The sequence below is a fragment of the Pseudomonas poae RE*1-1-14 genome (assembly GCF_000336465.1).
Classification (GTDB): domain Bacteria; phylum Pseudomonadota; class Gammaproteobacteria; order Pseudomonadales; family Pseudomonadaceae; genus Aquipseudomonas; species Aquipseudomonas poae.
In genome coordinates, this window is record NC_020209.1 from 1488236 (window position 1) to 1545906 (window position 57671).

General features: G+C 63.1%; 39 protein-coding genes, 1 pseudogene and 2 riboswitches (2 of these 42 running past the window's edge). Of the genes and pseudogenes, 20 read left to right on the forward strand and 20 right to left on the reverse strand.

Going from position 1 to position 57671, the window contains the following annotated elements; all coding sequences use genetic code 11:
• The 3 genes in view from tssM to H045_RS06855 are tightly spaced (each overlapping or abutting the next) and all read left to right on the forward strand, a layout consistent with a single transcriptional unit that may run on beyond the window.
• A protein-coding gene (gene tssM, locus H045_RS06845; protein WP_041931454.1) for a type VI secretion system membrane subunit TssM crosses the window boundary here: on the forward strand, positions 1 to 340 show its 3' portion. The gene continues 3023 nt to the left of window position 1, outside the view; only the last 340 of its 3363 coding nucleotides appear in the window; its start codon lies off the left edge, out of view; the stop codon is at positions 338 to 340.
• Entirely contained in the window at positions 337 to 1056 is a 720-nt protein-coding gene (locus H045_RS06850; RefSeq protein WP_015371836.1) for a PP2C family protein-serine/threonine phosphatase, read from the forward strand. The genes tssM and H045_RS06850 overlap by 4 nt, the downstream gene beginning before the upstream one ends.
• Positions 1053 to 1889, forward strand: coding sequence for a serine/threonine-protein kinase (locus tag H045_RS06855; protein ID WP_015371837.1), 837 nt, complete (start codon positions 1053 to 1055; stop codon positions 1887 to 1889). The genes H045_RS06850 and H045_RS06855 overlap by 4 nt, the downstream gene beginning before the upstream one ends.
• A gap of 7 nt (positions 1890 to 1896) precedes the next feature.
• Here the strand turns inward: H045_RS06855 and H045_RS06860 are convergent, their stop codons facing one another.
• From H045_RS06860 to gloB, 9 genes are all read right to left on the reverse strand, one after another.
• Positions 1897 to 2226, reverse strand: a complete 330-nt coding sequence (locus tag H045_RS06860) for a DUF6388 family protein (protein WP_003235501.1) — start codon at positions 2224 to 2226, stop codon at positions 1897 to 1899.
• Between the two features lie 22 nt (positions 2227 to 2248).
• Complete coding sequence (locus H045_RS06865) at positions 2249 to 2503, reverse strand: hypothetical protein (RefSeq protein ID WP_015371838.1); 255 nt, start codon at positions 2501 to 2503, stop codon at positions 2249 to 2251.
• Between the two features lie 153 nt (positions 2504 to 2656).
• Complete coding sequence (locus H045_RS06870; protein ID WP_003235505.1) at positions 2657 to 4267, reverse strand: ABC transporter ATP-binding protein; 1611 nt, start codon at positions 4265 to 4267, stop codon at positions 2657 to 2659.
• Between the two features lies 1 nt (position 4268).
• Positions 4269 to 5288: an ABC transporter permease gene (locus H045_RS06875; protein WP_003235508.1), complete on the reverse strand. Its 1020-nt coding sequence runs from the start codon at positions 5286 to 5288 to the stop codon at positions 4269 to 4271.
• A 1-nt stretch (position 5289) separates the two neighbouring features.
• The gene (locus H045_RS06880) at positions 5290 to 6363 is read right to left on the reverse strand and encodes a microcin C ABC transporter permease YejB (RefSeq protein ID WP_003235509.1); all 1074 of its coding nucleotides are present in this window, start codon (positions 6361 to 6363) and stop codon (positions 5290 to 5292) included.
• A complete protein-coding gene (locus tag H045_RS06885) occupies positions 6364 to 8202 on the reverse strand; it encodes an extracellular solute-binding protein (RefSeq protein ID WP_015371839.1) in 1839 nt (612 codons plus the stop codon). It abuts the gene before it with no gap.
• Positions 8199 to 10028, reverse strand: a complete 1830-nt coding sequence (locus H045_RS06890; RefSeq protein WP_015371840.1) for an extracellular solute-binding protein — start codon at positions 10026 to 10028, stop codon at positions 8199 to 8201. Before H045_RS06890 ends, H045_RS06885 begins: the two co-directional genes overlap by 4 nt.
• 208 nt (positions 10029 to 10236) lie before the next feature.
• Positions 10237 to 11643, reverse strand: a complete 1407-nt coding sequence (locus tag H045_RS06895) for a transglycosylase SLT domain-containing protein (RefSeq protein ID WP_015371841.1) — start codon at positions 11641 to 11643, stop codon at positions 10237 to 10239.
• Between the two features lie 98 nt (positions 11644 to 11741).
• Entirely contained in the window at positions 11742 to 12509 is a 768-nt protein-coding gene (gene gloB / locus H045_RS06900; protein WP_015371842.1) for a hydroxyacylglutathione hydrolase, read from the reverse strand.
• Positions 12510 to 12574: 65 nt separating this feature from the next.
• Here gloB and H045_RS06905 point away from each other — a divergent pair, with 65 nt between their 5' ends.
• The 4 genes from H045_RS06905 (at position 12575) to H045_RS06920 (ending at position 15554) form a co-directional block, all read left to right on the forward strand.
• Entirely contained in the window at positions 12575 to 13333 is a 759-nt protein-coding gene (locus H045_RS06905; protein WP_003235519.1) for a class I SAM-dependent methyltransferase, read from the forward strand.
• Positions 13334 to 13365: 32 nt separating this feature from the next.
• Entirely contained in the window at positions 13366 to 13818 is a 453-nt protein-coding gene (gene rnhA, locus H045_RS06910) for a ribonuclease HI (RefSeq protein WP_003207474.1), read from the forward strand.
• A 72-nt stretch (positions 13819 to 13890) separates the two neighbouring features.
• Complete coding sequence (gene dnaQ, locus H045_RS06915) at positions 13891 to 14631, forward strand: DNA polymerase III subunit epsilon (RefSeq protein ID WP_167325122.1); 741 nt, start codon at positions 13891 to 13893, stop codon at positions 14629 to 14631.
• Between the two features lie 344 nt (positions 14632 to 14975).
• The gene (locus H045_RS06920) at positions 14976 to 15554 is read left to right on the forward strand and encodes a GNAT family N-acetyltransferase (protein ID WP_041931604.1); all 579 of its coding nucleotides are present in this window, start codon (positions 14976 to 14978) and stop codon (positions 15552 to 15554) included.
• Between the two features lie 31 nt (positions 15555 to 15585).
• On the opposite strand, the gene H045_RS06925 is transcribed toward H045_RS06920, so the two are convergent.
• Positions 15586 to 16503, reverse strand: coding sequence for a LysR substrate-binding domain-containing protein (locus H045_RS06925; RefSeq protein WP_015371844.1), 918 nt, complete (start codon positions 16501 to 16503; stop codon positions 15586 to 15588).
• 182 nt (positions 16504 to 16685) lie between these two features.
• Here H045_RS06925 and H045_RS06930 point away from each other — a divergent pair, with 182 nt between their 5' ends.
• Positions 16686 to 17030 (forward strand): hypothetical protein, encoded by a 345-nt coding sequence (locus tag H045_RS06930; protein ID WP_015371845.1) that lies wholly within the window; start codon positions 16686 to 16688, stop codon positions 17028 to 17030.
• Positions 17031 to 17092: 62 nt separating this feature from the next.
• Here H045_RS06930 and H045_RS06935 read toward each other — a convergent pair whose 3' ends face one another.
• Positions 17093 to 17329 carry a hypothetical protein gene (locus H045_RS06935; protein WP_032870946.1) on the reverse strand — a complete coding sequence of 79 codons (237 nt, stop codon included), beginning with the start codon at positions 17327 to 17329 and terminating at the stop codon, positions 17093 to 17095.
• Positions 17330 to 17555: 226 nt separating this feature from the next.
• Here H045_RS06935 and H045_RS06940 point away from each other — a divergent pair, with 226 nt between their 5' ends.
• Positions 17556 to 18113, forward strand: coding sequence for an NADPH-dependent FMN reductase (locus H045_RS06940; protein ID WP_015371846.1), 558 nt, complete (start codon positions 17556 to 17558; stop codon positions 18111 to 18113).
• A 66-nt stretch (positions 18114 to 18179) separates the two neighbouring features.
• On the opposite strand, the gene poxB is transcribed toward H045_RS06940, so the two are convergent.
• Both poxB and H045_RS06950 read right to left on the reverse strand, forming a co-directional pair.
• Positions 18180 to 19904, reverse strand: coding sequence for a ubiquinone-dependent pyruvate dehydrogenase (poxB, locus tag H045_RS06945; RefSeq protein ID WP_015371847.1), 1725 nt, complete (start codon positions 19902 to 19904; stop codon positions 18180 to 18182).
• A 77-nt stretch (positions 19905 to 19981) separates the two neighbouring features.
• Positions 19982 to 21214 (reverse strand): NADH:flavin oxidoreductase/NADH oxidase family protein, encoded by a 1233-nt coding sequence (locus H045_RS06950; protein ID WP_015371848.1) that lies wholly within the window; start codon positions 21212 to 21214, stop codon positions 19982 to 19984.
• A 71-nt stretch (positions 21215 to 21285) separates the two neighbouring features.
• Between H045_RS06950 and H045_RS06955 the strand changes: the two genes are divergently transcribed.
• Entirely contained in the window at positions 21286 to 21687 is a 402-nt protein-coding gene (locus H045_RS06955; RefSeq protein ID WP_003235537.1) for a MerR family transcriptional regulator, read from the forward strand.
• Between the two features lie 70 nt (positions 21688 to 21757).
• Here the strand turns inward: H045_RS06955 and H045_RS06960 are convergent, their stop codons facing one another.
• Positions 21758 to 22252 carry a DUF934 domain-containing protein gene (locus tag H045_RS06960; protein WP_003235539.1) on the reverse strand — a complete coding sequence of 165 codons (495 nt, stop codon included), beginning with the start codon at positions 22250 to 22252 and terminating at the stop codon, positions 21758 to 21760.
• Positions 22236 to 23894: a nitrite/sulfite reductase gene (locus H045_RS06965; RefSeq protein WP_015371849.1), complete on the reverse strand. Its 1659-nt coding sequence runs from the start codon at positions 23892 to 23894 to the stop codon at positions 22236 to 22238. The genes H045_RS06960 and H045_RS06965 overlap by 17 nt, the downstream gene beginning before the upstream one ends.
• Before the next feature lie 424 nt (positions 23895 to 24318).
• Here H045_RS06965 and H045_RS06970 point away from each other — a divergent pair, with 424 nt between their 5' ends.
• On the forward strand, positions 24319 to 25386 hold the full coding sequence (locus tag H045_RS06970; RefSeq protein WP_015371851.1) for an ABC transporter substrate-binding protein: 1068 nt from the start codon (positions 24319 to 24321) through the stop codon (positions 25384 to 25386).
• A 21-nt stretch (positions 25387 to 25407) separates the two neighbouring features.
• Here the strand turns inward: H045_RS06970 and metH are convergent, their stop codons facing one another.
• Entirely contained in the window at positions 25408 to 29118 is a 3711-nt protein-coding gene (metH, locus tag H045_RS06975) for a methionine synthase (protein WP_015371852.1), read from the reverse strand.
• A 164-nt stretch (positions 29119 to 29282) separates the two neighbouring features.
• On the opposite strand from metH, the gene H045_RS06980 reads away from it, so the two are divergent.
• Both H045_RS06980 and nfuA read left to right on the forward strand, forming a co-directional pair.
• Positions 29283 to 31574: a fatty acid cis/trans isomerase gene (locus H045_RS06980; protein WP_015371853.1), complete on the forward strand. Its 2292-nt coding sequence runs from the start codon at positions 29283 to 29285 to the stop codon at positions 31572 to 31574.
• A gap of 99 nt (positions 31575 to 31673) precedes the next feature.
• Positions 31674 to 32258 carry a Fe-S biogenesis protein NfuA gene (nfuA, locus tag H045_RS06985; protein ID WP_003190728.1) on the forward strand — a complete coding sequence of 195 codons (585 nt, stop codon included), beginning with the start codon at positions 31674 to 31676 and terminating at the stop codon, positions 32256 to 32258.
• A gap of 108 nt (positions 32259 to 32366) precedes the next feature.
• On the opposite strand, the gene cobM is transcribed toward nfuA, so the two are convergent.
• The 4 genes from cobM to H045_RS07005 all read right to left on the reverse strand — a co-directional run bounded on the left by cobM (position 32367) and on the right by H045_RS07005 (position 34463).
• Positions 32367 to 33113, reverse strand: a complete 747-nt coding sequence (cobM, locus tag H045_RS06990; RefSeq protein WP_003235548.1) for a precorrin-4 C(11)-methyltransferase — start codon at positions 33111 to 33113, stop codon at positions 32367 to 32369.
• 68 nt (positions 33114 to 33181) lie between these two features.
• The gene (locus H045_RS06995; protein WP_015371854.1) at positions 33182 to 33574 is read right to left on the reverse strand and encodes a cobalamin biosynthesis protein; all 393 of its coding nucleotides are present in this window, start codon (positions 33572 to 33574) and stop codon (positions 33182 to 33184) included.
• Positions 33571 to 34263 (reverse strand): CbtA family protein, encoded by a 693-nt coding sequence (locus H045_RS07000; protein ID WP_015371855.1) that lies wholly within the window; start codon positions 34261 to 34263, stop codon positions 33571 to 33573. Before H045_RS07000 ends, H045_RS06995 begins: the two co-directional genes overlap by 4 nt.
• An 11-nt stretch (positions 34264 to 34274) precedes the next feature.
• The gene (locus H045_RS07005; RefSeq protein WP_003235554.1) at positions 34275 to 34463 is read right to left on the reverse strand and encodes a CbtB domain-containing protein; all 189 of its coding nucleotides are present in this window, start codon (positions 34461 to 34463) and stop codon (positions 34275 to 34277) included.
• Between the two features lie 96 nt (positions 34464 to 34559).
• A riboswitch (cobalamin riboswitch) is annotated at positions 34560 to 34774 on the reverse strand.
• Positions 34775 to 34968: 194 nt separating this feature from the next.
• Between H045_RS07005 and H045_RS07010 the strand changes: the two genes are divergently transcribed.
• The 7 genes and pseudogenes from H045_RS07010 to H045_RS07040 form a co-directional block, all read left to right on the forward strand.
• On the forward strand, positions 34969 to 36363 hold the full coding sequence (locus H045_RS07010; RefSeq protein ID WP_157225356.1) for a M10 family metallopeptidase C-terminal domain-containing protein: 1395 nt from the start codon (positions 34969 to 34971) through the stop codon (positions 36361 to 36363).
• Between the two features lie 52 nt (positions 36364 to 36415).
• Positions 36416 to 36615: riboswitch (cobalamin riboswitch) on the forward strand.
• Positions 36616 to 36708: 93 nt separating this feature from the next.
• Positions 36709 to 37770: a cobalamin biosynthesis protein CobW gene (gene cobW, locus H045_RS07015; RefSeq protein ID WP_015371857.1), complete on the forward strand. Its 1062-nt coding sequence runs from the start codon at positions 36709 to 36711 to the stop codon at positions 37768 to 37770.
• A 3-nt stretch (positions 37771 to 37773) separates the two neighbouring features.
• Positions 37774 to 41535, forward strand: a complete 3762-nt coding sequence (cobN, locus tag H045_RS07020) for a cobaltochelatase subunit CobN (RefSeq protein ID WP_015371858.1) — start codon at positions 37774 to 37776, stop codon at positions 41533 to 41535.
• A gap of 693 nt (positions 41536 to 42228) precedes the next feature.
• The gene (locus tag H045_RS07025) at positions 42229 to 43227 is read left to right on the forward strand and encodes a magnesium chelatase ATPase subunit I (RefSeq protein ID WP_003235562.1); all 999 of its coding nucleotides are present in this window, start codon (positions 42229 to 42231) and stop codon (positions 43225 to 43227) included.
• A 2-nt stretch (positions 43228 to 43229) separates the two neighbouring features.
• Positions 43230 to 43883 (forward strand): vWA domain-containing protein, encoded by a 654-nt coding sequence (locus H045_RS07030; RefSeq protein WP_176717676.1) that lies wholly within the window; start codon positions 43230 to 43232, stop codon positions 43881 to 43883.
• A 472-nt stretch (positions 43884 to 44355) separates the two neighbouring features.
• Positions 44356 to 57270: a non-ribosomal peptide synthetase gene (locus H045_RS07035; RefSeq protein ID WP_015371859.1), complete on the forward strand. Its 12915-nt coding sequence runs from the start codon at positions 44356 to 44358 to the stop codon at positions 57268 to 57270.
• 188 nt (positions 57271 to 57458) lie between these two features.
• A pseudogene (locus H045_RS07040) lies at positions 57459 to 57671 on the forward strand (amino acid adenylation domain-containing protein); its annotated part runs 14061 nt beyond the window's last position; the annotation flags it as partial.

Genomic DNA, 57671 nt, shown 5'->3' on the forward strand with positions numbered 1-57671 from the left:
CGCGATTCTGCGCCTGGGCACTCAGCAGTTGGAGTATCGCCATGGGCCCATCGTCCCCATGGTGTTCCAGTGGCCTGTGGAGAGTGACAATGGTCGCAGCAGCTTGGTACTGGAGCGGGGCGCCGAGCGGCCGTTGGGTATCGAGAAGAATGCCGGGGCCTGGTCGGTGTTCAGGCTGTTTGACCTGATGCAAAGCGAGCCCGCAAGCGGTCGGGATGCGCAATTGCTGAAGTCCGACCTCGCAGGCTTGCGCGCCAATTACCTGTTGACCAGTCAGCGCACGCCCAGCCCGTTCCAGATGGCGGACTGGCGCACCTTCCGGTTGCCGGAGCAACTGTGAGCCAGGCAGCTGCGCGCTGGCGCAGTGCCGGTCATACGCGACGCGGCAAGGATCGTTCACGCAATGAGGACGCATTGCTCGACTGCCCCGAGCGGGGGTGCTGGGCGGTCGCGGACGGCATGGGGGGACATCGCGCCGGGGACGTGGCCAGCCAGTCTGTGGTGAGCAGCCTGGCGTCAATGGCTGGCCATGGCGACCTTGATCAGCGCGTGGGCGCTGTCCGGCGCTGCCTGCAAGAGGTCAACCGGCAACTGCTAAATACGGCGCAGGGTCCGCAGGACGTTATTGGCAGCACCGTTGTAGCCCTGCTGCTGGAAGGTGATCGCGCGGCATGTGTCTGGGCGGGGGACAGCCGCTGCTATCTGTGGCGTGGGCAGAGTCTTTACCAACTGTCCCGGGATCATTCGCGGATGCGGCAACTGATGGAAGAGCACCGGATGAACGCGCAGCAGGCCGGCGCCCAGCCGGATGCCAGGGCCCTGACCCGTGCGGTTGGCGCGCACGAGCGCTTGCATCTTGAGGTGCTGGAACTCGGTACATGCCCTGGCGATGTATTTCTGCTGTGCAGCGACGGTGTCTACCAGACACTCGACCATGGCGAACTGGGCCGGGCACTGAGCCTGGATACGCCGCAACACATGCTGGATCGCGTGTTTGAGTCGGTATTGCGCGGCGCGGCGCGGGACGACCTCACGGCCGTGGTAATCCAGCGATGACAGCGCCTCTGTGCCCCGGCGACCTGCTCGCGGGTCGCTATCAGCTCGAGCGCGTGCTGGGCATCGGAGGTATGGGCGTGGTCTACCGCGCCCGCGACCTGTTGCATGAGCAGTTCGGTGAACCTCGGTCCAGCGTTGCGTTGAAAGTACTCGGCGAGTGTTTTTCCGAATGCCCGGATGCCCATGTGCTGCTGTACAGCGAGTTCTCCCTGACACGCAGCCTTTTGCACCCGGGGGTGGTGCGCATGTTCGGCTTCGATGTCGACACCCGCCGGCAGTTGGCGTTTTTCACCATGGAATTGATGCACGGCATGACCCTGGATCGACTCCTGCTGGAGCGTCCCGCCGGCTTCGGCTGGCACGAGTGGCAGCCAATGGCCCTGCAACTGCTGGACGCATTGGCTTATGCCCATGGGCAGGGCGTGCTGCATGGTGACGTGAAGCCGGGCAATGTCATGGTGGGGGAGGCGGGGATACGTCTGTTCGATTTCGGCCTGGGCCAGTCGCAGGCAATGACAGGGCTGCCCGGTATGGACCGTCATCGCATCAGCGCCTGGACGCCTGCTTATGTCGCGCCAGAGCTGTTGGAGGGGGCAGAGCTGTCAGCGTCGGCAGATGTTTATGGCGCAGCATGCGTGTTGTATCAGATGGCACAAGGGCGGCGTCCGGGCGAGCGCAATCCCACTCATGTGCTCAACCGACCCCGCCAGCTGCCGCGCCATTGCTGGCCAGCCTTGCGCACGGCGCTGGCGATGGACCCGGCGCAGCGAACGATCACGGTCGCCGAAGTGCGCGAGGCGCTGGCTGGCCGCTCATGGCGCTGGCTTGCCTAGCGATGGATTACTCGGCGACCTCATACAGCTCGCAATATTCAGCCCAACTCAGGCCGGCCATTTGCGCGACTTCCTTGTGCACTTCAAGGCGCTGGGCGGCGAAAGTTTCGGGCGAATCGGCGGTGAGTTTGAGCGTCAACTCCCAGGCGAACAGGCCCTGACGCTCAGCTTCGGCTTCAAAGGCTTCGTTCAGGCGCTCGGCGCGGTATTTGGCTGGGGTTTCCCCCTTGGCTTGGGCAGCGAGCGGGTTCAGGGTGTCCAGTTCGGTTGCAAGTTCCGGGTGATCGCTCAGGAAGCGATCCAGCGCCAGTTGATGGTTATCGCCGGGTTCGGACAAGGGCGTGCTCCTTTGCAAGGTCTCAGAGGTCGGTCTGCAGGTTGCGTCGGGCGCGTTTGCGCAGACGACGATCGATTCTGGAACTGATCGGCTGCAACAGAAAAAACATCAGGTAGGCCGTCAGTACCAACGTCAGGTCCACCCAGGTTCCGGCGACCGGTTCGTCTGAAAATATCTCGACGACGTCCTTGATCGCGAACAGCAGGGCGACCCCGCCCAGCCACAGCAAGGCTTTGAACAGCAATGGTTGCAGGTTGTTTGACAGTTTATGTTGCATCCCGAGCTTACCTCTGCGGTGCATGACTTCCTCTCAGGCGACGGTGGTTGAGTAGGCCACCGTGCCGGAAAGCGTCACCGATGATAACGATTAGGCAGGATTAGGGATTGATCCAGAGCAGAAAGTTCATTTATTTGGTGATGAATACCGAAGTCACACCCTTGCAGCAGGCACCAGAAAAGCGGCCTCCAGCAACTGACGGGTATACCCATGCTGCGGATCAGCAAAGATCGCCGCCGCATCGCCCTGTTCCACCACTTGCCCCTGTTTCACCACCATCAGTTGATGACTCAATGCCTTGACCACCGCCAGATCATGGCTGATGAACAGGTAGGTCAGGTTGTACTTGGCCTGCAACCCGCGCAGCAACTCCACCACCTGGCGCTGCACCGTGCGATCCAGGGCTGAAGTCGGCTCGTCCAGCAAAATCAGCCTGGGCTTGAGCACCAGCGCCCGTGCAATCGCAATACGCTGGCGTTGCCCGCCGGAAAACTCGTGGGGGTAGCGGTGCCGCGACTGCGGGTCCAGCCCCACTTCCTTGAGCGCCGCAATAATTGCCGCTTCCTGCTCGGCGGCTGTACCCATCTTGTGAATGCGCAGGCCTTCACCGACGATTTCACTGACGCACATCCGCGGGCTCAAGCTGCCGAACGGGTCCTGGAACACCACCTGCATCTCGCGACGCAATGGCCGCACCTGTTGCTGAGTGAGTTGATCCAGTGGCTGACCCTCGAAACGAATACCGCCCTTGCTCGCGATCAGCCGCAGGATCGCCAGGCCAAGGGTGGATTTACCCGAACCGCTCTCGCCGACGATGCCCAGGGTCTGGCCTTGGGGCAGGCTGAAGTTGATGCCGTCCACCGCCTTGACGTAATCAACCGTGTTACGCAAAAAGCCCTTCTTGATCGGGAACCAGACCTTCAGGTCGTCGACTTCCAGTAATGGCGGCCCAACTTCATTGGTGGCCGGCCCACCGCTGGGCTCCGCCGCCAGCAGTTCCTGGGTGTAGGGGTGTTGGGGCGACTGGAACAAGGTCTCGCAGTCGGCCTGTTCAACGATGCAACCCTGTTGCATCACGCACACCCTGTGGGCAATACGGCGCACCAGGTTCAAGTCGTGGCTGATCAACAGCAGCGCCATGCCCAGCCGCGCCTGCAATTCCTTGAGCAGCTCCAGAATTTTCAGTTGCACGGTGACGTCAAGGGCGGTAGTCGGCTCGTCGGCGATCAGCAGTTCCGGCTCGTTGGCCAGTGCCATGGCGATCATCACGCGCTGGCGCTGGCCGCCTGACAGTTCGTGAGGCAGGGCCTTGAGGCGCTTGTGTGGCTCGGGAATGCCCACCAGTTCGAGCAGTTCAAGGGTTCGCCGGGTGGCGACCTTGCCGGTGAGGCCCTTGTGCAGGCCGAGCACTTCGTTGATCTGCTTTTCGATGCTGTGCAGCGGGTTCAATGAGGTCATCGGCTCCTGGAAGATCATCGCGATGCGGTTGCCGCGAATATGTCGCAGGGTCTTTTCCTTGAGCGTCAGCAGGTCTTGCCCGGCGTAGCCGATGGTGCCGCTCGGGTGCCGCGCCAGCGGGTAGGGCAGCAGGCGCAGGATCGAATGGGCGGTGACCGATTTGCCGGACCCGCTTTCGCCGACCAGCGCGAGGGTTTCGCCGCGCTTGATGTCGAAGCTGAGGTTGTTGACCACGCGGTGGTGGTGCTCGCCCGTGACGAACTCGACGGAGAGGTCGCGGACTTCGATCAGATTGTCCTGATTCATCTCATTTCCTCGGGTCGAAGGCATCGCGAGCGGACTCGCCGATAAACACCAGCAGACTCAGCATGATCGCCAGCACGGCAAAGGCACTGATGCCCAGCCACGGCGCCTGCAGGTTGGATTTGCCCTGGGCCACCAGCTCGCCCAGGGACGGAGAACCGGCCGGCAGGCCGAAGCCGAGAAAGTCCAGGGCGGTGAGGGTGCCGATGGCACCGGTGAGGATGAACGGCATGAACGTCATGGTGGAGACCATGGCATTGGGCAGGATATGGCGGAACATGATTGCGCCGTTCTGCATGCCCAGTGCCCGGGCCGCGCGCACGTATTCAAGGTTGCGCCCGCGCAGGAACTCGGCGCGCACCACGTCCACCAGGCTCATCCACGAGAACAGCAGCATGATTCCCAGCAGCCACCAGAAGTTGGGCTGCACGAAACTGGCGAGGATGATCAGCAAGTACAGCACCGGCAGCCCGGACCATATTTCCAGGAAACGCTGCCCAGCGAGGTCCACCCAGCCGCCGTAGAAACCCTGCAACGCCCCGGCGATCACGCCGATGATGGAGCTGAGCACGGTCAGCGTCAGCGCAAACAGCACCGACACGCGAAACCCGTAGATCACTCGCGCCAGCACGTCGCGCCCCTGGTCATCGGTGCCCAGCAGGTTGACGCTGGACGGCGGTGCCGGTGCCGGAACCTTGAGGTCGTAGTTGATGCTCTGGTAGCTGAACGGGATCGGTGCCCACAAGGTCCAGGCGTCCTTGGCCTTGAGCAGTTCGCGGATATACGGGCTCTTGTAGTTGGCTTCCAGCGGGAATTCGCCGCCGAAGGTGGTCTCCGGGTAGCGCTTGAGCGCCGGAAAATACCAGTCGCCGTCGTAATGTACGGCCAGCGGCTTGTCATTGGCGATCAGCTCGGCGCCCAGGCTCAGGCCAAACAGGATCAGGAACAGCCACAGCGACCACCAGCCACGCTTGTTCGCCTTGAACCGCTCGAATCGGCGGCGATTGAGGGGGGACAGGTTCATCTCAATGCTCCCGGCTGGCGAAGTCGATGCGCGGATCGACCAGGGTGTAGGTGAGGTCGCCGATCAGTTTCACCACCAGCCCCAGCAGGGTGAAGATGAACAGCGTGCCGAACACCACCGGGTAATCGCGGTTGATGGCTGCTTCAAAACTCATCAGGCCCAGGCCGTCGAGGGAGAAGATCACTTCCACCAGCAGCGAGCCGGTAAAGAAGATGCCGATGAACGCCGAGGGGAAGCCGGCGATCACCAGCAGCATGGCGTTGCGGAACACATGGCCGTAGAGCACGCGGTGGTTGGTCAGACCCTTGGCTTTGGCGGTGACCACATATTGCTTGTTGATCTCGTCGAGAAAGCTGTTCTTGGTGAGCAGGGTCATGGTCGCGAAGTTGCCGATCACCAGCGCGGTGACGGGCAGCGCCAGGTGCCAGAAGTAATCAAGGATTTTGCCGCTCACGCTCAGTTCGTCGAAGTTGTTGGAGGTGAGTCCGCGCAGGGGGAACCAGTCCAGGTAACTGCCGCCGGCAAACACCACGATCAGCAGGATGGCGAACAGGAACGCCGGGATCGCATAGCCGACGATGATCGCCGAGCTGGTCCACACGTCGAAATGACTGCCGTGTCGCGTGGCCTTGGCGATCCCCAGGGGGATCGACACCAGGTACATGATCAGCGTGCTCCATAACCCGAGGGAGATGGACACCGGCATCTTTTCCTTGATCAGGTCGATGACCTTGGCGTCACGGAAGAAACTGTCGCCAAAATCCAGCCGGGCGTAGTTCTTGACCATGATCCACAAGCGTTCCGGCGCCGATTTATCGAAGCCGTACATTTTCTCGATTTCCTGAATCAGCGCCGGGTCCAGGCCCTGGGCGCCACGGTAGCTGGAGCCGGCCACGGCCACCTCGGCTCCGCCGCCGGCGATGCGGCTGGTGGCGCCTTCGAAACCTTCCAGTTTGGCGATCATCTGTTCCACCGGGCCGCCGGGGGCAGCCTGGATGATGACGAAATTGATCAGCAGAATCCCGAACAGCGTGGGGATGATCAGCAACAGGCGACGAACGATATAGGCCAGCATTCAATCGCCTCCCTTCGCCGGATCGGCGTCAGCCTGGGCGCCTGCGGCTGTCACTGGCGGCACATTGGGTTTGGCCCACCAGGTGGCGGTGCCGACGTCGTACAGCGGCGACACTTTCGGGTGGCCGAGGTTGTTCCAGTAGGCCACGCGGAAGGTCTTGATGTGCCAGTTGGGAATCACGTAGTAGCCAAATTGCAGCACTCGGTCCAGGGCCTTGGCGTGGGCGATCAGGCTGGTGCGCGAGTTCGAATCGATCAGTTGCTCCACCAGTTGGTCGATGGCCGGGTCCTTGAGGCCGATGTAGTTGCGGCTGCCAGGCTTTTCGGCGCTGGTGGACTTCCAGAACTCGCGTTGTTCGTTACCCGGCGAGGAAGACTGCGGGAAGCTGCCCACTACCATGTCGAAATCCCGTGAGCGCAGGCGGGTGATGAACTGGGATACGTCAACCCGGCGAATCACCAGGTTGATGCCCAGGTCCGCCAGGTTGCGTTTGAACGGCAGCAGGATACGTTCGAACTCGGTCTGGGCCAGCAGGAACTCGATGGTCACCGGTGTGCCGGTGGCGTCGACCATCTTGTCGTCAACGATCTTCCAGCCGGCCTGTTGCAGCAACTGGTAGGCCTCGCGCTGCTGGGCGCGGATCATGCCGCTGCCGTCGGTTTTGGACGGTTCGAAGGCCTGGGTGAATACCTCGGGCGGGATTTTGTCGCGCAACGGCTCGAGAATGTTCAGCTCATCGGGGCCGGGCAGGCCGGTGGCGGCCATGTCGGAGTTCTCAAAATAGCTGCGGGTGCGGGTGTAGGCACCGTTGAACAGCTGTTTGTTGCTCCACTCGAAGTCCAGCAACAGGCTGATGGCCTTGCGCACCCGCACGTCCTGGAACATCGGCTTGCGGATATTGAACACAAAACCCTGCATGCCGGTGGGGTTGCCGTTGGGGATTTCTTCCTTGATCAGCCGGCCCTGGGTAACTGCCGGTACGTTGTAGGCATTCGCCCAGTTCTTGGCGCTGAACTCGGACCAGTAATCGAACTGTCCGGCCTTGAGCGCCTCGAGGGCCACGGTGGCATCGCGGTAATAGTCGGTGATGCGGTTGTCGAAGTTGTACAGGCCCTTGTTGATCGGCAGGTCCTTGCCCCAGTAGTCCTTGACCCGCTCATAGCGCACGGAACGCCCGGCTTTCACTTCAGCCACTTGATAAGGGCCGCTGCCGAGGGGGAACTCGAGGTTGCCCTTGTTGAAATCGCGGCTGGCCCACCAGTGTTTGGGCAGCACCGGCAGTTGGCCGAGGATCAGCGGCAGCTCGCGGTTGTTGGTGCGCTTGAACTTGAACAGCACGCGCAACGGGTCTTCGGCGATCACTTCGTCGACATCGGCGTAGTAGGTGCGATAGAGCGGGGTGCCGTCCTTGATCAGGGTCTGGAAACTGAAGATCACGTCTTCGGCGCGAATGGGGTGGCCGTCGTGGAAGCGCGCCTCGGGGCGCAGGTAGAAGCGCACCCAACTGTTGTCCGGGGCCTTTTCGATCTTGCCGGCCACCAGGCCGTATTCGGTGAAGGGCTCATCCAGGCTCTGGGTGGCCAGGGTGTCGTAGATCAGGCCGATATTATCGGCGGGCACGCCTTTGCTGATGAATGGGTTGAAGCTGTCGAAACCGGTAAGGCTGGACTCGCGAAACGTGCCGCCTTTGGGCGCGTCCGGATTGACGTAATCGGTGTGCTTGAAATCGGCCGGGTACTTGGGTGGCTCGTTGTACAGGGTCAGCGCATGCTGCGGCGCTGCCTGGGCGGCGCTGCACAGCAACAGGCTGCCCAGCAGGGCGTTGCGCAAAGACGTCATTGGGCGTTCTCCGAAGCTTTCAGCCACCACGCACTCAGGCCCAGGCTGTAGGGCGGAGTGGTGACAAAGGCGAACCGGTTGCGGTAGGCCAGGCGATGATAGTTGAGGTACCAGTTGGGAATGCTGTAATGCTGCCACAGCAGCACACGGTCCAGGGCGCGGCCGGCGGCCAGTTGTTCTTCGCGGGTCTTTGCCGCGAGCAGTTGGTCCAGCAGGTGATCGACCACCGGGTTGGCAATGCCGGCGAAATTCTTGCTGCCCTTGATCGCGGCCTGGCTGGAGTGGAAGTACTGCCACTGTTCCAGGCCTGGGCTGAGGGTCTGGTTGAGCGTGATCAGGATCATGTCGAAGTCGAACTGATCCAGACGCTGCTTGTATTGCGCGCGATCGACGGTGCGCAGGCGGGCGTCGATGCCGATGCTGATCAGGTTCTCGACGTAGGGCTGCAGAATGCGCTCCAGGTTCGGGTTGACCAGCAGGATCTCGAAGCGCAGCGGTTGCCCGTCCTTGTTCAGCAGACGCTGGCCCGACAGTTTCCAGCCGGCTTCGCCGAGCAGGCCCAGGGCACGACGCAGGGTTTCGCGAGGGATACCGCGCCCGTCGGTCTGCGGCAGACTGAAGGGCTGGGTCAACAGATTGGGTGGTAACTGGTCGCGGTAAGGCGAGAGCATCAGCCATTCATGGCCGACCGGTACGTCGGTCGCGGCAAACTCGCTGTTGGGGTAATAGCTGAGGGTACGTTTGTAAGCGTTGCTGAACAGGGCACTGTTGGTCCACTCGAAATCGAACATCAGCCCCAGGGCTTCGCGCACCTTGGTCTGGCTGAAGGTGGGTCGCCGGGTGTTCATGAACAGGCCCTGGCTCTGGGTAGGGATCTGGTGGGCGATCTGCGCCTTGATCACTTCGCCACGGTTGACCGCCGGGAAGTTGTAGCCATTGGCCCAGTTCTTGGCCTGGTGCTCGATATAAATGTCGAACTCGCCGGCCTTGAACGCTTCGAACGCCACATCGCTGTCGCGGTAGAACTCGACTTCGACCTTGTTGTAGTTATAAAAGCCCCGGTTGACCGGCAGGTCCTTGCCCCAGTAGTCCTTGACCCGCTCGAACACCAGTTGCCGGCCCGGAATGACCTTGCTGATGCGGTACGGGCCACTGCCCAGGGGCGGTTCGAAGGTGGTGGCCTTGAAGTCGCGGTTCTTCCAGTAGTGCTGGGGCAGCACTGGCAGTTCGCCCAGGCGCAGGATCAGCAACGGGTTGCCCGCACGCTTGAACACAAATCGGATGCGATGGCGGTTGAGAATGTCCACCCGCGCCACTTCCTGCAGGTTGGTACGGTATTGCGGGTGACCTTCGGTGAGCAGGGTGCGATAGGAAAACGCCACATCGTAGGCGGTGATTGGTTTGCCATCGTGAAAGCGCGCTTGCGGACGCAGGTTGAACACCACCCAACTGCGGTCCTCACTGTATTCCACCGACTGCGCAATCAGGCCATAGCTGGACGTGGGCTCGTCGCCGGACGGCGCGTACTGGCCGGTGCCGACCATCAACGGTTCGTTCAGTTCGTTGACGCCGTATTGCAGGAAATTGGGTGTGGATACCGGGCTTGAGCCCTTGAAGGTGTAAGGGTTGAGGGTATCGAAGGTGCCAAACGCCATCACCCGCAGGGTGCCGCCTTTCGGCGCTGCAGGGTTTACCCAATCGAAATGGGTGAATTTGGCCGGGTACTTGAGCGTGCCGAACTGCGTGTAACCGTGGCTCTCGGTTATCGTCGCGTGCGCACCAAAGCTCAAGGCCAGACTTATTAGTAGAAGGAGGGGACGCTTCAAGTCAGAGATCCGATCCAGGCGGCTTGGGCTTTATGATCGGTACAGTAACAGCTTGTTCCGGTTGGAAAAAGCCGGTTTAGATGATGGAGAACCAATGTGGGAGGGGGCTTGCTCCCGAGGGGTGTGTGTCAGTCAGTACATGAGCTGGCCGGCACACCGCCATCGGGAGCAAGCCACCTCCCACATTTATTTCGTTATTGTCGACGGTTCAGCGTGGTGCGGAAACCACCAGCATCTGCCCAGGCTTCAGCGCTTGACCCGTGCGTGGGTTCCAGCGCTTGAGATGTTGCATCTCGACATTGAAGCGCTTGGCGACGATATACAGCGAGTCGCCTTTCTTGACTTTGTACTGCACCGGCTTTTTGGCACTGGCCACGGCGCGGCGGGTGTCCTGCATCACCAGGGTCTGGCCGACCTTGAGTGCCTGGCCATTGAGCTTGTTCCAGCGCTGCAGGTCATGCACGTCGACCTTGTTGGCCTTGGCGATCAGCGTCAGGTTGTCCCCACTGCGCACTTTGTAGTTGCGGGTGCGCCCGGCCACGCGCGCGGTTTCGACTTCGTCGAACACCTGCTTTTTCGGGCGCATGGCCAGCAGTTCTTCGGGCTTCATCGTCGACAGCGTGCTGGTCAGCAGCTGCGCCTTGGAGCAGGGTACGAGCAGATGCTGGGGGCCATCGAGGGTGGTGCGTTGCTTGAGGGCGGGGTTGAGCTGGAACAGTTCGTCTTCGTCGATTTCCGCCAGCGCTGCGACCCGTGACAGGTCCATGCTCTGCTTTACCTCAACCACTTGGAAGTACGGCGTGTTGGCAATTGGGCTCAGGTTGACGCCATAGGCTTCAGGCGCCAGCACCACCTGGGACAGCGCGAGAAACTTTGGCACATAGTCCTGGGTTTCCTGGGGCAGGGGCAGGTTCCAGTAGTCGGTGGGCAGGCCAAGTTTTTCATTGCGCTCGATGGCGCGGCTCACCGTGCCTTCGCCGGCGTTGTAGGCCGCCAGGGCCAGCAGCCAGTCACCGTTGAACATGTCATGCAGGCGCGTCAGGTAATCCAGGGCGGCGGTGGTGGACGCGGTGATATCACGGCGGCCATCGTAGGCGCGGGTTTGTCGCAGGTTGAAGTAACGTCCGGTGGAGGGAATGAACTGCCACAGGCCGACCGCATCGCTGCGTGAGTAGGCCATCGGGTTGTAGGCGCTTTCAATCACTGGCAGCAGCGCCAGTTCCAGCGGCATGTTGCGTTCTTCAAGGCGTTCGACGATGTAGTGAATGTAGAGACTGCCGCGTTCGCCGGCGTTTTCCAGAAAGGATGGGTTGCTGGCGAACCAAAGGCGCTGTTGCTCGATGCGCGGGTTGACGCCCACGCCGTCCTGTAACTGAAAGCCCCGACGCATGCGTTCCCAGACATCCTGAGGCACTTCGGGGCTGGGCTTCTCTGAAAGCCAGATGGGTTTTTGCTTGATCTTGGCGGCAAGATTCGGTTTGGGTTGCACGGTGGTTTGTGCAGCATATTGTGTGGATTGGCAGCCCGCCAGCGTGGCGGACACAGCCACCGCCACGGCTTGAGCCAGGCGGGTCAATGCGTCTGAAGAGATGGATTTACGAATAGATGACGACATTGGCTGGAAGTAAGTTCCGGGCAAAAATGTCGGGCGATTCTAGAAAGCGCTTTGGTTCCGGTCAACCATTCAGAAATTACGTATCAGAATACGTGGGCTTAGAACGTATCTTTCCATGCCCTCAAGCTGGCAAACACCTCGGCCCCAGCACGGTTGTCACGGCCATCCCGTTCGTCCGCTTTTTGTTTAACGGATGTTTCAGAGGTGCGCAAAAAGGGGTTGGTGCGCTTTTCAAGGGCCAGGTTGGAGGGCAGCGTCATTTCGCCGCGAGCCCTTAATTGGCGGACGTTTTCCACCCGTTCGGCGATATCGGCATTGTGCGGTTCCACCGCCTGGGCGAATTTCAGGTTGCTTTGTGTGTATTCGTGAGTGCAATACACCTGCGTGTCGCCGGGCAGGGCGGCCAGGCGTTGCAGCGAGGCGTACATCTGCTGGGGCGTGCCTTCGAACAGGCGGCCGCAACCGGCGGCGAACAGGGTGTCGCCGCACAGCAGCACGCCCGGGTGATAAAACGCGATATGACCGAGGGTGTGGCCGGGGACGCTGTAGACGTCAAAGTCCCAGCCCAGCACGTTGATGCGATCGTTGTCGTGCAGGGCCACGTCCCGCGCCGGGATTTTCTCGCTGGCCGGGCCGTAGACCCTGGCGCCGGTCACGTCCTTGAGCTGCGCAACACCGCCCACATGGTCGTGGTGATGGTGGGTGACCAGGATGTCGCTGAGGGTCCACTCCGGGTTTTGCCCGAGCCAGGCCAGCACCGGCGCGGCGTCGCCGGGGTCGACTGCGGCGCAGCGGCGGGTGTGCGGGTCCTGTAACAACCAGATGTAGTTATCGGTGAAGGCGGGCAGGGCACTGATCTGTATCATTCTTCGATTCGCCAAGCTGAACACATTGGTGCATCTTAGAACGTCCAGGCGAGTAGGAGAATGCAATGACTGATAAAGCGTTCGCCCAGGCCGATCCTGAATGGCTCGCCCTCATCGGCGCAGCCCGCGAATGGCTGTCCGGGCCCATCGGGCAATTTTTGCTGGAAGAAGAACGGCGCATGCTCGAAGACGAGCTGGGCCGGTTCTTTGGTGGCTACCTGGTGCATTACGGCCCGTCGGCGCAGACGCCGCCCGCCGCGCCGCAGGTGCAGCGCAATGTACGTCTGGGCGCGCCATTGCCTGGCGTGGAAATTGTGTGCGAGGAACAGGCCTGGCCGTTGAGCGAGCATGCCGCCGATGTGGTGGTGCTGCAGCACGGCCTGGATTTCTGCCTGTCGCCCCACGGCCTGTTGCGCGAAGCGGCGAGCAGCGTGCGCCCCGGCGGTCATTTGCTGATCATCGGCATCAACCCCTGGAGCACCTGGGGACTGCGCCATGTGTTTGCCCATGACGGTCTGCGTCAGGCACGTTGCATTGCGCCTTCCCGGGTGGGGGACTGGCTGAACCTGCTGGGCTTCGCGCTGGAGAAACGCCGCTTCGGATGCTATCGTCCGCCGCTCGCGTCGACCCGGTGGCAGGGCCGCCTCGCCGGTTGGGAACGCCGCGCGGGTACCTGGCAACTGGCGGGTGGCGGCTTCTATCTATTGGTGGCGCGCAAGATCGTGGTCGGCCTGCGACCGGTACGGCAGGCAGCACGCCAGCCCATGGCCAAGCTGGTGCCGATGCCGATGGCCAAGGTCAATCGCAGGCAAAGCGAACCATAAACCCCTCTTTTTGATTCAAGACCGAGCAAACGATGACCGATACCGTAGAACTCTTCACCGATGGCGCCTGCAAGGGCAACCCCGGCCCTGGCGGCTGGGGCGCATTGCTGGTGTGCAAGGGCGTGGAGAAGGAGCTGTGGGGCGGCGAAGCCAACACCACCAACAACCGCATGGAACTGATGGGCGCGATTCGCGGCTTGGAGGAACTCAAGCGGCGCTGCGACGTGCTGCTGGTGACCGACTCGCAATACGTGATGAAGGGCATCAACGAGTGGATGGTCAACTGGAAGAAGCGCGGCTGGAAGACGGCGGCCAAAGAGCCGGTCAAGAACGCCGACCTCTGGCAACTGCTCGATGAACAATGCAATCGCCACAACATCACCTGGAAATGGGTGCGTGGGCATATCGGCCATCCAGGCAACGAACGCGCCGACCAACTGGCCAACCGTGGCGTGGATGAGGTGCGCGGCTACAAGCAGAGCTGAGGCCGGCCGCCGTGTTAACATCGCGCCCTTTACACCCTTCACCACACCGTTGAGAGCTGAACCCTGATGGCCATCCGATCTGTTGTACTCGATACCGAAACCACCGGCATGCCGGTGACCGACGGCCACCGGATCATCGAAATCGGCTGTGTTGAGCTGATGGGTCGTCGCCTCACCGGACGTCACTTCCACGTCTACCTGCAGCCGGACCGGGAAAGTGACGAAGGCGCGATTGGCGTACACGGCATCACCGATGAGTTCCTCAAGGGCAAGCCGCGTTTCGCCGAGGTGGCCGACGAGTTCTTCGAATTCATCAATGGCGCGCAGTTGATCATCCACAACGCGGCGTTCGATATCGGCTTCATCAACAACGAATTCGCCCTGATGGGGCAGACGGACCGCGCTGATATTTCCCGGCACTGTTCGATCCTCGACACCCTGATGATGGCCCGTGAGCGGCACCCGGGCCAGCGCAACAGCCTCGATGCGTTGTGCAAGCGTTATGGTGTCGACAACTCCAACCGTGAACTGCACGGCGCCTTGCTCGACTCCGAGATTCTTGCCGACGTTTACCTGACCATGACCGGCGGGCAGACCAGCCTTTCCCTGGCCGGTAACGCGTCCGACGGCAGCGGTTCGGCGGAAGGCTCTGGCAACCGCCCTTCGGAAATCCGTCGCCTTCCGGCCGATCGCACACCTACGGCGATCATCCGCGCCAGTGAGCAGGATCTGGCCGAGCATGTGGCACGACTGGAAGCGATTGCCAAGGCGGCGGGTGCGCCGGCGCTGTGGACTCAACTGACTCAACAATGACGTGAACTGAAAGGCGATCCAACGTGTGGGGAGTGGACTTGCTCCCGATAGCGTCGGGTCAATTGATAGATGTTCGGCTGATACACTGCGATCGGGAGCAAGCCCCCTCCCAGCTGATTGTCTTGAATGGGGTGAATCTTCATTCGCCACATCCGCTTCCCGCTTCTAACCTTGTGGCAGGAAATGTTCTTTTTCGCCGCGCCCTTGCCGAACTCTGCGCGCTGCGAAGTGGAGGCGGTATCAATGGATGCCGATCTGCACGGGGTACAAAACGAGGATGACGGCAGGAGTCGTTGTTACACCGTCGATTGCGTCAAGGGTTGAGGAACGTTATGCAAGCTGTCATGAACCCGAAGTATCCAGGGCTCAGTGTGCGGGTCGCCGATGCAGGCTTTGATGCCTATGTGTGGGGCAACGATTTCAGCTTTGAAGTCAGTGCCTATGGCGTGCCGGAGATGGGCAAGCGCGTTGATCAATGGCAGGTGGAGCGCATCCTGCCGTACCGCAAATGTTATGGCATCGATCCCGAGGAGTTCGCCAGTTTTCGCGATGCGCCCGACAGTGCGATCTTCATGGCTTATCTGGATGATTGCCCGGTGGGACACGTCGTGGTCAGCACCAATTGGAACGGGTTTGCCCATGTCGATGAACTGGCGGTCATCCTGCCGGCGCGGCGTCACGGCGTGGCCAAGGCGTTGCTGGATGTGGCGCAGTTCTGGAGTCGCAAGAAAAACCTGCCGGGCATGATGCTCGAAACCCAGAACAACAACCTGGGTGCGTGCCGGTTGTATGAGCGTTGCGGCTATGTGATGGGCGGTATCGACCACCTGCGTTATCGCGGCATTGACCCGCAAACCCGCGAAGTGGCGATTTTCTGGTATCGGTTGTTCAAGTCCGAGGCGGTACTGAAAGCGCAGTCATGAATCGAACCGGGGCTGGGGCCTTGAGCGCATATTACGCGACAGGCGTTTGGGGCGAAGTGCCCGCCAGCAGGGCCTCGGCCTTGTGCGCGACGATTTCCAGCAGCGCGCTCAACGCCGGCATCGGTTCAGCGCTTTTCAGCACCAATGCATAAAGGACCACCGTGATAGGCGGCGACAGCGGGCAGGCATCGAGCCCGGCCTCTTGCGCGCCGGCTGCCGTAAACGGGTCGACTATCGCCAGGCCTTCGCCGGCCTCCACCATGCTGCGCATCATCTGGTAGGTCTGTACCCGCGTCTGCACCACCGGAAGCGGGCGCAGGGCTTGCAGTTTGGCGTCCAGCAGCCGGCTCAAGGGGTCATGCCCTTCAAGCCCGATCAACGACTGCCCGGCCAGGTCTTGCAGCGCAATATACTTTTGCCGGGGCTTGAGCCAGCCACGGGGCGCGAGCAATTGCAATTTGCCTTGGGCTACAGGCGTGCTCTGGATCTGCGGATGTTGCGGATCATGCAGACTCAGGCCCACCTGGGCTTCGTGAAGCAACAGGCTCCTGACGATCTCGCGCGTCGGTTGGCTCGACAGGCTGCACGGCGTGTCCTGAAAGCGGCGACGCAGTGCGGCAATGCTTTGCGGCAGCAGTTGATTGGCCAGGGGCGGGGTGCAGAGGGCGCGCAGCGTAGGCGCTTGATGGTGTTTCAAACGGCTGGCCAGGCGTTGCACCGGCTCCAGCGCCTCATAAAGTTGAGCGATGTGCGCCTGTAACTCGAGGGTTTCGCGCGTCGCTTGCAAGCGTCCGCGCACACTGGCAAACAGCATGAAGCCCAGTTGCTGCTCGGCATCCTTGAGCGAGACTTCCACATCGTCCACGGGCAGTTGCAACCACTCGGCGGCCGTGCCGAGGTGCCCGGTTTGCAAAATGGCCTGAATCACTTCGATATGACGTAAACGCATGGCCGGAGTCTATGTGCAGCGCCACGGGGATTCAATGGCGCAGGCCGTTGTGCGCAAAAAAGACAGTCGGTGTCGGCCATGCCTATGGCGCTGGGCCATGACCCCACTAGAATGACGCTGCTGATCATCAACGACCACTGCCGGCCCGCCGGTACTTACAACAAAAACAGGTCTGGTCTCAAATGCGCATGCCCTCGCTGTTTCGCGGGGTAACGGTCAAACAGCTCCTGGTCCTGGTGACCGTGGGGTGTGCGACTGCTTATCTCCTGCACAATCAAGACGAAATCATCCCGGAACATTCGGTACTGGAACGCTATATCCGTGCCCAGGAACAGGTGGACGAGCAGGTGGGCGCCATTCTGGGGATCAGGCTGGTCAGACAGGTCGAGGCCTATCCGGTGGCCGATTCGCCGGGTTATCTGCGCTCATTGTTTGCTGTCGAGGGAGAGCGTGGCAGCCTGATGGTGACGCTCAAGCAGATCAAGGGAGAGGAGGGTATAGAGCTGACGGAGATCCGTCGTCCCTGAGCGGCCCCGGCCCAGTCAATGCCATCAATGGCCAGGACTGAGCGGGTAGGTGAGGCGAGATCTTATGACGCGAGGGTGGTCTGCGATTCGCGGACGATAACCGTGCCCGACTGAATCAGTCTGAATTCATCGCCTTCCAGTTTCTCTACACGGTCGCCAATGGCCAGCTTGTAGGTAGTGGTGGGCGCCGAGCCAGCCAGGTCGCCTTGCGCCGGGTTGGATTCCTGGAACTCATGCACGGAATACACGCGACCTTCCGCGTCTCTGGCATGAAACTGTCCGACAAGTACTGCTGCCATCTGCTTAGAACCTCTGGAGATAAACACTCGATTTGCGGTGCTGTAGACCGTCATAAAGCCGGGTAGTTTACCTATGGAAAAAAAATACTATTCGCTGGCAAATTCAGACGCTTCCTACGCAGGGTGCTGCGATGCAAACCCGGCGTGAATCTCAAAAGCTTCTGGTGAACACGCAGCGAAGACTTTATAACTACAGGCTCCTTTAGTCAGACGTCGGGAAACCTCAATGAGCAAGGTCTACACGATTGCCGTCCTGGTTGGCAGCTTGAGAAAAGAATCGATCAACCGCAAAGTCGCGTTGGCACTGGCCGAACTGGCTCCTGCCAACCTCAAGTTGAACATTGTCGAAATTGGCGATCTGCCGCTCTACAACGAAGACATTGACGGTGCATCACCGCCGGCAGCCTACAGCACTTTCCGCAGTCAGGTGGGTTCATCCGACGCGGTGCTGTTCGTGACCCCGGAATACAACCGTTCGGTGCCGGCACCGTTGAAAAACGCGATTGACGTAGGCTCCCGCCCGTATGGCAAAAGCGCCTTCAGCGCCAAGCCCGGCGCGATCATCAGCGTGTCGCCCGGCGCAATCGGCGGGTTTGGCGCCAACCATCACCTGCGCCAGTCCCTGGTGTTTCTGGACGTGTGGTGCATGCAGCAGCCGGAAGCCTATCTTGGTGGGGCAGGGAATGTGTTTGATGAGTCGGGGAAGGTGTCGGAAAAAACCCGGCCGTTCCTGCAGGCATTTATCGATGCCTTTGGTCAGTGGGTAAAAAAACACAACGGTTGAGCGAACGATGATAGCCAAGGGTGGGAGCAAGCCTTCTCCCACCTTGGACGCTGTACTCAGTTCAAATCAGCGCAGCAAATTGGTCCTGGCCAATTCAATCACCTCATCCCCACGGCCACTCATCACTGCCTTGAGCATGTACAGGCTGAACCCCTTGGCCTGTTCCAGCTTGATGGTCGGCGGCATCACCAATTCCTGAGTGGCGGTGACCACGTCCACCAGCACCGGGCCATCGTGGGCCAGGGCGCGGCGCAGTGCCGGCTCCAGGTCTTCGGATTGCTCCACGCGAATTCCGAGGATGCCCATGGCGTTGGACATGGCAGCGAAGTCCGGATTCTTCAGCTCGGTGCCCGTGTCCAGATAGCCGGCCGCTTTCATCTCCATGGCGACAAAGCCCAGGGAGGCGTTATCGAACACGATGACTTTCACCGGCAGGTTCAGTTGCGCCAGCGAGATGAAATCCCCCATCAACATGGCGAAACCACCGTCGCCGGACATCGAAATCACCTGCCGGCCAGGGAACGCCGCCTGTGCACCAATCGCCTGGGGCATGGCGTTGGCCATGGAGCCGTGGTTGAACGAACCGATCAGGCGGCGTTTGCCGTTCATCTTCAGATAGCGCGCCGCCCACACGGTGGGCGAGCCGACGTCGGCGGTAAAGATCGCATCGTCGTCGGCCAGTTCGCTGAGCAGGCGCGCAACATATTGCGGGTGGATCGGCCGGTCGGCCTTTGACGGCTGCGCGAGGTCATCCAGGCCCTGGCGCGCTTTTTGGTAATGCTTCAGGGAGGTGTCGAGGAAGCTGCGATCAGATTTTCGCGTCAGGCGTGGCAGCAACGCGGCGATGGTTTCCCCGACATCGGCGGCGATGCCCAGGTCCAGCGTGGCACGACGGCCCAGAGCCTGCGGGTCGCGGTCGACCTGAATGATCGTCGCGTCGGTCGGGTAGAACTGGCGGTATGGAAAGTCGGTGCCGAGCATGATCAGCGTGTCGCAGTCGAGCATCGCGTGGTAGCCCGAGCTGAAACCAATCAGACCGGTCATGCCCACATCGAACGGGTTATCCCATTCCACATGCTCCTTGCCGCGCAGGGCATGCACCACCGGCGCGCCGAGCATGTCGGCCAGCGCCACCACCTGGTCATGGGCGCCGGCGCAGCCGCTGCCGCACAACAGAGTGACTTTCTGGCTGCTCTGCAGGATCTCGGTGAGGCGCTGCAGGTCCGGCTCGGCCGGCAAAGTGCGCGGCGCGTGCAGGGCCGGCCACGGCTTGAGTTTGGCATCCACCTCCAACAGCGACACATCCCCCGGAATCACTACCACCGCCACGCCACGGTTGAGGATCGCCGAGCGCATGGCGCGGTGCAGCACCTGGGGCATCTGTTCGGGGTTGCTGACCAGCTCGATAAAATGGCTGCACTCCTTGAACAGCTCCTGGGGATGGGTTTCCTGAAAGTAGTTCAGGCCGATCTCCGACGACGGAATTTGCGCGGCAATCGCCAGCACCGGCACATGGTTGCGATGGCAGTCGAACAGGCCGTTGATCAAGTGCAGGTTACCCGGTCCGCAACTGCCGGCGCACACCGTCAGTTCACCCGTGGCGGCGGCTTCGGCACCGGCGGCGAACGCGGCGACTTCTTCGTGGCGCACATGCATCCACTCGATGCTGTCCATGGTGCGCAGGGCGTCGGTGAGGCCATTGAGGCTGTCGCCGGTCAGGCCCCAGATGCGCTTGATGCCCGCCTGTTCAAGGGTGGTCGCCAATTGCTGGGCCAGGTTGATTTTCGCCATGAAGAACTCCAATCGTCAGTGAGATGAAAAATGTCTGATCAATAGGGGACAGTTCGATCACGACGAATGCTGCGTTTTTAACGTGAAGATTGCGTCATGGCTGCACGGTATTGTCGCGCGCGTCGGGCGATAAACCATTGATCGCGCAGCAATGCCAGCCACGGTGCCGTCTTGGCATTGGGCAGGCGGCCAATGCTCAGGCGGCGCATCTGGTAGCGTACTACGGCGAGAGTGGCGAGGGCGGCCAGGGGCTTGCGTTTCCAGCTGATGGGCCGTAGCTGCGGATTGAGATCGCGGCCTTCGCGCCAGTGCTTGAGCAGCAGTGGCTCCAGGGTCAGGGCGGTTGCGATGCCAGCCATGGCGATACCGCTGTCAAGCACTTGCTGCACCACCGGCAGGCGGCGAATACCACCGGTGACCATCAGCGGCATCTTCGCGATGATTGCCAGCTCCTTGGCGAACTCAAGGAAGTACGCCTCACGCGCCAGGGTGCGCCCGTCGCGCGCCTCGCCTTGCATGGCCGGGGCTTCGTAGCTACCGCCGGACAACTCAAGCAAGTCGATGGGCAGTGGGTTGAGCATCTCTACCACCGCACGAGCATCGGCGTCATCAAACCCGCCACGCTGGAAGTCCGCCGAGTTGAGTTTGACCGCAACGCAGAATGACGGACTGACTGCCGCTCGCACCGCATGCACCACCTCCAGCAACAGACGCGCGCGGTTCTCTAGCGAGCCACCCCAGCGGTCGGTGCGGTGGTTGCTTAAGGGCGAGAGAAACTGGCTGATCAGATAACCGTGGGCGCCGTGGATCTGCACCCCGGTAAATCCGGCTTTTTCGGCCAGGCGTGCGCTGGTGGCGAAGCGCTTGATCACGTCCTGGATATCCTCTTCCGTCATCGCCCTGGGCTTGGCGAACAGCTTGGAAAAACTGCCCAGATCCAAAGCGATGGCGGACGGTGCCAGCGCCTGCTGCCCGAGGTTGGCCATGGTCTGCCGACCAGGGTGGCTGAGCTGTACCCAAAAATGGACGCCTTTGGCGCGGGCCACATCCGCCCATTCACGAAAGCTGTCCAAATGCTGTTCGTCTTCCAGGGCGACGCCGCCGGGGCCGGTCATGGCGTGACGGTCGATCATCACATTGCCGGTCAACAGGAGGCCGGGCTCGCCATCTGCCCAAGCTTTATACAACTGCTTCAACTGACGAGAAGGTGCTTGCTGGGCATCGGCCATGTTCTCTTCCATGGCCGCTTTGGCGATACGGTTAGCGATGACCTGGCCGTTAGGCAATTGCAAGGCTTCAAAAGGTGACATGGGTTGACTCCTGAGCGGGGGAGGCCTCAGGCTAAGCTTAAAGTTAACTTTAATGTCAAGCGGGCGTTCTGATGAATATTGGTGAGCTGGCAAAACAGAGCGGACTGGCGGCGTCACGTATCCGTTTTTACGAGGCTCAAGGTCTGATCAATCAGGTGGGGCGCCAAGCCAACGGGTACAGGCGCTATGGGCCGGATGCGCTGCAGACTTTGCAGTTGATTCAGAGTGCGCAGGAGGCCGGGTTTACCTTACAGGAGCTCAAGGCGTTGATGCCCGCACCGGGCGAGTACAAGCGAGAAGAGCTGATCGAGGGCTTGGAGCGCAAGGTCGCGCAGATCGAGGTGATGCAGGCGCAACTGGCGCATAGCAAAGCACAGTTGCTGGGTGTTATCGAGGCGGTGCGGGCGCAGCCAGAAGGCGTGCCGTGTTCGATGGGGCAGCAGCAGGTGCTGGCGTCGATCAAACAGTCCTGAGTATGCACAGGACCAAATGTGGGAGGGGGCAAGCCCCCTCCCACATTTGGTCCTGCGGCTTTCCGTGAACTCAGCGCCGCCGAAACAGCGGCAGCGGCTCGTCAGTGGCAGCCTGATACGTCACCGAAAAGTCCTTCAGGCTTTCCAGTGCTTCGTACGGGTCTTTGTCAGCGCGCAGGGCGAAGGCATCGAAGCCGCAGCGGCGCAGGTAGAACAGTTGGTCGCGCAGGACGTCGCCAATCGCGCGCAGCTCGCCCTTGTAACCGTAGCGGTCACGCAGCAGGCGTGCGTTGGAGTAGTTGCGCCCGTCGGTAAAGGCCGGGAAGTTCAGGGCGATGACCTGGAAGTGTTCCACGTCGGCGCCGATCTCTTCGGCTTCTTCGTCGGCGTCCAGCCATACACCCAGGCCGCCGTCGCGGGCCTTGAGGGCGTGGCCGTGTTCGCGCCACAACGCCAACGGCACGATCAGGTCGTCGCAGTTGGAGATGCCGTCGAAGCTCGCGTCCTTGGGCAGCAGGTGCCAGGTTTCGTCGAGGACTTCGTTGTTCTTAATGATTCGCTGCATAGACGCGCTCCTTGAACAGGTCAATGCCGATGCGCTGGTAGGTGTCGATGAAACGCTCATCTTCGGTGCGTTGTTCGACGTACACGTCGATCAACTTGCCGATCACCTCGGGCATGGCTTCCTGGGCGAAAGACGGGCCGAGGATCTTGCCCAGGCTCGCATCGCGGCTGGCGCTGCCGCCCAGGGACACTTGGTAGAATTCTTCGCCTTTCTTGTCCACGCCCAGGATGCCGATGTGGCCGACGTGGTGGTGACCACAGGCGTTCATGCAACCGGAGATGTTCAGGTCCAGCTCGCCGATGTCGAACAGGTAGTCCAGGTCATCGAAACGGCGCTGGATCGATTCGGCAATCGGGATCGACTTGGCGTTGGCCAGGGAGCAGAAGTCGCCGCCCGGGCAGCAGATGATGTCGGTCAACAGGCCAATGTTCGGCGTGGCGAAACCGCCTTCGCGCAGCTCGCCCCACAGGGTGAACAACTGGCTCTGCTCGACGTCCGCGAGAATGATGTTCTGCTCGTGGGAGGTGCGCAGTTGGCCGAAGCTGTAGCGCTCGGCCAGGTCGGCGACGGCGTCCAGCTGCTTGTCGGTGATATCGCCCGGCGCGACGCCGGTGGGTTTGAGCGACAGGGTCACGGCCACGTAGCCCGGCTGTTTGTGCGCCAGGGTGTTGCGGGTGCGCCAGCGCGCAAAGCCCGGGTGCTGATGGTCGAGGGCTGCGAGCTCAGCGTCCTGATTGCTCAGGGCTTTGTAATCCGGATCGACGAAGTGTTTGGCCACGCGATGCACTTCGGCGTCAGTCAGAGTGGTCTGGCCGCCGCGCAGGTGTTCCATCTCGGCATCGACTTTCTGCGCGAACACCTCAGGGGTCAGCGCCTTGACCAGGATTTTGATCCGGGCCTTGTACTTGTTGTCACGACGGCCGTAGCGGTTGTACACGCGCAGGATGGCGTCGAGGTAGCTAAGCAGGTCCTGCCACGGCAGGAACTCATTGATGAAGGCGCCGACCACCGGGGTACGGCCCAGGCCGCCGCCCACCAGTACGCGGAAACCCAGTTCGCCTGCAGCGTTGTGCACCGGTTCGAGGCCAATATCGTGCACTTCGATGGCGGCGCGGTCCGAGGTCGAGCCGTTGATGGCGATCTTGAACTTGCGTGGCAGGTAGGCGAATTCGGGGTGGAAGGTGGTCCACTGACGCACGATTTCGCACCAGGGACGCGGATCGATCAACTCGTCGGCGGCCACGCCGGCAAACTGGTCGGTGGTGACGTTGCGCAGGCAGTTGCCGCTGGTCTGAATGGCGTGCATCTGCACGGTAGCCAGTTCGGCGAGGATGTCCGGCACGTCTTCCAGCGCCGGCCAGTTGAACTGTACGTTCTGGCGCGTGCTGATGTGGGCGTAGCCCTTGTCGAAGTCACGGGCAATCCTGGCCATCATGCGCGTCTGGCGCGAGGTCAGTTGGCCGTAGGGCACGGCCACCCGCAGCATGGGCGCAAAGCGCTGAACATAAAGGCCATTTTGCAGGCGCAGAGGGCGGAACTCTTCTTCGCTCAGTTCGCCTGCCAGATAGCGTCGGGTCTGATCACGGAACTGCTTGACGCGGTCCTCGATGATGCGCTGATCGTATTCGTCGTATACGTACATATAGGTCCTGTTCTCGGCAAATCTGCGCGCACGGCCGCGCACTCCCAACGGAGCCGGCGCACGATAACAGGTTGCGTTTATGCGCAAAAGTGATGTTTGAGTATATGCAAATAACCAAAATGACTAATAAGAATGGTTATCGCCATAACCACATTTGTCATAGGGGCAAGCATGAACTTTACTGTGATCGAGTCTTGATGCAATCACCTATAAAACCGACAAGAGGCGATGCGATGAGCGATTCTACAAAAAACCGTAAACCCGGCATTACCGTGGATGCCTGGGCCATTCTATTCCTGGTTGTGCTGGTGGCTGGCGCTGCTCTTTTCTGGGCGGGTCACCCCTGACGGGATTTTCAAAGGCGTCTCGATTGCCTGTCGCATTGCCACTATGATGGCGGTCAATATTCAAGGCTCGGACAACCATGTTGAAGGTTCTGATTGTGTGTGTGTGGCTGCTCGGATCGACGTGCGCGGCAATGGCCCATGCGTCGTCGGTGGTGTTTCTCAATCCGGGCATGTCGACGGAAACCTTTTGGGTCAATTACGCGCAATTCATGCAGGCTGCCGCCACTGACCTCGGTCTGGATTTGCGCGTGCGCTATTCCGAGCGTGTTTCCGACACGACGTTGGCCCAGGCCCGAGAGGCGCTGCAGGGCAGTGCGCGGCCGGATTACCTGGTATTGGTGAATGAGCAGTACGTCGCCCCGCAGATCCTGCGCATGGCCGAGGGCAGCGGGGTCAAGTTGTTGATCGTGAACAACGCGCTCACGGCCGATCAGGCTCAGATGCTGGGCACACACCAGCATCCTGACTGGATCGCCAGCCTGGTGGCTGATGACGAGCAGGCCGGCTACCTGATGCTCATCGACCTGCTGCACCAGTACGGCCCGGTTGCGCCTGGGGCGTCCATTGATCTGCTGGCATTCTCCGGCACCAAGACCACCCCGGCTGCGCAGTTGCGTGAGCGTGGCTTGCACCGGGCGCTGGCCGAGCATCCCGAAGTGCGTCTGCGCCAGTTGGTCTATGGCGAATGGAACCGCCAACGCGCCTTTGAGCAGGCCACGCAGTTGTTCAAGCGCAACCCGCAGACCGCGCTGGTGTGGGCAGCCAACGATGAGATGGCGCTGGGCGCGATGCAGGCCGTGCAAGCGAGCGGGCGGACGCCGGGCAAGGATGTGTTGTTCAGCGCGGTTAACAGCTCACCGGAAATTCTGCAGGCGCGCCTGGATGGACGGCTGACCACCCTGGTGGCCGGACATTTCACGCTGGGAGGCTGGGCGATGGTGTTGATCAATGACGACGCCAAGGGCGTGGACCTCGACGCCCACGGCGGCCGCGATCGCCAGGCAGCCTTGTTTCAACTGATCGATGCCAACCAGGCCCGGCATTTGCTGGGGCCGCCGACGGCGGTGGATTTTCGCGCATTGTCGGCGGTGGGCAAGCCCGCGTCCTATCGTTATCCGTTCAGCCTGCAACTGCTGCTGCGTTAAACGTCGCCCCGACCCTTCTATCTAGTTGTCGTAACCCAGATTCGGCGCCAGCCAGCGCTCGGTCACGGCCAGGTCCTGGCCCTTTCGCGCGGTGTAGCTGTTCACTTGATCCTTGTCGACCTTGCCCACGGCAAAGTACTGCGCCTGCGGGTGCGCGAAATACCAGCCGCTGACCGCCGCCGCCGGGAACATCGCATAGTGCTCGGTGAGGAACACGCCGCTGCGCCCGGCATGCATTTCACGGGCCTCGGGATCCAGCAGTTGGAACAACTGGGCTTTCTCGGTGTGATCCGGGCACGCCGGGTAGCCGGGGGCAGGGCGGATGCCGCTGTATTGCTCCTTGATCAACGCCTCGTTGTCCAGTTGCTCGTCCCTGGCATAACCCCAGTGTTCCTTGCGCACCTGCTGGTGCAGCCACTCGGCGCAGGCTTCGGCCAGGCGGTCGGCCAAGGCTTTGACCATGATTGAGTTGTAGTCGTCGCCCGCGTCCTGATACGCCTTGGCCACTTCCTCGGCGCCGATGCCGGCGGTGGTGATGAAACCGCCGATATAGTCGGTCACGCCGCTGGACTTGGGCGCGACGAAGTCGGCCAGGGAGAAGTTCGGCTTGCCGTCGGTCTTGATGATCTGCTGGCGCAGGTGATGCAGCCGCGCAATCGGCTGGCCGTCGTCGCCGTAGACTTCCAAATCGTCGTCCTGCACCTGGTTGGTCGGCCAGAAACCGAACACCGCGCGGGCGCTGATGAGTTTTTCGTCGATCAGCTTTTTCAGCATTTCCTGGGCATCGGCGTACAGCGCGGTCGCGGCTTCGCCGACCACCTCGTCTTCGAGGATGCGCGGGAACTTGCCGGCCAGATCCCAGGAGATAAAGAACGGCGTCCAGTCGATATAGTCAGCCAGAACCTTGAGGTCGATATTGTCCAGCACCCTGGCGCCAGTAAACGTCGGCACCACCGGGGTATAGCTGCCCCAGTCGAACTGCGGCTTCTTGGCGATCGCCGCCGGGTAGCTCAGGCGCTCGGTGCGGGCGCTGCGGTTGGAGGTGCGCTCGCGCACATCAATGTATTCCAGGCGGGTTTTCTCGACGAAACCGGCCTTCAGCTCCCTGGACAGCAGCTGCGTGGCCACACCCACCGCACGGGAAGCGTCGGTGACGTAGATCACCGCGTCATTGCTGTATTTGGGCTCGATCTTCACCGCCGTGTGCGCCTTGGAGGTGGTCGCGCCGCCGATCATCAACGGCAGGTGGAAGTCCTGGCGCTGCATCTCGCGGGCCACGTGCACCATCTCGTCCAGGGAAGGCGTGATCAGGCCGGACAGGCCGATGATGTCGCACTTCTGCTCTTTGGCTACCTGCAGGATCTTCTCGGCGGGCACCATCACGCCCAAATCGACAATGTCATAGCCATTGCAACCGAGCACCACGCCAACGATGTTCTTGCCGATGTCATGCACATCGCCCTTCACCGTGGCCATCAGGATCTTGCCCTTGGCTTCTGGCTTGTCGCCTTTTTCCAGCTCGATGAACGGAATCAGGTGGGCGACCGCCTGCTTCATCACTCGCGCGGATTTAACCACCTGGGGCAGGAACATCTTGCCGGCGCCAAACAGGTCGCCAACGATGTTCATGCCCGACATCAGCGGGCCTTCGATCACCTCGATCGGGCGCGCGAACGACTGGCGCGATTCTTCGGTGTCTTCAACGATGTGCGTGGTGATGCCCTTGACCAACGCGTGTTCCAGGCGCTTGTTCACCGGCCAGCCGCGCCATTCTTCGGTCTCTGCTTCCTTGACGCTGCCGTCGCCCTTGTACTTGTCGGCGATGGCGAGCAGGGCGTCGGTGCCTTCCGGAGTGCGGTTGAGCACCACGTCTTCCACCGCATCGCGCAGCTCGGCGGGAATCTGATCGTAGATCTCCAGTTGGCCGGCGTTGACGATGCCCATGCTCAGGCCGTTGCGGATCGCATACAACAGGAACACCGAGTGGATCGCTTCGCGCACCGGGTTGTTGCCGCGGAACGAGAACGACACGTTGGACACGCCGCCTGAGGTCAGTGCATACGGCAGCTCGTCGCGGATGTAGGCGCAGGCGTTGATGAAGTCGACGGCGTAGTTGTTGTGCTCCTCGATACCGGTGGCGACCGCGAAGATGTTCGGGTCGAAGATAATGTCTTCCGGCGGGAAGCCGACTTCATTCACCAGAATGTCGTAGGAGCGTTTGCAGATTTCCTTCTTGCGCGCTTCGGTGTCGGCCTGGCCGGCTTCGTCGAACGCCATGACCACCACGGCTGCGCCATAGCGCTTGCACAGTTTGGCGTGATGAATGAACTGCTCCACGCCTTCCTTCATGCTGATGGAGTTGACGATGCCTTTGCCCTGGATGCACTTGAGGCCGGCTTCGATCACCTCCCACTTGGAGGAGTCGATCATGATCGGCACGCGGGAGATGTCCGGCTCGCCGGCAATCAGATTGAGGAAGGTCACCATGGCCTTCTTCGAATCGAGCATGCCCTCGTCCATGTTGATGTCGATTACCTGCGCGCCGGCTTCCACCTGCTGCAGGGCGACTTCCAGGGCTTCGATGTAGTTGTCTTCACGGATCAACCGGGCAAAGCGCGCGGAACCGGTGATGTTGGTGCGCTCGCCGACGTTGACGAACAGCGAGCTGCGATCGATGGTGAACGGCTCCAGCCCCGACAGGCGGCAGGCCTTGGGAATGTCCGGGATCGCGCGCGGCGCATAACCCGCGACGGCATTGGCGATGGCTTCAATGTGGCCGGGGGTGGTGCCGCAGCAGCCGCCGACAATATTGAGGAAGCCACTTTGGGCGAACTCTTCGATGACCTTGGCGGTTTGCGACGGCAGTTCATCGTACTCGCCGAATTCGTTGGGCAGGCCGGCGTTGGGGTGTGCGGACACATGGGTGTTGGCCTTGTTCGACAGCTCTTCCAGGTACGGGCGCAGGTCGCTGGCGCCGAGGGCGCAGTTCAGGCCGACGGAAATCGGCTTGGCGTGGGCCACGGAGTTCCAGAACGCTTCGGTGGTCTGGCCCGACAGGGTGCGGCCGGAGGCGTCGGTAATGGTGCCGGAAATCATGATCGGCAGTTCGACGCCCAGCGCCTCGAACACGCCCTGTACGGCGAAGATCGCCGCTTTGGCGTTGAGGGTGTCGAAGATGGTCTCGATCAGGATCAGATCGGCGCCGCCTTCGATCAGGCCCTTGGTGGCCTCGGTGTAGTTGTCCACCAGTTCATCGAAGGTCACGTTGCGGTAGCCAGGGTTGTTCACGTCCGGTGACAGCGAGCAGGTGCGGCTGGTAGGGCCAAGCACCCCGGCGACGAAGCGCGGCTTGGCCGGGTTTTCGAGGGTCTTGGCGTCGGCCACCTGGCGCGCCAGACGTGCGCCTTCCACGTTCAATTCATAGGCCAGCTCTTCCATGCCGTAGTCGGCCATGGAGATGCGCGTGGCGTTGAAGGTGTTGGTTTCCAGAATGTCGGCACCGGCGTCCAGATAGGCCTTCTCGATACCGCCGATCACGTCCGGACGGGTGATCACCAGCAAGTCGTTGTTGCCCTTGACGTCGCTCGGCCAGTCGGCGAAGCGCTTGCCGCGATAATCCTGCTCTTCGAGCTTGTAGCTCTGGATCATCGTGCCCATGCCGCCATCGAGGATCAGGATACGGTCCTTGAGGGCTTGGTGAAGGGCTTGCAGGCGAGCGCTACGATCGGACATGGGACTACTCTGGGTCAGGCATTACGGAGGGCGTGAATCATAGCAAACCTGTGCCGATTTTGAGCGTGTGCGGTTTTTCATGAATATCGTTCATGTTGGTGTCGCTACTGGCCCGGTAGAATCGCCGCACTTTACATCGCACGCATTGAATCGGGACCGGATACATGTCACTTCGTCTTATCGTCAGCGCCGCCCTGGCCTTGATCGCCGGCAGCGCTTACGCAGAAGGTCCCGCCCCGGCGATCTCCTATACCCGCGACATTCAACCGATCTTTACCGAGAAGTGCGTGGCCTGCCATGCCTGCTACGACTCTGCGTGCCAGCTCAACCTGGGCAGCGCCGAGGGCGCGGCGCGGGGCGCGAGCAAAATGCCGGTGTATGACGGTGAGCGCAGCCAGGCGGCACCGACCACGCGTTTGTTCTACGACGCGTTCGGCAAGCAGGCGTGGCAGCAAAAGGGCTTCTATTCGGTGCTGGACGCCCAGGGCAGCCAGGCCGCCCTGATGGCGCGCATGCTGGAGTTGGGGCACAACGCGCCGCTGCAAGCCAATGCCAAGCTGCCTGACGATATTGTGCTGGGCCTCAATCGCGCAAACATGTGCGCAACCCCTGCCGAATTCAATGGCTACTCGGGCGCCCATCCCAGGGAAGGCATGCCGCTGGCGGTGACCGGCCTGACCGACCAGCAATACCAGACTTTGCAGCGCTGGCTGGCGTCCGGTGCACCGATCGACGAGCAAGGCCTGGCGCCGAGTGCCAGGGAGGCGCTGCAGGTGCAACAGTGGGAGAACCTGTTCAACCAGCCCGGCGCCCGCGAGAGCCTGGTGGCCCGTTGGCTGTTCGAGCATCTGTATCTGGCGCATATCCACTTCGAGAACGGCGAGCCGGGGCATTTCTTCCAGTGGGTGCGCTCGCGCACCCCGAGTGGGCAGCCCATCGACCTGATCGCTACGCGTCGCCCTAACGATGACCCGGGCACCCAGGTGTACTACCGCCTATGGCCGGTGCAGGGGGTGATCGTGCATAAAACCCACATCACTTACCCGTTCAGCGCCGCGAAGATGGCGCGCATCCGGCAGCTCTTCTACGCCGGTGACTGGCAGGTCAGCGCCTTGCCCGGCTACGGTCCTGGTCGTCGTGCCAACCCGTTCGAGACCTTCGAGGCCATCCCGGCCAAGGCGCGCTACCAGTTCATGCTCGATAACGCCGAGTATTTCGTGCGCACCTTCATTCGTGGGCCCGTATGCCGTGGACAGATCGCCACGGACGTGATTCGCGACAACTTCTGGACCTTGTTCCAGGACCCTGAGCACGACCTGTACATCACCGATGCGCGCTATCGCGGCCAGGCCACGCCGCTGCTCGCGATGCCCGGGCAGAACGATGAGGTGGGCAGCGTGCTGGGGCTGTGGCTGAGCTACCGCGACAAGCGCAACCAATACGAAGCGCTGCGTCGAGACAGCTACGCCGACCTGCCGCCTCCGGCGTGGTCAACGTTGTGGGCGGGTAATGACAATGCCTTGCTGAGCATCTTCCGCCACTTCGACAGCGCGTCCGTGACCAAAGGCCTGATCGGTGAAGTGCCGCAGACGATGTGGCTGTTCGATTACCCGCTGCTCGAGCGCACTTATTACCAGTTGGCGGTGAATTTCGACGTGTTTGGCAACGTCGCACATCAGGCCCAGACCCGACTGTATTTCGACTTGATCCGCAATGGCGCCGAGCAGAATTTTCTGCGCCTGATGCCGGCCGATAGCCGTGAGTCGCTCCTCGATGACTGGTACCAGAACAGCGGCAAGCTCAAGATGTGGCTGGATTACGAAGCCATTGATGACACCACGCCCAGCGGCCTGCATCTGGATGAAAAGCACCCCAGACGCGATTTTGCCCGGCAGTTGCTGACGCGTTATGCCGCGTTGAATGCGAGTCCCGATCCGATCAACCGCTGTTCGGGCGCCTATTGTTCGCGCGACGGCATCGGGCCTGCATTGCAGAATGCAGAACAGGCGCTGAGCCGCCTGACCTCGCGCCCGGCCGCCGGGCTCAAGGTCATCGAGCAGTTGCCCGAAGCGACGATGCTGCGTATCGAAACCGCCAGCGGCAAGCGCGAGGTTTACAGCCTCTTGCGCAATCGCGCCCACAGCAACGTCGCGTTTCTCTTGGGTGAGGCCTATCGCTATCAGCCGGGCCTGGACACCTTGACGGTCTACCCCGGCGTACTCAGCAGCTACCCCAACTTCATGTTCGCGCTCAAGGCGCAGGAAGTGCCCGAGTTCGTGGCCCAGATGGAGCAGGTCACGGATGCCGCGGGCTTTGAAAAAATCGTCGACCACTGGGGTATACGCCGTAGCCATCCGCTGTTCTGGCAGTACTTTCACGATTTGTCGCAGTACCTGCGGGAAACCACGCCGGTGGAAGAGGGCGTACTGGACATGAATCGCTATGAGAATCTGTGAGCGCGTTGTGGCTTCGCCGCTATCCCGACAAAAACACTCGGACTTTGTACCTGCGTAATAATTTGGCGTAAACTCCCCCCAAGCCTGTGAGGAGTTTCCATGACTGCCATAACCATTACCGACGCCGCCCACGATTACCTGGCTGACCTGCTGTCCAAGCAGAACACCCCAGGTATCGGCATCCGCGTCTTTATTACCCAGCCCGGCACCCAGTACGCCGAGACTTGCATTGCCTACTGCAAGCCTGGCGAAGAGAAACCTGAAGACACCGCCCTGGGGCTCAAAAGCTTCACCGCGTACATCGACGCCTTCAGCGAAGCCTTTCTGGACGATGCCGTGGTCGACTATGCCACCGACCGCATGGGCGGCCAGTTGACCATCAAGGCGCCCAACGCCAAGGTGCCGAATGTCAACGCCGACAGCCCGGTCAACGAGCGCATCAACTATTACCTGCAAACCGAGATCAACCCGGGGCTGGCCAGCCACGGCGGTCAGGTCAGCCTGATCGATGTGGTTGACGACGGCATTGCCGTACTCAAGTTCGGCGGCGGTTGCCAAGGTTGCGGCCAGGCGGACGTGACGCTGCGCGAAGGCATCGAGCGCACCCTGCTCGAGCGCATTCCGGAGCTCAAGGGCGTTCGCGATGTGACCGACCACACGCAGAAAGAAAACGCCTACTACTGAGTAAGGCGTTCACTGCGAACAAAAAACGGCGCCCGTGAGCGCCGTTTTTTATGCTTTTAATTCATGCGTTTACATCAGGTATCTAACAAATCAGATCATTTTGTTCATTCAAGGACGGTAGAGGTGAGCATGCCCGGCGCGGTACAGCGATGAATCACCAAAGCTGTCACTGGCCAGCACTCGGCCCACCACAATCAACGCCGTACGCCGAAAGCCCTTGGCCGCGACTTTGCCGGCAATATCACTGAGCGTGCCCACCACCCAATCCTGATCCGGCCACGTTGCACGGTGCACCACCGCAATCGGGCAGTCAGCGCCATAGTGCGGCAGCAGTTGGGCGACGATCTTTTCCAGGTGATTGACCCCAAGATGGATCGCCATTGTGGTGCCATGCCGCGCCAGGCTGTCGAAGTCTTCGCCGTCCGGCATGCGGGTCTTGTCGGCGTAACGGGTCAGGATGACGCTCTGGGCGATGTCCGGCAGGGTCAGTTCGGTTTCCAGCAGCGCGGCGCAGGCGGCTACCGCCGTGACGCCCGGGATGATCTGGAAAGGAATGTTCAGCTCGCGCAAATGCCGGATCTGTTCGCCAATCGCCCCGTACAGGCTTGGATCGCCGGAGTGCACGCGGGCCACATCCTGGCCGCTGGCGTGGGCGACCTTGATCAACTCAATGATTTGTTCCAGGTGCAGCTCGGCGCTGTTGACCACCTGATGCGCCTGATGGCCTTCCAGCACCGCCGCTGGCACCAGCGAGCCGGCGTAGATGATCACCGGGCAACTGCGGATCAGCCGCTGGCCCTTGACGGTGATCAATTCCGGATCGCCTGGGCCTGCGCCGATAAAGTAAACGGTCATGGGAGTTCCTGTGGGGGTAGGGCGAGCATGAAAAATGCTCATGATCGAGCAAGGCGATTATCGGGGTTTCAGCCAGCGCAGGCCAACGCAAAGGTCGCCTTGGCGTTTTTTCTGCGGCTGATCAACAAGCGGGCAGGGGCGCCCGCGAGCTGTTCGGCCAGAGCGAGCGCGGCACTTTCGGCAATCCCATGGCAACCGGTGTGGGCAAAGGCGGCCGCTGATTTGTGGCTCAGGCGGTCCTCATAACTCGCCAGTTGCGCGGCGCTGAAACACAGCAACGGCAATTGCAGCAGGTGGGCCAGGGCGATCAACCCCGGCTCCTCCCGTTTGCGATCAATGCTGGCCAGCGCGCTTAACCGCTGGCGCTCTATGCCCGCTTCGGCGAGGGCGCCGTCAAGCAGCGTCAGCAGGGTGTGAACATCACACCCGCGCTGACATCCCAGTCCCGCAGCCAGAATCATGCCGAGTATTGACCGTCGCGGTTGCGACGGAACAGCCAGGCGCTGATCAGACCCAGGGCCAGCCAGAACGCGACGTTGGTCAACTGCGAGGCGATCTTGAACTGCGCTTCGAGGGCCTCGGGTGCGAGCATTGCATGCACTTCGGGCTGTGGCGCGCCGATCACATGGGGCACCGCCAGGATCGCCACGCCGAGGACTTTGAGCAGCCAGTTGTGGCCGAACACGATCAGCGCAATACCGGCGGCCGTGGACGCGGCGGTGCCGATCCACCAGGTCTGGCGCAGCGCCAGGTCGGCGGCGGCGGTGCCGGGCAACTCCGGCGGCAGGCCTAGGGTGGGCGCGAGCACAAAAGTGGCGTAGCCAGCCAGTCCCCACAGCAGGCCCTGGGCCGTACGAGTCGGCGCGCGCAGGGTGTAGAGACCGGCCAGCATCAGCGCGAAACCCACCGCCACCACCAGGTTGCTGCCGGTGGTCGACAGCACCCGCTGCCAGCCATCTTCCGGCTCCCAGGCCTGGGCATCGTGCATATGGGCGGCGTGTTCATGCGCCACCTCGGTCGCAATCGGCGCTTTCTCGAACGTTTCGGCCTGCAGAATCAACGGGGCGACCCAGAAGCTTTGCAGCAGAGTCAGCAGCAGGGCGGCCAGCAGGCCGGTAAAGCCAGCGGTTTGCGCAATACGCTTGATCATGTCGTCAGACCTTAGTGGCACGGGAACGCGGCGCTGTGGCGGGTATCGTGGGCAGCATTGTGCACCGCCTCGATATGCGAGAACCCGGCGAAATACACCAGGCATGCGCCGAGTATCGATGCACCGATGGCGGCGGTGAGGCGTTGGCTCAGCGTGGTGGTGTGGCGGGCGGTGGGCGAGGTGCTGCTGATGATCGACATGGCGCGTCCCTATCAAGTGTCTGGGCGAAACGAGCGCATGCAAAACCCCGCGAGCCGGGCGCGCGGGGTTCGAACAGCGCCCGCCCACCGCGGGTTTGTTATCTGATTTTTCGGGCCGGTCTCCGGGCTTGCGAGGGACGCTGGGTCAAAAAGCATCGCCTTCCCATGCCTGCTGGCACAGTGGATCTGACGCTTCACTCGCTTACCGTTGCGGGGGCAGCACCGGCCTTGTCATACCCTGGCATTGCAGGCCCTGACTCACCGGTTTCCCGTTTCACCCTGTGAAGGGCACCCGAAACAAGATGTACAGGAAAACACGAGCATGACCGGGCGTCAATTGAGGCGGGCGATAACGAATATTTGTGAAGGACATGCGTACTGGCGTTTTTGCCAAGTAATACCCTTAATTAGTTTATAGGCCTGATGCACTTTTTTTTCAGTATCGATTATTGGATGGTAGGCGCGCTGAAGTTGATGTTGCCCATTAAGTAAATAAGGCTTTTTTATGTCTGTTATATCTCGCGCCAGTTTTAACACACCCTTTGTTAATCAAAATATTGTAGATCCGAATGTTGAAGCCGCTGGCCCGCAGTACAAGGCCCAGCAGGCTGGCGATCCGTATTATCGTGCAGGGTCCGGCAAGCCGTCCTGGTCCACCCGTCAAGCCGCCAACCAGATCGATCGAAGACAGCGCCGGCTGCAAGACCGCGATAAAGATAAAACAGTGCGTGTGGGTTATACGTTTCGCGAAGTTGCACCAGCGGAGACCCGCTTTAATCAAACCCAGCAGGAGCAGGCCCGTCTTTCAATGCAGTCCTGGTCGGATGTTGCGAATATCGAGTTCAAGGAAGAAGCCGCTGCGCCGGAAGGCCAGTTACGGTTCGTCAACAGCAGGGCGATAAACTTCGCCGATGCCACATTTTCCGAAAAAGCGGGGCGGGTGCGCGTGAACCCGAACTATTGGGCCAACCGTGCGCCAGCCGTGAACGGCTTTGGTCGCCATACACTGACCCACGAAATCGGCCACTTGCTGGGCGCCGCGCACACCGGTGAATACGACGCGGCGCGTGGGCCGAGCAACTACGACGAGCATGCCATCTTCGCCCAGGACAGCCGGGCCTACTCGGTCATGAGCTATTTCGACGCGAGCGATACCGGCCAGGATCACCAGGGCGAGTATGCGTCGGCACCGCTGATGACCGACATCGCCTGGGCCCAAAAGGCCTACGGCGCCAATTACCGGACCCGTAACACGGATACCACCTACGGCTTCCACTCCAATACCCGGCGAGACGATCTTTCACTGGTGTCCCCACGGGACGGCGCCGTGTTCTGTGTCTGGGACGGCGGCGGAAACGATACGCTGGATTTCTCCGGCTATTACCAGAACCAGGTGATCAACCTGAACGCTGAAACCTTCTCCGACGTCGGTGGCAAGAAGGGCAATGTCTCCATCGCCAAGGACGTTACCCTGGAGAACGCCATCGGCGGTTCCGGCAATGATGTGTTGACCGGCAACGCAGCCGACAACCGGCTCAAGGGCGGTGGCGGCGCTGATCGGCTGGAGGGCGGGGCAGGCCGCGATACCTTCGTGTACGACACCGTCACCGATTCGACATTACGCAGCCCCGACCTGTTGACCGACTTCGTCACCGGCCAGGACAAAATCGATATATCCGCCTTGTTGCGCAAGCAGGGTCTTCATGACCTCACCTTCGTCAACCGGCTCTCCGGCCGGCCCGGTGAGGCAGGGCTGGGCTACGATCCGCAAAAAAACGAGTCGTGGCTGGTGCTTGACCTCACAGGCGATGGCGAAATTGATTTCTACCTGGAAAGCCAGGGGCGCATAGCGCTCGCCGACATCGTGACGGATGTGCCCATCAAGCATCGCTATGTGTAGATCAGTCGCCCGTGTCCCGGGTTTGCGACGTTGACCGCTCGCCACGCACTGCGTAGCCTTGCGGGTTCGAGGTTCTTCGGCCCAGGCCGAAGCTAAGAAGGGAACGCGGTTCAAGCCGCGGCTGCCCCCGCAACTGTGAAGGGTTCTGCTGACTGCCACGCCACTGCCGATCCGGCGGGAAGGCGCAGTTGGCGCCGGTCGCAAGACCCGCAAGCCCCAAGCCAGGAGACCTGCCTCGCAACCGATTTTCCACTTCAACCGGGCGGGGTGATCCGGTGACGAAATCCGCTGCTGCGCGCCGCCGCAGGGCCACTCGTCCCGTATGCCCGCCCAAAGGGGCATCCGATGAAAACACTGGCCAAACTTCCCGTCACCATCGTCACCGGCTTTCTCGGCTCGGGCAAGACCACCCTGTTGCGCCACATGCTCGACAACGCCCAGGGCCGCCGTATCGCGGTAATCGTCAACGAGTTCGGCGAGTTGGGCATCGACGGGGAAATCCTCAAGCAGTGCTCCATCGGGTGCACCGAGGAAGAAGCCAACGGCCGTGTGTACGAACTGGCCAACGGCTGCCTGTGCTGCACCGTGCAGGAAGAATTCTTCCCGGTGATGCGCGAACTGGTGGCCCGTCGCGGCGACCTCGACCATATCCTCATTGAAACCTCGGGCCTGGCCCTGCCAAAACCCTTGGTGCAGGCCTTCCAGTGGCCGGAAATCCGCAGCGCCTGCACAGTGGACGCCGTAATCACCGTGGTCGACAGCCCGGCCGTGGCCGCCGGCACGTTCGCCGCCTTCCCGGACCAGGTCGACGCCCAGCGCAAACTCGACCCGAACCTGGACCACGAATCACCGCTGCACGAACTGTTCGCCGACCAACTGGCCAGCGCCGACCTGGTGATCCTCAACAAGGCCGACCTGATCAGCCCCGAAGACCTGGCCCGCGTGCGCCTGGAAGTCGCCGAAGAGCTGCCGCCGGCGGTCAAGGTCATTGAAGCCAGCAGCGGCCGCGTGCCGTTGAACGTGCTGATCGGCCTGGGCGCCGGCTCCGAAGAACACATCGACGCCCGCCACAGCCATCACGATGCGCACCACGAAGGTGAAGACGACCACGATCACGACGCCTTCGATTCGATCTCCATCGACCTGCCGCAAGCCGACGAAGCCCTGCTGCTCGACGCGCTGACCCAGTTGGTGGTGCAGCACGGCATCCTGCGTATCAAAGGGTTTGCCGCCATCCCCAACAAACCCATGCGCCTGCTGATCCAGGGCGTGGGCACCCGCTTCGACAAGCACTTCGACCGCGCCTGGGGCGCCGACGAAGCGCGCATCACCCGCCTGGTGCTGATCGGTCAGGAGCTGGACGCCGCAGGCCTCGAAGCGCAACTGCGCGCCGCGCTCAGCGTTTAAGCCATGCACCTGCTCAGGACCCAACCCGGTGGTTTTGTCTCGGACGACAATATTGCCGACCTTGGACAGACCCCCGCTGAACTGGTGATCCTGTGCAGCGGCGACTCGAGCCTGGCGCTGCTGGCCGAAGCGGCGCGGCAGTTGCCCGACGACTACCCCAGCCTGCGCCTTGCCAACCCGATGCAGGTGCAGAACCACGCCTCGGTCGACCTCTACGTGGACCAGGTGCTGCGTCACGCCAAGGTGATCCTGATCTCGCTGCATGGCGGCATCGGCTATTGGCGCTATGGCGTCGAGCGCCTGGTGGCATTGGCCGAGCGCGGCGTGCAACTGATTCTGGTGCCGGGGTGCGACCGCCCGGACCCGGAACTGGGCAGCCTGAGCACCGTCGGGGTGCAGGAACGCGACCGTCTGTGGCACTTCCTGCGCCAGGGCGGCCTGGGCAATGCGTTGAATTTCTATCACTGCCTGGCCTCCGGCTATCTGGGTCGCGACTATTCGTGGGCCGAGCCGCAGACCCTGCCGCGCACGGCCATTTATCATCCGCACCACGCCAATGCCACGCTGCAGAACTGGCAGACAGAGTGGCGCGCCGATCTGCCGGTCGCGGCGGTGCTGTTTTACCGCTCGCATTTGCAGGCGGCCAACACCGGTTTTATCGACGTGTTCTGCCAGCGCCTGCAGGCGGCGGGCCTCAACCCGTTGCCGATAGCGGTGGCCAGTCTCAAAGAGCCCGGCTGCCTCACGGTGGTCGAAGACCTGCTCGACGCAGTGCAGGCGGCGGTGATCCTCAACACCACCGGCTTTGCCCAGTCCAGCCCCGAAGCCCCGCATCTGCGCCCGTTTCGCCGCAATATCCCGGTGATTCAGGCGATCTGTGCGCAAGACAACCAACCCGGTTGGGAAGCCAGCGCACAAGGCCTCGGCCCTCGCGACCTGGCGATGCACATTGCCTTGCCGGAATTGGACGGGCGCATCATCAGCCGGCCGATCAGCTTCAAGGACCTGGCCTGGCGCAGCGAGCGCAGCCAGTCGGACGTGGTGTGTTACCGCGCCGCGCCCGAGCGCATGGACTTCGTCGCCGAGCTGGCGCGGCGCTGGGTCGAACTGGCGCGAGTGCCCAACGGCGACAAGCGCATTGCGCTGATTCTCGCCAACTACCCGACCCGCGACGGCCGCATCGGCAATGGCGTGGGCCTGGACACCCCGGCCGCCGCGCTGAATATCCTGCGTGCCTTGCAGGCCGAAGGTTATCCGCTGCCGCACGTGCTGCCCGAAAGCGGCACTGCGCTGATCCACGAGCTGCTCGGCGGCGTCACCAACGACCTCGACAGTCTCGACCTGCGCCCCTGCCACCAAAGCCTTAGCCTGGACGACTACGCGACAATGTTTGCGCGCCTGCCCGCCGCCAATCAACAGGCGGTGCTGGAACGCTGGGGCGCGCCGCAGCAAGACCCGATGTGCCGCGATGGACGCCTGATGATCGCCGGGTTGCGCCTGGGCCAGACCTTCGTCGGCATCCAGCCGGCGCGGGGTTATCAGGTGGACGCCAGCGCGGTGTATCACGATCCTGATCTGGTGCCGCCCCACGGCTACCTGGCGTTCTACTTCTGGCTACGCCACACCTATGGCGCCCACGGCGTGATTCACGTCGGCAAGCACGGCAACCTCGAATGGCTGCCGGGCAAGGGGGTGGGGCTTTCGCAACACTGCTGGCCGGACGCACTGCTCGGGCCGTTGCCGAATATCTATCCGTTCATCGTCAACGATCCGGGCGAGGGCGCCCAGGCCAAGCGGCGTACCCAGGCGGTGATCATCGACCACCTGATGCCGCCGCTCACCCGCGCCGAATCCTACGGCCCGCTGCGCAACCTCGAGCTGCTGGCGGACGAGTATTACGACGCGCAGTTGCTCGACCCACGGCGCGCGCTGGCGCTGCAAAAGGACATCCTGGCGCTGGTGCGCGAGACTCGTATCGACCAGGAACTGGCGTTGGACAATGACGCCGATGCGTCTGTGTGGCTGCCGCGTCTGGATACTTACCTGTGCGATCTCAAGGAGTCGCAGATCCGCGACGGCCTGCATATCTTTGGTGAGTCTCCCCAAGGCCGCTTGCGCATCGACACTTTGCTGGCCTTGCTGCGTATCCCGCGTGACGACGGCCGTGGCGCGCAATCGAGCCTGCTGCGGGTGCTGGCCAAGGCCTTCGCGCTGGGCTTCGATCCGCTGGACTGCGCGCTGGCCGAGCCCTGGAGCGGCCCACGCCCCGACGTGTTGCAGCGCATCGATCCACAGCATTGGCGCACCGCCGGTGACACCCGCGAGCGTCTGGAGCTGTACGCGGGGCGTTTGATCGAGCAGGCGTTGCAAGGCCCGCTGGAGCAGCTTGAGGCTCCCGGCTGGGAAGACGTGAAAGCGGTGATCGAGCATTTGCGCATCATCGTCGCACCGCGCCTGGATGCCTGCGGCCCGGCGGAAATGCGCGGTTTGCTGGACGCCTTGAGTGGCCGCTTCGTGCCGGCGGGGCCAAGTGGTGCGCCCAGCCGTGGGCGCCTCGACGTGCTGCCTACCGGGCGTAACTTTTTCAGCGTGGACGTGCGCAACCTGCCCACCACCACCGCCTGGCGCATCGGCTTTCAGTCGGCCAACCTGATCCTCGAGCGGCACTTGCAGGACCATGGCGACCACCTGCGCCAGCTCGGCCTGTCGGTGTGGGGCACCGCCACCATGCGCACCGGCGGCGATGACATCGCCCAGGCCATGGCGCTGATGGGCGTGCGCCCGGTGTGGGCCACCGGCAGCCAGCGCGTCGACGACTTCGAGATCCTGCCGATCAGCCTGCTCGACCGCCCGCGCGTGGACGTGACGCTGCGCGTATCCGGGTTCTTTCGCGACGCGTTCGCCAACCTGATCCGCCTGTTCGACGCGGCGGTGCAGGCGGTGGCGGCGCTGGATGAGCCAGACGACATGAACCCGCTGGCAGCCAAGGTGCGCAGTGAGCGCGAGGCCCTGCGCGTGGCCGGCCTGGACGAAGACGCGGCGGCGAAACAGGCGGGCTGGCGCATCTTCGGCGCCAAGCCGGGCGCCTACGGTGCCGGCGTGCAGGGCGCCATCGACGGGCGGCTGTGGCAGAGCCGCGAGGACCTGGCCGAGGTCTACCTCAATTGGGGTGGCTACGCCTACGGCGGTGCCGATGAAGGCACCGAGGCCCGCGAGCCCTTCGCCCGGCGTTTGAGCCAGGTGCAGGCGGTGGTGCAGAACCAGGACAACCGCGAGCACGACCTGCTCGATTCCAACGACTACTACCAGTTTCAGGGCGGCATGCTCGCCGCCGTGGAAACCCTGAGCGGCGACAAGGCCGCCAGCTACCACGGCGACCACAGCCAGCCGGACCTGCCGAAAATCCGCACCCTGAAGGAAGAACTCAACCGGGTGATTCGCGCCCGTGCGGCCAACCCCAAGTGGATCGACGGCGTGAAGCGTCATGGCTACAAAGGCGCGTTCGAGATGGCCGCGACCGTGGACAATCTGTTCGCCTTCGACGCCACGACCGAGCTGATCGACGATCACCAATACGCCTTGCTGGCCGACGCCTACCTGCTCGACCCGGACACCCGCGCCTTCGTGCAACAGCACAACCCGGCGGCATTGCGTGACATGACCGAACGCATGCTCGAAGCCCAGCAGCGCGGCCAGTGGCAAGAGCCGGGCGCCTACCGTGAAGCCTTGGAAAACCTGTTGCTCGATATAGAAGAAGACAGCTGATGAGCGACCGCACCAACACTGTGGCAAGCCGTAATGCCGTTCAGTTAAGGAACATGTGTGGGCTTATTGTGGCGAGCGGGCTTGCCCCGCGTTGGGGTGCGAAGCGCCCCCAATCCAGCAAAACGCGGAGTACCTGATACGGCTCAGCGCCTGGTTGTTGGGCTGCTGCGCAGCCCAACGCAGGACAAGCCTGCTCGCCACAGGGAATCTGCGCTTAACTGAACGGCATCGTGGTTCGCCCCGCGTTGGGCTGCGTGGCAGCCCCAATACTTGGAAAACCTGTTGCTCGATATAGAAGAAGACAGCTGATGAGCGACCGCACCAACACTGGGGCAAGCCGTAATACCGTTCAGTTAAGGAACATGTGTGGGCTTATTGTGGCGAGCGGGCTTGCCCCGCGTTGGGGCGCGAAGCGCCCCCAATCCAGCAAAACGCGGTGTGCCTGATACGGCTCAGCGCCTGGTTTCGGGGCTGCTGCGCAGCCCAACGCAGGACAAGCCTGCTCGCCACAGGGAATCTGCGCTTAACTGAACGGCATCGTGGTTCGCCCCGCGTTGGGCTGCGTGGCAGCCCCAATAAATTCAACCTGGTCTGCCTGAAAGAACGTGGCGTTTGGTTTTAGGGCTGCTTCGCAGCCCAACGCGGGGCAAGCCCGCTCGCCACAATAAGTAGCAGAATTTAAAGAGAGCCGGTATGACCGATATTCCACATTTCCCGCTGTCTGCTGTCGTCGGTGCCGACGCGCTGAAACTCGCACTGTGCCTGGCCGCCATCGACCCGAAGATTGGCGGCGTGCTGATCGAAGGTCCGCGCGGCATGGCCAAGTCCACCCTGGCCCGTGGCCTGGCGGACCTGCTCGCCAGCGGGCAATTTGTCACCTTGCCCCTGGGCGCCACCGAAGAGCGACTGGTCGGCACCCTCGACCTGGATGCGGCGCTGGGCGAAGGCCGTGCGCAGTTTTCCCCCGGCGTATTGGCCAAGGCCGACGGCGGCGTGTTGTATGTAGATGAAGTCAATTTGCTGCCCGACCATCTGGTCGACCTGCTGCTGGACGTGGCCGCCAGCGGCACCAACCTGATCGAGCGCGACGGTATTTCCCACCGGCACGCGGCGCGCTTTGTGTTGATTGGCACCATGAACCCGGAGGAGGGCGAGTTGCGCCCGCAGCTGCTCGACCGCTTCGGCTTCAATGTGGCGCTGAGCGGCCACACCTTGCCGACCGAGCGTGGGCAGGTCATCCGCCGCCGTCTGGATTTCGACAGCGACCCTGATGCTTTCTGTGCGCAATGGGCCGAGCCCCAGGCCGCCTTGCGTGCGCGCTGCACCCAGGCGCGCGAGCGGCTCGAGCTTATTGCCATGGATGACGATGCGCTGGCGCAGATCACCGAGCGCTGTTTTGCCGCCGGGGTCGATGGCCTGCGCGCCGACCTGGTCTGGTTACGTGGCGCCCGTGCCCACGCAGCCTGGCGCGGCGCCGATGCCATCGCCGAAGAAGACATCCAGGCCGTGGCCGAATTTGCCCTGCGTCATCGCCGCCAGGAGCCATCCCCACCGGCGAGCCCGCCCAATCAAGGTCAGTCCGCGCAACCATCGGACACCTCGCCGGGCCAGGGCCAATGGGGTGACCTGCCCGCACCGGCACTGCCCACCGGCGCGCGCCGCGAAGTGCCCGCCTGGCCAAAAAAGCCCTAGGCATCCGCCCTCGACCTGACGAGGGGGCGGATGCACGGCCCCAGGCGGGGCGGCTTGACAGCGGCAGGCACGGCAAGGCGCGCGGCGCAGAGCAAGGCACGGTCAACTGGCCGGGCACCTTGCTCGGCGGGCGCCCGCAGTCGCGTGAAGATTTACGCTTCCAGCAGCGCAATCGCGCGGCCCATGAGCTGTGGCTGGTGATCGTCGACGCCTCGGCCTCCACTCGGCGGCACAGCGCACTGACCGACGCCAAGGGCCTGCTCGCTCAACTGTTCGATGATGCCTACCGGCAACGCGCACGCCTGGCCTTGCTGACCGCCAGCGGGCAATCGCCGCAGTGGCAGGTACAAGGCCTGAAAGCCGCCAAGGGCCTGGCCGACTGGCTCGCGCAACTGGGCGCCGGCGGCGGCACGCCGCTGCTCGCGGCATTGAGCGAGGCCGCGCAGTGGCTGCAGGCGCGACGCAAACGTCACCCCACCGAGCAGCAACGCCTGTTGATCATCACCGACGGCCGACTCAAGGCCATCGATCAACTGCCCCAACTCGACTGCCCAGGCTTGCTGGTGGATATCGAACGCGGCCCGATCAGGCTGGGAAGGGCGCAACAGCTGGCAGACGGATTGAATCTGGATTATCAGCATATCGATGCCAGGTAGTGCTGCAGAGCATCCTGTGTAAGCCGTTTCAACCTGTGGCGAGCAGGCCCTGTGGGGGCGGGGCTTGCCCTAATGCAGGCAGTTAAGCGCAGGTCCCCCTGTGGGAGCGGGCTTGCCCGCGAAAGCGGTGGGTCAGCCAGCGTCAATGTTTGCTGGGCCAACGCCTTCGCGGGCAAGCCCGCTCCCACATTTGATTTTCGTCGCTATGAGCATAGCGTTCGCTTAACTGACTGGCATCAGGGCAAGCCCGCTCTCCACAACAAACCTCAAGTGAAACCTTTTCCCCTCCCACTTGTCCCCGCTTCCCATGTCACCTCCCGCCCGCCAAATCCCTTAATTTTCCAAGCCTGCCGGAAGCCTCTCCAGGCCTCCGGCTGCGCCTGCTATTTCCAGGCACCCAGCACGCCCGATGCAAACGGCAGCTGAAAACGGACTTTCTTCTCCCCCGTGACTTATCAGGCAGGTTACTCCCATGCAGTTCAGCGAATTATTGGCAGCGATTTCCACCCACGCGATCCGTCTGCAACTGGAAGAAGGCGACCTGATCATCCTCGGTGACGACGAGGCCCTGGATGACGCGTTATGGGATCAACTGATCGCCCACAAACCGCGGCTCCTCGAACTGGTGGCCGAGCATGGCGGCGACTGGCTCAGCCCGGCCTATCGCATCACGCCGCAGATGCTGGCGCTGGTCAGCCTCGGCCAGGACGCCATTGACCGCATTGTTTCGGCCATCCCCGGTGGCGCGGCGAACGTGCAGGACATCTACCCGCTGGCGCCGCTGCAGGAGGGCATGCTCTACCACCACCTCTCGGCGCAGCAGGGCGACCCCTACGTGCTGCACGCGCAATTCGTATTCGACAGCCGCACCCGCCTGGACGCTTTCGCCCAGGCGCTGCAATGGGTGATCGACCGCCACGACATCCTGCGCACCTCGCTGGTGTGGGAGCGCCTGGACGAGCCGCTGCAAGTGGTGTGGCGCAAGGCAACCCTGGTCTGCGAAGAGGCCCGTTTCACCGGCAGCGATGTCCTCGCGCAACTCGTCGCGCGTCACGACCCGCGCAGCTATCGCATGGACCTGGGCCAGGCGCCGCTGCTGCGTCTGGTGTTCGCCAACGACCCGGCCAGCCAGCGCGTGGTGGCGATGCTGCTGTTCCACCACACCATTCTCGATCACACCGCCCTCGACCTCGTGCGCCATGAAATCCAGCTATACCTGGCTGGCCAGCAAGCGCTGGCCGCTGAGCCGGTGGCGTTTCGCAGTTACATCGCCCAGGTGCGCCATGGCGTCAGCGAGCAGGCCCATGAAGCCTTCTTTCGCGCGATGCTGGCGGATATCGATGAGCCGACGCTGCCGTTCGGCCTGCAGGACGTGCAGGGCGACGGCCAGGGCATCGACGAGGCGCGCGTCCCCGTCGACAGCGACCTGAGCCGCCGTCTGCGCAGCCTGGCACGGCCACTGGGGGTGAGCGTGGCAAGCTTGATGCACGTGGCCTTTGCCCGTGTGCTGGGCGTGGTGTCCGGCCGCGACGCGGTGGTGTTCGGCACCGTGATGCTGGGCCGCATGGGCGCCGGTGAAGGCGGTGAACGGGCGCTGGGCATGTTCATCAACACGTTGCCGCTGCGCGTGGATGTGGGCGGGCAGGGCGTGCGCGCCGAGGTCAAGGCGACCCATGCGCGCCTGACCGCCTTGCTCGAGCATGAGCACGCATCCCTCGCCCTGGCCCAGCGCTGCAGCGGCGTGACGGCACCCACGCCATTGTTCAGCGCGATGCTCAATTACCGCCACAGCGCGGCGACGGACATGGCCCAGGTGATCGACATCGCCGAGGGCATCCAGGTGCTCGGTGCCCAAGAACGCACCAACTACCCGCTCACGGTCAACGTCGACGACCTGGGCGAAGACTTTGCACTGACGGTAATGGTCGACGCGTCCATCGGCGCGCAGCGCGTGGCCGACTACCTGCACGTCGCCCTGCACAGCCTGGCCGACGCCCTGCACGAGCGACCGGACATGCCGCTTTGCGGCCTGAACATCCTGCCTGACACCGAGCGCCAGCACCTGCTGAACACGCTCAACCACAGCCCCACGCCGTATGCCGACACCGCGCTGATCCATCAGCAGGTCGAAGCCCGCGCCGCCGCCCATCCCGACGCCATCGCGTTGCGCCACGACCAGCAGCGCCTGACCTACCGCCAGCTCAACGAACGCGCCAACCAGGTCGCGCACCGTTTGCTTGCCCAGGGCATCCGCCCCGACGACCGCGTGGCGATCTGCGTGGAGCGCGGCGTTGAAATGATCATCGGCCTGCTCGGCATTCTCAAGGCCGGCGCCGGCTATGTGCCAATCGACCCGGCCTACCCGCAGGAACGCATCGTTTACACCCTGGCCGACAGCGCACCGCTGGCCGTGCTGGTGCAGGCCAATACCCGTGATCGGGTGGGCGACCTGGCGCAGATCGACTTGAACAACCTGCGCGGTGAGTCCATCGTCAACCCGCGCGTGCCGCTCAGTCCGGCGAACCTGGCCTACGTGATCTACACCTCCGGTTCCACCGGCCTGCCCAAGGGCGTGATGATCGAGCATCGTCAGGTCGCGCGCCTGTTCACTGCCACCGAGCACTGGTTCGGTTTCAATCACACCGATGTGTGGGCGCTGTTCCACTCGTTCGCCTTCGATTTTTCCGTGTGGGAAATCTGGGGCGCGTTGATGCACGGCGGCCAGTTGCTGATCGTGCCGCAACTGGTCAGCCGTTCGCCGGATGCCTGCTATGCGCTGCTCTGCGAGGCCGGCGTAAGCATCCTCAACCAGACGCCGAGCGCGTTCCGCCAATTGATTGCGGCCCAGGGCCACAGCAGCGAAGCGCATTCCCTGCGCCAGGTGATTTTCGGCGGTGAAGCGCTGGAGCCGGGCATGCTCAAACCCTGGTATGCCCGCGCCATCAACGCCGGAACGCAACTGGTGAACATGTATGGCATCACCGAGACCACCGTGCACGTGACCTACCGTGCCCTGGAGGCGGCGGACGCGCGTTTGGTCGGCGTCAGCCCGATTGGCGTGCGCATTCCCGACCTGCAACTTTACGTGCTGGACGCCCAGCGCCAGCCGCTGCCCATGGGCGTGGTCGGCGAGCTGTACGTGGGCGGCGCCGGCGTTGCGCGGGGCTACCTGAACCGCGATGAACTGAACGCCGAGCGCTTCCTGGCTGACCCGGCCACCGGCCTGCGCATGTACCGCACCGGCGACCTCGGCCGCCTGCTGGCCGATGGCAGCGTCGAGTACCTGGGGCGCAACGATGACCAGGTGAAGATTCGCGGCTTCCGCATCGAGCTGGGCGAAATCCAGGCGCGCCTGGCCACCGCACCGGGCGTGCGGGACGCGGTGGTTGTCGCCCGCGAAGACGAGCCGGGCGACAAACGCCTGGTGGCCTACGTGATTGCCGACGGCACGCCCGATATCGCCGGGCTGCGCGACCACCTGCTGCTGAGCCTGGCCGAGCATATGGTGCCGGCCGCCTTCGTGGTGCTCGACCAGTTCCCGCTGACCACCAACGGCAAGCTCGACCGCAAGGCCTTGCCTGCCCCCAACGCCGATGCCGTGGCCCGCCGTGGCTACGCAGCGCCCCAGGGCGCCGTGGAAAGCACCCTCGCGGGCATCTGGCAGGAGCTGCTCAAGCTCGACCGGGTGGGGCGCGACGATAACTTCTTCGAGCTGGGCGGGCATTCCCTGCTGGCGGTCAAGCTGATCGAACGCATGCGCCAGGTCGACCTCAGCGCCGATGTGCGCGTGCTGTTCGGGCAGCCCACGCTGGCGGCCCTGGCCGCGGCGGTGGGCGGGCAGCACGAAGTGCAGGTGCCGGCCAACCTGATCAGCGCCGGCAGCGAACGCATCACCCCGGACATGCTGCCGCTGATCGACCTCGATCAGGCGGCCATCGACCACATCCTGCGTGCCGTGCCCGTCGCCAACGTGCAGGATATCTATGCCCTGGCACCGTTGCAGGCCGGCATTCTCTACCATCACCTGGCAACCACCGAGGGCGATCCCTACGTGTTGCAGGTGCAGTTGCGCTTCGACCACCAGGCGGCGCTGGACGCCTTCGTTGATGCGCTGCACAGCGTGATCGCGCGCAATGACATCCTGCGCACCGCGATCCTCTGGGAAGGCCTGGATGAACCGGTGCAGGTGGTCCTGCGCGAGGCGCCGCTGGCCGTGGAGCGCATTGAGTGTCAGGGCAGTGATGGACTGGCGCAGCTGCAACAGCGCTTTGACCCCCGTCACTATCGTCTCGACCTGTCCCGCGCTTCGCTGATGCGCCTGGCCTATGCCGAGGAGCGGGGTGGCTTCGTCGGCATCCTGCTGTTGCACCACATCCTGCTCGACCACACCGCGCTGCAAGTGCTGGTGGAGGAAATGAGCGCCAGCCTGTCCGGTCGCAGCGCGCAGTTGCCCGACGCGGTGCAGTACCGCAACTACGTGGCCCAGGCCCGTCTCGGCGTCAGCCAGGCCCAGCACGAAGCGTTCTTCAGCGAGATGCTCGGCGATATCGACGAACCGACGCTGGCCTTCGGGCTGCAGGATGTGAACGGTGACGGCAGCGGCATCGCCGAGGTTCATCTGCCGCTGGAACCGGCGCTGAGCCTGGGTCTGCGTGAGCAGGCGCGGCAGCTGGGCGTGAGCCCGGCCAGCCTGATGCATTTGGCCTGGGCACAGGTATTGGGCCAGGTGTCCGGCCAGCAGGACGTGGTGTTCGGCACCGTGTTGCTGGGGCGCCTGCAGGGCGGCGAGGGTGCCGACCGCGCGCTGGGCATGTTCATCAACACCTTGCCGCTGCGGGTCAGCCTCGGCACCGTTGGCGTGCAGGCCGGCGTGCGCGCCACCCACGCGCGCCTGGCGCAATTGCTCGGCCATGAGCACGCTTCGCTGTCCCTGGCCCAGCGTTGCAGCGGCGTGCCGGCCTCGCTGCCGTTGTTCAGCACCTTGCTCAACTACCGTCACAGCGCGCCGGATGAGGCGCCGGGCTCCCGCCCGTTCGCGGGCTTCGGTATCGATATTCTCAGTTCCGAAGAGCGCAGCAACTACCCGCTGGTGCTGAGTGTTGATGACCTGGGCACGGGCTTTGCGTTGGCGGTGCAGGGCGTGGCGGCCGTGGATGTACAGCGCGTTGGCGATTACATGCTCACCGCATTGCGCAACCTGCTGAGTGCGCTGCAACAGGCGCCGACCACAGCGTTGCAGGCGGTGTCGATTCTGCCGCCGGGCGAACGCGACACCCTGCTGCGTGAGTTCAATGCCACCGTCCGCGACTTCCCGCGCGGCCAGACCCTGCATGGCGCCTTCGAAGTCCAGGCCGAGCGCCAACCCCAGGCGGTTGCCGTGCAGCAGGACGGCGCATCACTGACCTATCAGCAACTCAATCAACGCGCCAACCAACTGGCTCATCACCTGCTGGCGCTGGGCGTGCAACCCGACGACCGCGTCGCCATCTGCTGCCGACGCGGCCCGCAGATGCTGGTGGGCCTGCTCGGTATTCTCAAGGCCGGCGCCGGCTACGTGCCCATCGACCCGGCGTACCCGGCCGAACGCATTGCCTACCTGTTGCAGGACAGCGCGCCGGTGGCGGTGCTGGCCGAAGCCAGCACCCGCGGGCTGCTGGGCGCGGTCAACAGCGTCGACCTGCATGACCCCTGCTTGCAGCAGCATCCCGTCAGCAATCCACAATTGCCCAACCTGACCCCGGCGCACCTGGCCTACGTCATCTACACCTCCGGCTCCACCGGCCAGCCCAAGGGCGTGATGGTGGAACACCACAGCGTGGAAAACCTTGTGCACTGGCACTGCGATGCGTTTGACCTGAACGCTTCAGGGCACACCAGCAGCCTGGCTGGTTTCGGTTTTGACGCGATGGCCTGGGAGGTCTGGCCGGCGTTGTGCGTGGGCGCGACCCTGCACCTGCCGCCCGCCCACGTGGGCAATGAAAACATCGACGAACTGCTGGCCTGGTGGCTGGCGCAACCTCTGGATGTGAGCTTTTTGCCCACGCCAGTGGCCGAATACGCATTCAGCCGGCAGCTGCAACACCCGAGCCTGCGCACGCTGCTGATCGGTGGTGATCGCCTGCGTCAGTTCAGTCAGGCGCAGCGTTTTGCGGTGATCAATAACTACGGCCCCACCGAAGCCACGGTGGTTGCCACCTCCGGTCGCATGCAGGTGGGGCAGCCGCTGCATATCGGTCGGCCTGTTGCGAACGCCTGCGTGTACGTGCTCGACGCGCACTTGCGGCCGGTGCCGCTGGGCGTGGTGGGCGAGCTGTATGTGGGCGGCAGCGGCGTGGCGCGCGGTTACCTCAACCAGCCTGAGATGACCGCTGAACGCTTCCTGCAAGACCCGTTCAACGCTGGCCGCATGTACCGCACCGGCGACTTGGCGCGCTGGCTGCCCGATGGCAATCTCGACTACCTGGGCCGCAATGACGATCAGGTCAAAGTGCGCGGAGTGCGCGTGGAACTGGGCGAGATCGAAAGCCGTCTGGTGGCCCTGGACGGCATCGGCGAAGCCGTGGTGCTGGTGCGCGAAGGGCGTCTGGTGGCGTGGTTTACCGAACACCGCCCCCTGGCCATCGGCACCCTGCGCGCGCAACTGCAACAGCAGTTGCCCGAGGTGCTGGTGCCGGTGGCCTACGTGAAACTCGATGCCATGCCACTGACGGCCAACGGCAAGCTGGACCGCAAGGCACTGCCGGAGCCGGATCACTGTGCCTTGCTCAGCCATGCCTACGAAGCCCCTCAGGGTGAGGTTGAAACCACCCTGGCGGGCATCTGGGCCGAGGTGTTACAGGTGGCCCAGGTCGGTCGCCATGACCACTTCTTCGAGCTGGGCGGGCATTCGTTGCTGGCCGTGAGCCTGATCGAGCGCATGCGCCAGGTGGGCCTGAGTGCCGATGTGCGCGTGCTGTTCAGCCAGCCGACTTTGGCCGCGCTGGCTGCCGCCGTGGGCAGTGGAAGGGAAATCGTGGTGCCGGCCAATGGCATCGCGGCGGGCTGCACGCAGATCACACCGTCGATGCTCAGCCTGGTGCAGCTCGACCCGGCGGCCATCGAGCGCATCGTCGCAAGCGTTCCCGGCGGTGCGGCGAATGTGCAGGATATCTACCCGTTGGCGCCGTTGCAGGAAGGCATTCTCTACCACCACATCAGCGCCGAGCAGGGCGATCCGTACCTGCTGCAATCGCGCATGGCGTTCGACAGCCTTGAGCGTTTGCACAGCTTCATGGGCGCTTTGCAACAGGTCGTCGCGCGCCACGATATCCTGCGCACCGCGGTGGTCTGGGAAGGTCTGGACAACCCGGTGCAAGTGGTGTGGCGCGAGGCGCAGCTGGTGGTGCAGCATGTGCGTCTGGACCCGGCGGACGGCGACATCATCGCGCAGTTGCACGGGCGATTCGATGCACGGCATTACCGCCTGGACATTACCCAGGCGCCGCTGCTGCGCATGGTCTACGCCGAGGACCCGGCCAATAACCGCGTGGCGGCGATCCTGCTGTTCCATCACCTGGCGCTGGACCACACCGCCATGGAAGTGGTGAGCCAGGAAATGCGGGCGTTCCTGTTCGACCAGGCCGATGCGCTGCCCGAGCCTGCGCCATTTCGCAACTACGTGGCCCAGGCGCGCCTGGGCGTGAGCACCGCCGAGCATGAGCAGTTCTTCCGCGAAATGCTCGCCGACATCGATGAGCCGACCTTGCCGTTTGGCGTGCAGGACGTGCAGGGCGACGGGCGCGCTATCGAAGAGGCCGAGTTGCCCCTCGACGCCGCGCTGGCTCAGCGCGTGCGTGAGCAGTCGCGGCAACTGGGCGTCAGTGCCGCCAGCCTGATGCACCTGGCGTGGGCCCAGGTGCTGGGGCTGGTGGCGGGGCGCGACGACGTGGTGTTCGGCACCGTGCTGATGGGCCGCATGCAGGCCGGCGACGGCGCCGACCGCGCGCTGGGCATGTTCATCAACACCCTGCCGTTGCGCGTCGATGTGGCCGCGAGCGCGGCGGTGGCGGTCAAGGCCACCCACACCCGCTTGAGCGCGTTGCTCGGCCATGAACACGCGTCGCTGGCCCTGGCCCAGCGTTGCAGCGGCGTGGCCAATTCGACGCCGCTGTTCAGCGCGTTGCTCAATTACCGTCACAGCACTCCCGGGGAAATGGCCCGCGACGGCCAGGGCATCTGGGAAGGTGTGCAACTGTTGGGCGGCGAAGAACGCAGTAACTACCCGCTGGTGTTGAGCGTCGATGACCTGGGCGCAGGCTTCGGCCTTAGCGTGCTGGCCGTGCCGCAGATCGGCGCGCAGCGGCTGTGTGGCTACATGCACAACGCCGTGGAGCAACTGGTCGGCGCCCTGGAAAACAGCCCGAGAACCGCGCTGAACCAGCTGCCTGTTTTGCCGCCGGGCGAACGCGACACTCTGCTGCGCGCGTTCAATGCCACCGCCCGCGACTTCCCGCGCGGCCAGACCCTGCATGGCGCCTTCGAAGTCCAGGCCGAGCGCCAACCCCAGGCGGTTGCCGTGCAGCAGGACGGCGCATCACTGACCTATCAGCAACTCAATCAACGCGCCAACCAACTGGCTCATCACCTGCTGGTGCTGGGCGTGCAACCGGACGACCGCGTGGCGATCTGCTGCCGGCGTGGCCCGCAGATGCTGGTGGGCCTGCTCGGTATTCTCAAGGCCGGCGCCGGCTACGTGCCCATCGACCCGGCGTACCCGGTCGAACGCATCGCCTACCTGTTGCAGGACAGCGCGCCGGTGGCGGTGCTGGCCGAAGCCAGCACCCGCGGGCTGCTGGGCGCGGTCAACAGCGTCGACTTGCATGACCCCTGCTTGCAGCAGCATCCCGTCAGCAATCCACAATTGCCCAACCTGACCCCGGCGCACCTGGCCTACGTCATCTACACCTCCGGCTCCACCGGCCAGCCCAAGGGCGTGATGGTGGAACACCACAGCGTGGAAAACCTTGTGCACTGGCACTGCGATGCGTTTGACCTGAACGCTTCAGGGCACACCAGCAGCCTGGCTGGTTTCGGTTTTGACGCGATGGCCTGGGAGGTCTGGCCGGCGTTGTGCGTGGGCGCGACCCTGCACCTGCCGCCCGCCCACGTGGGCAATGAAAACATCGACGAACTGCTGACCTGGTGGCTGGCGCAGCCTTTGGATGTGAGCTTTTTGCCCACGCCAGTGGCCGAATATGCGTTCAGCCAGCCGCAGCAGCACCCGACCTTGCGCGTGCTGCTGATCGGCGGTGATCGCTTGCGCCAGTTCACCCGGGAGCAGCGCTTTGCGGTCATCAACAACTACGGCCCCACCGAAGGCACGGTGGTTGCCACCTCCGGGCGGGTGCACGCCGGGCAGGCCTTGCATATTGGTCGACCCGTGGCCAACGCCACCAGCTACGTGCTGGATGCCCAACTGAGGCCGGTGCCCGTGGGCGTGGTCGGTGAGTTATATGTGGGCGGCAGCGGCGTGGCGCGTGGTTACCTGAACCGCGCGGACCTCACCGCCGAGCGCTTCCTGCAGGACCCGTTCAGCGCTGGCCGCCTGTACCGCACCGGCGACCTGGTGCGCTGGCTGCCCGACGGCAACCTTGAATACTTGGGCCGCAATGACGACCAGGTCAAAGTGCGCGGCGTGCGCGTGGAACTCGGTGAAATCGAAAGCCGCCTGGCGACACTGGATGGCATTCGCGAAGCCGTGGTGCTGGTGCGCGAAGGCCGCCTGCTGGCCTGGTTCACCGAGCAACGCGCGTTGGATATCGAGGGCCTGCGTGCGCACCTGCAAGCGCAGTTGCCCGAGGCGCTGGTGCCAGTCGCCTATATGCGCCTGGATGCGCTGCCGCTGACCGCCAACGGCAAACTGGACCGCAAGGCACTGCCGGAGCCGGATCAATCCGCCTTGCTCAGCCACGCCTACGAAGCCCCGCAAGGTGAGGTCGAAACCACCCTGGCAGGCATCTGGGCCGAGGTCTTGCAGGTGGAGCAGGTGGGGCGCCATGACCACTTCTTCGAGCTGGGCGGGCATTCGTTGCTGGCCGTGAACCTGATCGAGCGCATGCGCCAGGTCGGCCTGAGCGCCGATGTGCGCGTGCTGTTCAGTCAGCCGACCCTGGCCGCGCTGGCCGCCGCCGTGGGCAGCGGTCGCGAAGTGCAGGTGCCGGCCAATCGGATTGCCGCCGGTTGCCAGCGCATCACTCCGGACATGCTGTCTCTGGTCAGCCTCGATCAATCGACGATCGACCAGGTAGTCGCGCAGGTGCCGGGTGGCGCGGCCAATGTGCAGGACATTTACCCGCTGGCACCGTTGCAGGAAGGCATCCTTTACCATCACATCAGCGCCGAACAGGGCGACCCGTACTTGCTGCAATCGCACCTGGCCTTTGACAGCCTCGAGCGTCTGGACGCTTTTGCTCAGGCGCTGCAACAGGTCATTGACCGTCACGATATTTTGCGTACCGGGGTGGTATGGGAAGGCCTGGCGCAACCCCTGCAAGTGGTGTGGCGCGAGGCCCGACTGAGCATGATGGAACTGCACCTGCAAGGCGACGTACTTGCAGGACTGCATGAACGCTTCGATGCGCGGCGCTTTCGTCTGGACATCAGCCAGGCGCCGCTGATCCGCGTGAACTATGCCCAGGATCCGGCCAACGGGCGCATCGCGGTGGTGTTGCTCTATCACCATATCGCCCTGGACCACACTGCATTCGACGTGGTGCTGCGCGAAATGCAGGGCCATCTGCTCGGCCACGGTGCGCCCATGGCAGCGCCGATGCCGTATCGCAACTACGTGGCCCAGGCGCTGTTGGGCGTCAGCGAGCAGGAGCACGAGGCATTTTTCCGCGACATGCTCGGCGACATTGATGAGCCGACGTTGCCGTTCGGTTGGCAGGACGTGCGGGGCGACGGCAATCAAATCGAAGAATACAGCCTGCGTCTGGACGCGCCATTGAATCGCGGCCTGCGCGCTCAGGCACGTTTACTCGGTGTGAGCACCGCGAGCCTGTTCCATCTGGCCTGGGCCCAGGTGTTGGCCGCGACATCCGGGCGACACGACGTGGTATTCGGCACCGTGCTGGTGGGCCGCTTGCAAGGTGGCGACGGCGCCGACCGCGCGCTGGGGGTGTTTATCAATACCTTGCCGTTGCGTCTGGATATCGATGGTCAGGGCGTCAAGACGGCAGTGCGCGCCACCCATGACCGACTCAGCGCATTGCTTGGGCATGAGCATGCCTCCCTGGCGCTGGCCCAACGTTGCAGCGGCGTGGCGGCACCGGCGCCGCTGTTCAGCTCGATGCTCAACTACCGCCACCGCGGCGTTGCCACCCGCTCGGCTGGCGCACAGCAGGCCTGGCAGGGCATGCAGACACTCACCAACAATGGGCGCACCAACTACCCGCTCAGCCTGAATGTGGACGATCTCGGCGACGGTTACGATATAACCGCGCTGGCCCGCATCGACGCACAACGGGTATGCGGTTACATGCAGACGGCATTGACCCGCCTGGTCGAAGCGCTGGAGCAGGCGCCGCAGCAGCCAGTCAATCAACTGTCGATTCTGGGAGAGCACGAACGCCGACACGTGTTGTATGGTTTCAACGCGACCGAAGTGGACTACGACCTCGACCAGACCCTGCACGGCCTGTTCGAGGCCCAGGTGGTGCGTACGCCAAACGCGGTGGCGGTGAAAGCCGACAGTCAACAGCTGACCTACCGGCAACTCAACGAGCGCGCCAACCGCCTGGCCCATCACCTGCGTGACCTCGGCGTGCAACCGGACACGCGGGTGGGCATTTGCGTGGAACGTGGCCTGGACATGGTGGTAGGCCTGTTCGCGATCCTCAAGGCCGGCGGCGGTTATGTGCCGCTCGACCCGGCCTATCCCCAGGAGCGCATCGCCTACATGCTGCACGACAGCGCGCCGGTGGTGGTGCTGGCGCAATCCGCGACGCGTGCACTGCTCGGGGATGTGCCGGTGATCGACCTCGACCACGGCACCTGGCAGCACCAGCCCGCAACCAACCCCGAGGTGCCGGCGCTGACGGCACGGCACCAGGCCTACGTGATCTACACCTCCGGCTCCACCGGCCAGCCCAAGGGCGTGATCAACGAGCATGCCGGCGTGGTCAACCGCCTGCTGTGGATGCAGGACGCCTACGGCCTCAACGCCGACGATACGGTGTTGCAGAAAACCCCGTTCAGCTTCGACGTGTCGGTGTGGGAGTTCTTCTGGCCGCTGTTTACCGGCGCGCGTCTGGTGATGGCGCGTCCCGGCGGGCACAAGGAGCCGGCGTACCTGTGCGAGGTGATCCAGGCCGAGCGCATCACCACGCTGCACTTTGTACCGTCGATGCTCGATGTGTTCCTCGCTCACGGCGATGTCAGCCAGGCGGCGGGGCTGCGGCAGGTGATGTGCAGCGGCGAGGCGTTGCCGGGCAGCCTGGTGCGACGCTTCCAGCAGCAGTTGCCAAACATTGGTTTGTACAACCTGTATGGCCCGACCGAGGCGGCGGTGGACGTCACCGCGTGGAATTGCGCACGCCCTGACGTTCCGGACAACACGCCCATCGGCAAACCCATCGCCAACACCCGCATGTACGTGCTGGATGCGCAACTGCAACCGGTGCCCCTGGGGGTGGTGGGTGAGCTGTTCATCGGCGGCGTGCAGGTGGCACGCGGTTATCTCAACCGCGCGGACCTCAGCGCCGAACGCTTCCTCGATGACCCGTTCAACGGCGGCCGGATGTACCGCACCGGCGACATTGGCCGCCACCTGCCCGACGGCAATATCGAATACCTGGGGCGCAACGATGACCAGGTGAAGATCCGTGGCCTGCGCATCGAGCTGGGCGAGATCCAGGCGCGGCTGATCGAGCATCCGGCGCTCAAGGACGCGGTGGTGGTGGCCCGCGACGAACGCCTGGTCGCCTATTACACCGGCGCACCGGCCGAGATCGACAGCCTGCGTGCGCACTTGCTGCAGCACCTGCCGGACTTCATGGTGCCCGCGCTGTTCATGCACCTGGACGCCTTGCCCCTGAGCCCCAACGGCAAGCTCGACCGCAAGGCACTGCCCGAACCCGGCCTGCAGGCGCTGAGCGTGCGTGAGTACGCAACGCCCGAAGGCGACACCGAAACCCTGATGGCCACTTTGTGGGCCGAGCTACTGAAGGTGGAGCGGGTAGGGCGTCATGACAATTTCTTTGAACTGGGCGGGCATTCGCTGCTCGCCGTGAGCTTGATCGGGCGCTTGCGCCAGGAAGGCATGGAAGCCGATGTGCGGGCGCTGTTCGAACAGCCGACCCTGGCCGGCTACGCCGCTATAACCGAACGAATGGAGATCGTCCTATGAGCCTCAATCAACTGCTGGCGACGCTGAAAACCAAGGACATCCAACTGGCCCTCAAGGGCGAACAGTTGTCGGTGCAAGGCAACAAACAGGCATTGAGCGAGCCGGCGATACTCGCCGCGCTGCGCGAGCACAAACCGGCGCTGATCGAGCTGATCAAGGCCGGCGACTACACGGCGACCAAAGCCGGCGAGGTGCAAGTGCCGGCCAATGGCATCCCCGCTGGTGCAACACGCATCACCCCGGACATGCTGACCCTGTCCACCCTGAGCCAGGAAGAGATCGAGCGCATTGTCGCAAGCGTCGACGGCGGCGTGGCGAATATCCAGGACATCTACCCGCTGGCGCCGCTGCAGGAAGGCATTCTGTTTCACCACGTCAGCGCCGAACAGGGCGACCCCTAT

Coding starts and splice junctions, on each gene's coding strand:
- cobM (WP_003235548.1), bottom strand. CDS start 33,113: ATGACCGTTTACTTTATCGGCGCAGGCCCAGGCGATCCGGAATTGATC.
- metH (WP_015371852.1), bottom strand. CDS start 29,118: ATGTCCGATCGTAGCGCTCGCCTGCAAGCCCTTCACCAAGCCCTCAAG.
- H045_RS07025 (WP_003235562.1), top strand. CDS start 42,229: ATGACCGATATTCCACATTTCCCGCTGTCTGCTGTCGTCGGTGCCGAC.
- rnhA (WP_003207474.1), top strand. CDS start 13,366: ATGACCGATACCGTAGAACTCTTCACCGATGGCGCCTGCAAGGGCAAC.
- H045_RS06870 (WP_003235505.1), bottom strand. CDS start 4,267: ATGAATCAGGACAATCTGATCGAAGTCCGCGACCTCTCCGTCGAGTTC.
- H045_RS06855 (WP_015371837.1), top strand. CDS start 1,053: ATGACAGCGCCTCTGTGCCCCGGCGACCTGCTCGCGGGTCGCTATCAG.
- H045_RS06885 (WP_015371839.1), bottom strand. CDS start 8,202: ATGACGTCTTTGCGCAACGCCCTGCTGGGCAGCCTGTTGCTGTGCAGC.
- H045_RS07010 (WP_157225356.1), top strand. CDS start 34,969: ATGTCTGTTATATCTCGCGCCAGTTTTAACACACCCTTTGTTAATCAA.
- H045_RS06960 (WP_003235539.1), bottom strand. CDS start 22,252: ATGCAGCGAATCATTAAGAACAACGAAGTCCTCGACGAAACCTGGCAC.
- H045_RS06920 (WP_041931604.1), top strand. CDS start 14,976: ATGAACCCGAAGTATCCAGGGCTCAGTGTGCGGGTCGCCGATGCAGGC.
- H045_RS06980 (WP_015371853.1), top strand. CDS start 29,283: ATGTCACTTCGTCTTATCGTCAGCGCCGCCCTGGCCTTGATCGCCGGC.
- gloB (WP_015371842.1), bottom strand. CDS start 12,509: ATGATACAGATCAGTGCCCTGCCCGCCTTCACCGATAACTACATCTGG.
- H045_RS06925 (WP_015371844.1), bottom strand. CDS start 16,503: ATGCGTTTACGTCATATCGAAGTGATTCAGGCCATTTTGCAAACCGGG.
- H045_RS07005 (WP_003235554.1), bottom strand. CDS start 34,463: ATGTCGATCATCAGCAGCACCTCGCCCACCGCCCGCCACACCACCACG.
- H045_RS06865 (WP_015371838.1), bottom strand. CDS start 2,503: ATGCAACATAAACTGTCAAACAACCTGCAACCATTGCTGTTCAAAGCC.
- cobN (WP_015371858.1), top strand. CDS start 37,774: ATGCACCTGCTCAGGACCCAACCCGGTGGTTTTGTCTCGGACGACAAT.
- cobW (WP_015371857.1), top strand. CDS start 36,709: ATGAAAACACTGGCCAAACTTCCCGTCACCATCGTCACCGGCTTTCTC.
- H045_RS06970 (WP_015371851.1), top strand. CDS start 24,319: ATGTTGAAGGTTCTGATTGTGTGTGTGTGGCTGCTCGGATCGACGTGC.
- poxB (WP_015371847.1), bottom strand. CDS start 19,904: ATGGCGAAAATCAACCTGGCCCAGCAATTGGCGACCACCCTTGAACAG.
- H045_RS06935 (WP_032870946.1), bottom strand. CDS start 17,329: ATGGCAGCAGTACTTGTCGGACAGTTTCATGCCAGAGACGCGGAAGGT.
- H045_RS06895 (WP_015371841.1), bottom strand. CDS start 11,643: ATGTCGTCATCTATTCGTAAATCCATCTCTTCAGACGCATTGACCCGC.
- nfuA (WP_003190728.1), top strand. CDS start 31,674: ATGACTGCCATAACCATTACCGACGCCGCCCACGATTACCTGGCTGAC.
- H045_RS06955 (WP_003235537.1), top strand. CDS start 21,286: ATGAATATTGGTGAGCTGGCAAAACAGAGCGGACTGGCGGCGTCACGT.
- H045_RS06930 (WP_015371845.1), top strand. CDS start 16,686: ATGCGCATGCCCTCGCTGTTTCGCGGGGTAACGGTCAAACAGCTCCTG.
- H045_RS06905 (WP_003235519.1), top strand. CDS start 12,575: ATGACTGATAAAGCGTTCGCCCAGGCCGATCCTGAATGGCTCGCCCTC.
- H045_RS06995 (WP_015371854.1), bottom strand. CDS start 33,574: ATGATTCTGGCTGCGGGACTGGGATGTCAGCGCGGGTGTGATGTTCAC.
- H045_RS06875 (WP_003235508.1), bottom strand. CDS start 5,288: ATGAACCTGTCCCCCCTCAATCGCCGCCGATTCGAGCGGTTCAAGGCG.
- H045_RS06965 (WP_015371849.1), bottom strand. CDS start 23,894: ATGTACGTATACGACGAATACGATCAGCGCATCATCGAGGACCGCGTC.
- H045_RS07035 (WP_015371859.1), top strand. CDS start 44,356: ATGCAGTTCAGCGAATTATTGGCAGCGATTTCCACCCACGCGATCCGT.
- H045_RS06880 (WP_003235509.1), bottom strand. CDS start 6,363: ATGCTGGCCTATATCGTTCGTCGCCTGTTGCTGATCATCCCCACGCTG.
- H045_RS06950 (WP_015371848.1), bottom strand. CDS start 21,214: ATGTCACCTTTTGAAGCCTTGCAATTGCCTAACGGCCAGGTCATCGCT.
- H045_RS07000 (WP_015371855.1), bottom strand. CDS start 34,263: ATGATCAAGCGTATTGCGCAAACCGCTGGCTTTACCGGCCTGCTGGCC.
- H045_RS06940 (WP_015371846.1), top strand. CDS start 17,556: ATGAGCAAGGTCTACACGATTGCCGTCCTGGTTGGCAGCTTGAGAAAA.